The 57,671-nt window shown below is 59.0% G+C and carries 49 protein-coding genes and 2 pseudogenes (1 of these 51 only partly in view); 32 read left to right on the top strand and 19 right to left on the bottom strand.

Features of this window, described 5'->3' with window-relative positions:
• From aceE to msrA, 5 genes are all read left to right on the top strand, one after another.
• Nucleotides 1-743: the 3' end of a pyruvate dehydrogenase (acetyl-transferring), homodimeric type gene (gene aceE, locus B0D71_RS26420; RefSeq protein ID WP_103397332.1), read on the top strand. It extends 1,903 nt beyond the left edge of the window; 743 of the gene's 2,646 nt are visible here — the last part of the coding sequence; its start codon lies off the left edge, out of view; its stop codon occupies nt 741-743.
• Nucleotides 744-754: 11 nt separating this feature from the next.
• Nucleotides 755-2,704 carry a dihydrolipoyllysine-residue acetyltransferase gene (aceF, locus tag B0D71_RS26415; protein ID WP_103397331.1) on the top strand — a complete coding sequence of 650 codons (1,950 nt, stop codon included), beginning with the start codon at nt 755-757 and terminating at the stop codon, nt 2,702-2,704.
• Nucleotides 2,705-2,975: 271 nt separating this feature from the next.
• Nucleotides 2,976-4,370: an alkaline phosphatase D family protein gene (locus B0D71_RS26410; protein ID WP_103397330.1), complete on the top strand. Its 1,395-nt coding sequence runs from the start codon at nt 2,976-2,978 to the stop codon at nt 4,368-4,370.
• 231 nt (nt 4,371-4,601) lie between these two features.
• A complete protein-coding gene (locus tag B0D71_RS26405; protein ID WP_103397329.1) occupies nt 4,602-7,295 on the top strand; it encodes a putative bifunctional diguanylate cyclase/phosphodiesterase in 2,694 nt (897 codons plus the stop codon).
• A gap of 63 nt (nt 7,296-7,358) precedes the next feature.
• On the top strand, nt 7,359-8,006 hold the full coding sequence (gene msrA, locus B0D71_RS26400; RefSeq protein WP_103397328.1) for a peptide-methionine (S)-S-oxide reductase MsrA: 648 nt from the start codon (nt 7,359-7,361) through the stop codon (nt 8,004-8,006).
• 110 nt (nt 8,007-8,116) lie between these two features.
• On the opposite strand, the gene B0D71_RS26395 is transcribed toward msrA, so the two are convergent.
• The 10 genes and pseudogenes from B0D71_RS26395 to putP form a co-directional block, all read right to left on the bottom strand.
• Nucleotides 8,117-8,953, bottom strand: a complete 837-nt coding sequence (locus tag B0D71_RS26395; RefSeq protein WP_103397327.1) for a 23S rRNA (adenine(2030)-N(6))-methyltransferase RlmJ — start codon at nt 8,951-8,953, stop codon at nt 8,117-8,119.
• Nucleotides 8,954-9,164: 211 nt separating this feature from the next.
• Nucleotides 9,165-9,488, bottom strand: coding sequence for a hypothetical protein (locus B0D71_RS26390; protein ID WP_103397326.1), 324 nt, complete (start codon nt 9,486-9,488; stop codon nt 9,165-9,167).
• A 493-nt stretch (nt 9,489-9,981) separates the two neighbouring features.
• Nucleotides 9,982-10,365: a hypothetical protein gene (locus B0D71_RS26385; protein WP_103397325.1), complete on the bottom strand. Its 384-nt coding sequence runs from the start codon at nt 10,363-10,365 to the stop codon at nt 9,982-9,984.
• A complete protein-coding gene (locus B0D71_RS26380) occupies nt 10,362-11,783 on the bottom strand; it encodes a PAAR domain-containing protein (protein WP_103397324.1) in 1,422 nt (473 codons plus the stop codon). The genes B0D71_RS26385 and B0D71_RS26380 overlap by 4 nt, the downstream gene beginning before the upstream one ends.
• Nucleotides 11,784-12,056: 273 nt before the next feature.
• A pseudogene (locus tag B0D71_RS26375) lies at nt 12,057-12,329 on the bottom strand (sodium:solute symporter family transporter); the annotation flags it as partial.
• A gap of 10 nt (nt 12,330-12,339) precedes the next feature.
• A complete protein-coding gene (locus B0D71_RS26370) occupies nt 12,340-12,663 on the bottom strand; it encodes a hypothetical protein (protein WP_103397323.1) in 324 nt (107 codons plus the stop codon).
• A 1,037-nt stretch (nt 12,664-13,700) separates the two neighbouring features.
• Nucleotides 13,701-14,021 (bottom strand): hypothetical protein, encoded by a 321-nt coding sequence (locus tag B0D71_RS26360; protein WP_103397322.1) that lies wholly within the window; start codon nt 14,019-14,021, stop codon nt 13,701-13,703.
• A gap of 174 nt (nt 14,022-14,195) precedes the next feature.
• Nucleotides 14,196-14,579, bottom strand: a complete 384-nt coding sequence (locus B0D71_RS26355; RefSeq protein ID WP_240635737.1) for a hypothetical protein — start codon at nt 14,577-14,579, stop codon at nt 14,196-14,198.
• Nucleotides 14,576-15,997: a PAAR domain-containing protein gene (locus B0D71_RS26350; RefSeq protein WP_103397321.1), complete on the bottom strand. Its 1,422-nt coding sequence runs from the start codon at nt 15,995-15,997 to the stop codon at nt 14,576-14,578. The genes B0D71_RS26355 and B0D71_RS26350 overlap by 4 nt, the downstream gene beginning before the upstream one ends.
• A gap of 273 nt (nt 15,998-16,270) precedes the next feature.
• Nucleotides 16,271-17,755: a sodium/proline symporter PutP gene (gene putP / locus B0D71_RS26345; RefSeq protein WP_103397320.1), complete on the bottom strand. Its 1,485-nt coding sequence runs from the start codon at nt 17,753-17,755 to the stop codon at nt 16,271-16,273.
• Between the two features lie 460 nt (nt 17,756-18,215).
• On the opposite strand from putP, the gene putA reads away from it, so the two are divergent.
• Together putA and B0D71_RS26335 are read left to right on the top strand one after the other, a co-directional pair.
• Nucleotides 18,216-22,166: a trifunctional transcriptional regulator/proline dehydrogenase/L-glutamate gamma-semialdehyde dehydrogenase gene (gene putA / locus B0D71_RS26340; RefSeq protein ID WP_103397319.1), complete on the top strand. Its 3,951-nt coding sequence runs from the start codon at nt 18,216-18,218 to the stop codon at nt 22,164-22,166.
• A 176-nt stretch (nt 22,167-22,342) separates the two neighbouring features.
• Nucleotides 22,343-24,145, top strand: coding sequence for an acyl-CoA dehydrogenase (locus B0D71_RS26335; RefSeq protein WP_103397318.1), 1,803 nt, complete (start codon nt 22,343-22,345; stop codon nt 24,143-24,145).
• 144 nt (nt 24,146-24,289) lie between these two features.
• On the opposite strand, the gene B0D71_RS32480 is transcribed toward B0D71_RS26335, so the two are convergent.
• The 4 genes and pseudogenes from B0D71_RS32480 to B0D71_RS26320 form a co-directional block, all read right to left on the bottom strand.
• Nucleotides 24,290-25,021 (bottom strand): methyl-accepting chemotaxis protein, encoded by a 732-nt coding sequence (locus B0D71_RS32480; RefSeq protein ID WP_420825151.1) that lies wholly within the window; start codon nt 25,019-25,021, stop codon nt 24,290-24,292.
• A 132-nt stretch (nt 25,022-25,153) separates the two neighbouring features.
• Nucleotides 25,154-26,182, bottom strand: a pseudogene (locus B0D71_RS32475) (HAMP domain-containing protein); the annotation flags it as partial.
• Between the two features lie 145 nt (nt 26,183-26,327).
• Complete coding sequence (locus B0D71_RS26325; protein ID WP_090465546.1) at nt 26,328-26,630, bottom strand: cell division protein ZapA; 303 nt, start codon at nt 26,628-26,630, stop codon at nt 26,328-26,330.
• Nucleotides 26,627-26,857, bottom strand: coding sequence for a hypothetical protein (locus B0D71_RS26320; RefSeq protein ID WP_007971835.1), 231 nt, complete (start codon nt 26,855-26,857; stop codon nt 26,627-26,629). The genes B0D71_RS26325 and B0D71_RS26320 overlap by 4 nt, the downstream gene beginning before the upstream one ends.
• A gap of 443 nt (nt 26,858-27,300) precedes the next feature.
• Here B0D71_RS26320 and B0D71_RS26315 point away from each other — a divergent pair, with 443 nt between their 5' ends.
• From B0D71_RS26315 to selO, 3 genes are read left to right on the top strand one after another with little or no spacing between them, the layout of a single operon-like run.
• Nucleotides 27,301-29,043, top strand: a complete 1,743-nt coding sequence (locus tag B0D71_RS26315; protein ID WP_103397316.1) for a potassium/proton antiporter — start codon at nt 27,301-27,303, stop codon at nt 29,041-29,043.
• Between the two features lie 34 nt (nt 29,044-29,077).
• On the top strand, nt 29,078-32,437 hold the full coding sequence (gene mscK, locus B0D71_RS26310) for a mechanosensitive channel MscK (protein WP_103397315.1): 3,360 nt from the start codon (nt 29,078-29,080) through the stop codon (nt 32,435-32,437).
• A gap of 48 nt (nt 32,438-32,485) precedes the next feature.
• Complete coding sequence (gene selO / locus B0D71_RS26305; protein WP_103397314.1) at nt 32,486-33,949, top strand: protein adenylyltransferase SelO; 1,464 nt, start codon at nt 32,486-32,488, stop codon at nt 33,947-33,949.
• A 6-nt stretch (nt 33,950-33,955) separates the two neighbouring features.
• Here selO and B0D71_RS26300 read toward each other — a convergent pair whose 3' ends face one another.
• Both B0D71_RS26300 and B0D71_RS26295 read right to left on the bottom strand, forming a co-directional pair.
• Entirely contained in the window at nt 33,956-34,357 is a 402-nt protein-coding gene (locus B0D71_RS26300; protein ID WP_103397313.1) for a helix-turn-helix domain-containing protein, read from the bottom strand.
• Nucleotides 34,354-34,650, bottom strand: coding sequence for a type II toxin-antitoxin system HigB family toxin (locus tag B0D71_RS26295; RefSeq protein ID WP_103397312.1), 297 nt, complete (start codon nt 34,648-34,650; stop codon nt 34,354-34,356). The genes B0D71_RS26300 and B0D71_RS26295 overlap by 4 nt, the downstream gene beginning before the upstream one ends.
• 194 nt (nt 34,651-34,844) lie before the next feature.
• On the opposite strand from B0D71_RS26295, the gene trxC reads away from it, so the two are divergent.
• Nucleotides 34,845-35,279 (top strand): thioredoxin TrxC, encoded by a 435-nt coding sequence (gene trxC, locus B0D71_RS26290; RefSeq protein ID WP_103397311.1) that lies wholly within the window; start codon nt 34,845-34,847, stop codon nt 35,277-35,279.
• Nucleotides 35,280-35,407: 128 nt separating this feature from the next.
• Here the strand turns inward: trxC and B0D71_RS26280 are convergent, their stop codons facing one another.
• Nucleotides 35,408-36,178 (bottom strand): ParA family protein, encoded by a 771-nt coding sequence (locus B0D71_RS26280; protein ID WP_053153482.1) that lies wholly within the window; start codon nt 36,176-36,178, stop codon nt 35,408-35,410.
• Nucleotides 36,179-36,533: 355 nt separating this feature from the next.
• Between B0D71_RS26280 and B0D71_RS26275 the strand changes: the two genes are divergently transcribed.
• The 21 genes from B0D71_RS26275 (at nt 36,534) to queC (ending at nt 55,829) form a co-directional block, all read left to right on the top strand.
• Nucleotides 36,534-37,259 (top strand): beta-ketoacyl synthase chain length factor, encoded by a 726-nt coding sequence (locus tag B0D71_RS26275; protein ID WP_103397309.1) that lies wholly within the window; start codon nt 36,534-36,536, stop codon nt 37,257-37,259.
• Complete coding sequence (locus tag B0D71_RS26270; protein ID WP_103397308.1) at nt 37,235-38,044, top strand: lysophospholipid acyltransferase family protein; 810 nt, start codon at nt 37,235-37,237, stop codon at nt 38,042-38,044. Before B0D71_RS26275 ends, B0D71_RS26270 begins: the two co-directional genes overlap by 25 nt.
• Nucleotides 38,025-38,285 (top strand): phosphopantetheine-binding protein, encoded by a 261-nt coding sequence (locus B0D71_RS26265; RefSeq protein ID WP_095943238.1) that lies wholly within the window; start codon nt 38,025-38,027, stop codon nt 38,283-38,285. The genes B0D71_RS26270 and B0D71_RS26265 overlap by 20 nt, the downstream gene beginning before the upstream one ends.
• Nucleotides 38,286-38,294: 9 nt before the next feature.
• A complete protein-coding gene (locus B0D71_RS26260; RefSeq protein ID WP_007992314.1) occupies nt 38,295-38,549 on the top strand; it encodes an acyl carrier protein in 255 nt (84 codons plus the stop codon).
• Nucleotides 38,546-39,091 carry a COG4648 family protein gene (locus B0D71_RS26255; protein ID WP_103397307.1) on the top strand — a complete coding sequence of 182 codons (546 nt, stop codon included), beginning with the start codon at nt 38,546-38,548 and terminating at the stop codon, nt 39,089-39,091. Before B0D71_RS26260 ends, B0D71_RS26255 begins: the two co-directional genes overlap by 4 nt.
• Nucleotides 39,088-40,767, top strand: a complete 1,680-nt coding sequence (locus B0D71_RS26250) for an acyl-CoA synthetase family protein (protein ID WP_103397306.1) — start codon at nt 39,088-39,090, stop codon at nt 40,765-40,767. The genes B0D71_RS26255 and B0D71_RS26250 overlap by 4 nt, the downstream gene beginning before the upstream one ends.
• A gap of 131 nt (nt 40,768-40,898) precedes the next feature.
• A complete protein-coding gene (locus tag B0D71_RS26245) occupies nt 40,899-41,633 on the top strand; it encodes a glycosyltransferase family 2 protein (protein WP_103397305.1) in 735 nt (244 codons plus the stop codon).
• A complete protein-coding gene (locus B0D71_RS26240) occupies nt 41,630-42,571 on the top strand; it encodes an LpxL/LpxP family acyltransferase (RefSeq protein ID WP_103397304.1) in 942 nt (313 codons plus the stop codon). The genes B0D71_RS26245 and B0D71_RS26240 overlap by 4 nt, the downstream gene beginning before the upstream one ends.
• A complete protein-coding gene (locus B0D71_RS26235) occupies nt 42,552-44,096 on the top strand; it encodes an HAL/PAL/TAL family ammonia-lyase (protein WP_103397303.1) in 1,545 nt (514 codons plus the stop codon). The genes B0D71_RS26240 and B0D71_RS26235 overlap by 20 nt, the downstream gene beginning before the upstream one ends.
• On the top strand, nt 44,089-44,514 hold the full coding sequence (locus B0D71_RS26230) for an acyl-CoA thioesterase (protein ID WP_103397302.1): 426 nt from the start codon (nt 44,089-44,091) through the stop codon (nt 44,512-44,514). Before B0D71_RS26235 ends, B0D71_RS26230 begins: the two co-directional genes overlap by 8 nt.
• Nucleotides 44,511-45,215, top strand: coding sequence for an outer membrane lipoprotein carrier protein LolA (locus B0D71_RS26225; protein WP_103397301.1), 705 nt, complete (start codon nt 44,511-44,513; stop codon nt 45,213-45,215). Before B0D71_RS26230 ends, B0D71_RS26225 begins: the two co-directional genes overlap by 4 nt.
• A complete protein-coding gene (locus B0D71_RS26220) occupies nt 45,199-47,538 on the top strand; it encodes an MMPL family transporter (protein ID WP_103397300.1) in 2,340 nt (779 codons plus the stop codon). Before B0D71_RS26225 ends, B0D71_RS26220 begins: the two co-directional genes overlap by 17 nt.
• Nucleotides 47,535-48,695 carry a sodium:proton antiporter gene (locus B0D71_RS26215; RefSeq protein WP_165798751.1) on the top strand — a complete coding sequence of 387 codons (1,161 nt, stop codon included), beginning with the start codon at nt 47,535-47,537 and terminating at the stop codon, nt 48,693-48,695. Before B0D71_RS26220 ends, B0D71_RS26215 begins: the two co-directional genes overlap by 4 nt.
• Nucleotides 48,682-49,929 (top strand): NAD(P)/FAD-dependent oxidoreductase, encoded by a 1,248-nt coding sequence (locus tag B0D71_RS26210; protein WP_103397299.1) that lies wholly within the window; start codon nt 48,682-48,684, stop codon nt 49,927-49,929. Before B0D71_RS26215 ends, B0D71_RS26210 begins: the two co-directional genes overlap by 14 nt.
• Nucleotides 49,926-50,651 (top strand): class I SAM-dependent methyltransferase, encoded by a 726-nt coding sequence (locus B0D71_RS26205; protein ID WP_103397298.1) that lies wholly within the window; start codon nt 49,926-49,928, stop codon nt 50,649-50,651. Before B0D71_RS26210 ends, B0D71_RS26205 begins: the two co-directional genes overlap by 4 nt.
• Nucleotides 50,651-51,268 carry a DUF3261 domain-containing protein gene (locus B0D71_RS26200; RefSeq protein WP_103397297.1) on the top strand — a complete coding sequence of 206 codons (618 nt, stop codon included), beginning with the start codon at nt 50,651-50,653 and terminating at the stop codon, nt 51,266-51,268. The genes B0D71_RS26205 and B0D71_RS26200 overlap by 1 nt, the downstream gene beginning before the upstream one ends.
• Nucleotides 51,265-52,461: a beta-ketoacyl-[acyl-carrier-protein] synthase family protein gene (locus B0D71_RS26195; RefSeq protein ID WP_103397296.1), complete on the top strand. Its 1,197-nt coding sequence runs from the start codon at nt 51,265-51,267 to the stop codon at nt 52,459-52,461. The genes B0D71_RS26200 and B0D71_RS26195 overlap by 4 nt, the downstream gene beginning before the upstream one ends.
• Nucleotides 52,458-52,919, top strand: a complete 462-nt coding sequence (locus B0D71_RS26190; protein ID WP_103397295.1) for a hotdog family protein — start codon at nt 52,458-52,460, stop codon at nt 52,917-52,919. Before B0D71_RS26195 ends, B0D71_RS26190 begins: the two co-directional genes overlap by 4 nt.
• Entirely contained in the window at nt 52,916-53,644 is a 729-nt protein-coding gene (gene fabG / locus B0D71_RS26185; RefSeq protein WP_103397294.1) for a 3-oxoacyl-ACP reductase FabG, read from the top strand. Before B0D71_RS26190 ends, fabG begins: the two co-directional genes overlap by 4 nt.
• The gene (locus tag B0D71_RS26180) at nt 53,644-54,870 is read left to right on the top strand and encodes a beta-ketoacyl-ACP synthase (protein ID WP_103397293.1); all 1,227 of its coding nucleotides are present in this window, start codon (nt 53,644-53,646) and stop codon (nt 54,868-54,870) included. Before fabG ends, B0D71_RS26180 begins: the two co-directional genes overlap by 1 nt.
• A 260-nt stretch (nt 54,871-55,130) precedes the next feature.
• Nucleotides 55,131-55,829: a 7-cyano-7-deazaguanine synthase QueC gene (gene queC / locus B0D71_RS26170; protein ID WP_103397292.1), complete on the top strand. Its 699-nt coding sequence runs from the start codon at nt 55,131-55,133 to the stop codon at nt 55,827-55,829.
• Nucleotides 55,830-55,871: 42 nt separating this feature from the next.
• On the opposite strand, the gene B0D71_RS26165 is transcribed toward queC, so the two are convergent.
• Nucleotides 55,872-56,744: a queuosine precursor transporter gene (locus B0D71_RS26165; RefSeq protein WP_103397291.1), complete on the bottom strand. Its 873-nt coding sequence runs from the start codon at nt 56,742-56,744 to the stop codon at nt 55,872-55,874.
• Nucleotides 56,737-57,333, bottom strand: coding sequence for a helix-turn-helix transcriptional regulator (locus B0D71_RS26160; RefSeq protein WP_103397290.1), 597 nt, complete (start codon nt 57,331-57,333; stop codon nt 56,737-56,739). Before B0D71_RS26160 ends, B0D71_RS26165 begins: the two co-directional genes overlap by 8 nt.
• Nucleotides 57,334-57,671 lie beyond the last annotated feature (338 nt).

Below are 57,671 nucleotides of genomic sequence, written 5' to 3'. Positions count from 1 at the left end.
ACGGTCACAGCCACCTGCTGGCTGCCACCATCCCGAACTGCCGCACCTACGATCCGACCTACGGCTACGAGCTGGCGGTGATCATTCAGGACGGCATGAAGAAGATGACCGAAGAGCAACAGGACGTCTTCTACTACATCACCGTGATGAACGAGTCGTACCAGCAGCCAGCCATGCCGGCCGGTGCCGAAGAAGGCATCAAGAAAGGCATGTACCTGCTCGAAGAAGACAACCGCGAAGCGGCGCACCACGTTCAGCTGATGGGCTCCGGCACCATCCTGCGTGAAGTCCGTGAAGCAGCGAAGATCCTGCGTGAAGAGTTCAACGTCGGCGCCGACGTGTGGAGCGTTACCAGCTTCAACGAACTGCGTCGCGACGGCCTGGCCGTTGAACGCACCAACCGCCTGCACCCGGGCCAGAAGCCTAAGCTGAGCTATGTGGAAGAGTGCCTGAACGGCCGTAAAGGTCCGGTCATCGCGTCTACCGACTACATGAAGCTGTTCGCCGAACAGATCCGTCAGTGGGTACCGTCCAAGGAATTCAAAGTCCTGGGCACCGACGGCTTCGGTCGCAGCGACAGCCGCAAGAAACTGCGTCATTTCTTCGAAGTTGACCGTCATTTCGTGGTGTTGGCAGCCCTGGAAGCACTGGCTGACCGTGGTGACATCGAACCTAAAGTGGTGGCCGAGGCCATCGTCAAGTTCGGTATCAACCCGGAAAAACGCAACCCACTGGACTGCTGAGGAGAGATTCTGTGAGCGAACTCATTCGCGTACCTGACATCGGCAGCGGTGAAGGTGAAGTAATTGAACTGTTTGTGAAGGTCGGCGACCGTATCGAAGCCGACCAGAGCATCCTGACGCTGGAATCGGACAAGGCGAGCATGGAAGTGCCCGCGCCGAAGGCCGGTATCATCAAGAGCCTGAAAGTTAAGCTGGGCGATCGCCTGAAAGAAGGCGACGAACTGCTGGAGCTGGAAGTCGAAGGTGCCGCGCAAGCGGCCCCTGCGGCAGCCGCACCGGCGGCCAAGGCTGAAGCCAAACCGGCTGCTGCCCCTGCCGCCGCCGCTCCTGCTGCGCCGGCTGCCGCCAGCGTTCAGCAAGTGCACGTGCCGGACATCGGTTCGTCGGGCAAGGCCCAGATCATCGAGATCCAGGTCAAGGTCGGCGACACCGTCGCAGCTGATCAGTCGCTGATCACCCTGGAATCCGACAAGGCGAGCATGGAAATCCCGTCGCCTGCCGCTGGCGTGGTCAAGGCCATCAGCGTCAAGCTCAACGACGAAGTCGGCACGGGTGACCTGATCCTGGACCTGGAAGTGGCGGGCGCTGCTGCACCGGCTGCTGCCGCTCCAGCTCAGGCGGCCGCACCTGCCGCCGCGGCTCCAGCGCCTGCCGCTGCCGCACCGGCTGCTCCAGTGGCCGACAGCGTTCAGGACATCCACGTTCCGGACATCGGTTCGGCGGGCAAGGCCAAGATCATCGAAGTCCTGGTCAAGGCCGGCGACACCGTTGCCGCCGACCAGTCGCTGATCACCCTGGAATCCGACAAGGCGAGCATGGAAATCCCGTCGCCAGCCGCTGGCGTGGTGGAAAGCGTTTCCATCAAGCTCGATGACGAAGTCGGCACCGGCGACCTGATCCTCAAGCTGAAAGTCAAAGGCGCTGCCCCGGCTGCTGCTCCGGCGCCTGCTGCTGCTCCGAGCGCATCTGCTCCAGCCGCTGCTGCTCCTGCTGCCGCTGCACCTGTTGCCGCTCCAGCCGCCGCACCTGCCAAGCCAGGCGCGAAAGTTCACGCCGGTCCTGCCGTGCGTCAACTGGCCCGCGAATTCGGTGTCGAGCTGAGCGCCGTTGGCGCCAGTGGTCCGCACGGTCGCATCTTGAAAGAAGACGTGCAGGTTTACGTCAAAGCCATGATGCAGAAGGCCAAGGAAGCACCGGCCGCTGCTGCTGGCGCCACCGGTGGCGCGGGCATTCCGCCGATTCCGGTCGTGGACTTCAGCCGCTTCGGTGAAATCGAAGAAGTGCCGATGACCCGTCTGATGCAGGTCGGCGCTGCCAACCTGCACCGCAGCTGGCTGAACGTGCCGCACGTGACGCAATTCGACTCGGCGGATATCACCGAGCTCGAAGCGTTCCGTGTTGCCCAGAAAGCCGTTGCAGAGAAGGCCGGCGTCAAGCTGACCATCCTGCCGTTGCTGCTCAAGACCTGCGCGCACCTGCTCAAGGAACTGCCGGACTTCAACAGCTCGCTGGCACCAAGCGGCAAAGCGATCATCCGCAAGAAATACGTGAACATTGGCTTCGCCGTCGACACCCCGGATGGCCTGCTGGTACCGGTCATCAAGAACGTCGACCAGAAGAGCCTGCTGCAATTGGCCGCCGAGGCCGCTTCCCTGGCTGAAAAAGCCCGGACCAAGAAGCTCTCGTCGGACGAGATGCAAGGCGCCTGCTTCACCATTTCCAGCCTCGGCCACATTGGCGGCACCGGCTTCACGCCGATCGTCAACGCGCCGGAAGTGGCGATCCTCGGTGTTTCCAAGGCAACCATCCAGCCAGTCTGGGACGGCAAAGCCTTCCAGCCGAAACTGATGCTGCCACTGTCGCTGTCCTACGATCACCGTGTGATCAACGGCGCCGCTGCCGCACGCTTCACCAAGCGTCTGAGCGACCTGTTGGGCGACATCCGCACCATGCTCCTGTAACACCGACCGGCCCTCCTTCACCGGAGGGCCTGTTGCGTTCCACGTTTCCGAGCGCCACGCTCGTACCTCAACCCCGTCAATTTGGCGGGGCTTTTTTTGCCTGAAATTCATGTTTAAAACGCCTTCCTACATTTGTGGCTGATATCGCCCACAATCCGAATCCATTTCTGCCAGGTATTTATTCAGGCCAAATAATTAGTCTTGGTTGTATGCCCCTATTACATCCAAAACAACCAACTACCTGACTAACTTGCAACGAATGGACTCAAACATGCTCAAACCAACTGTCGGCCCGATTATTGGCCACACAACAACTAATCACGCGCGTATTTTTATGCGCGGTGAAGTTCAAAAGAATGCGCCTGTATTTGCCGGTATTCGTTATCGAAATTCCGGGAACGAACAATGGACCAAAACTATCTTTGCAAGTCTGACAAGTCTTCAAGACATGTCCGATGTCATAGTTCTTGATAACCTAGCGGCCGATACCGAGTACGAATACCAGGCCGGCTGGTTCAGCACCAAGAGTGCCGAACACTCCGCAGGTTCGCTGCAAGCACTGCCGCTGCAATGGCCGCAAGAACTCTATCGCTTGCGCACCCGCTCCGGTGCGGCCGGTACGCCACGAGCTTATTTCGTCGGCTCATGTCGTTACCTGCGGATGACCGCCGGCATCCCGTCGGCGCCACAACTGGGCGACCGGATATTTGCCTCGATGGCTCAATTGGCACAGCAAGCCGACCCACCGGTCAGTGCGATGTTGATGACGGGTGATCAGATCTATGTCGACGATTTGAATTTTTTCGCGCCTGACCGCGAGTATCAGGAGATTCTCGCAAAATACCGCGCGGCCTTTTCCCAGCCGCATATTTCCAGGTTAATGGCTAACGTATCGACTTACATGATCCTCGACGATCATGAAATTGAAGATAACTGGCCAGACAAGAAAAAATCAGGCGATGATGCTCTGTATAAAAACGCCATCAGTGCTTATGAGCTATATCAAGCCAGCCACAGCCCGGTCTTTGAATTACTTGACGATGGCCGGATCAGCCGGCACCCGAAGCACTATTGGTATCAGTTCACCGATGGCGATATCGAATGGTTCGTCACCGATAGCCGCACCCGGCGCAATCTGTCCGCCGATGATCGACGCATCCTTGATGCTGAACAGGAACATGCCTTGTGCCAATGGCTGATCCACAGCCCCGCCCGGGTCAAGTTGGTGGTCACCAGCGTGATGTTCTTTCCTGACGCCAAACACAACGGGGATGATGCCTGGGCCGGTTTTCCAGGCCAGCGGCTGCGACTGCTGGAGACTATTCGTTCGCACCGGCTGAAAAATGTCATTTTCGTTTCCGGCGACGTCCACTGCTCCCTGACCAGCCGACTGACCCACAGCGAAGACCCCGACTTCGAGGTGCACACCATCGTGTCGTCGCCATTGTGCAACACCAAACTGATGCCCTATGCCAGTCAATCGAGCTTTATCCTCGACCGGCCGTTGGCACGGAACACCGCGGGCGAATATCGGCAAGCATTGACCGGTAAAGTCATCAGTCAGGATAACTTCGCGCACCTGGTCATCGATGCAGATCGCATTCAGGTCAATTACCACGATCGGGATGGCAAGTTGCTGCAATCGACAGGCATTAAATTGCATTGATGGGTAAAAAAATCACAGCCTTCGAAACGGCACCGAAGGCTGTGATCTGATCAATAGCAATACTTTTTGCCAGAAACTGCAGAAATCTTCGCGCCTGCCGACATATTCTTATAGCACTTGGCCTTCATCTCTCTTGTCAGTCGGTGTCGCAATGATGCAACCTTGCCGCAGGCAACAGTAAAGAGGGCGTGAGCCCAGCGCGTTCAGCATATTCGAAGCGAGTTTCCCTCCATGAAAAGCCAGCCCGATGCCGCCAGCCGTATGGTGGCCGAGGTAGTGACGCAGTTGCCTGTGCCCTCGCGGCTCGGCATGCTGCGTTTCGAACGGCTTAATGAACCCAGCTGGGCGCTGCTGTTTCTTGACCCCAATTGTGAACGCCAGTTCGGCCTGCCAGCCGTGGAGCTGTGTGCGCTGGTGGGCTCGCCCTACGCCAGTCTGATGGAACCGGAAGCGCGCTATAGACTGCACGATGCGATCCAGCAGCAACTGACTGAAGGCACGCATTACCTGATCCGCTACACCCTGCACACCGCCTCGGGGCCCCTGAGCCTGCTGGAGCTGGGCGAAGCCTACAAACAACACAATCGTCACCTGTTGCGCGGCTACCTGCTGGTCATTGACGGCCTGTTCGAGGGTGACCCGCTGCAACCGGCCCTGGATCTGGAAACCCAGAACTCGCGCCTGCAAATCGCCCTGGAACTCAATCAGCGTGCACAACAGGAACAACTGCTGCATCTGGACCGGGCGCGCGCCCAACAGGACCTGATCCTGCTGCTCACCCGTCAACGCTACAGCAGCAACAACTCCTTGCAGGAAGCCGCCGAGCTGATCACCCGTAGCGCCTGCGACATTTACGAAATCGACTGCGCCAGCCTATGGCACCTCGAAGGTTCGAGGCTGGTGCCGATCTCGGCCTATCACCGCACGATTCAGGAATACCTGCTGCCGCAGCCAATCGACGTCAGTGTTTTCCCTGATTACCTCGACGCCTTGCACACCGGCCGCGCCATCGACGCCCATAACGCCATGCGCGACCCGCGCACCCGGGAGATGGCCGAAAGCTTGCGCCCGCGTGACGTCAACGCAATGCTCGACGCCAGTATCCGCGTCGATGGCCAGGTGGTCGGCGTTTTGTGCCTGGAGCAGACCGGTGCGACCCGCGCCTGGCAGTCGGATGAAATCGCCTTCGCCGGAGAACTGGCGGACCAGTTTGCCCAGGTCATCAGCAACCACAACCGGCGAACCGCCACCAGCGCCCTGCACCTGTTTCAGCGAGCCGTCGAACAAAGTGCCAACGCCTTTCTGCTGGTCAATTGCGACGGCGTGGTGGAATACGTCAACCCGAGCTTCACCGCAATCACCCAGTACTCCACCGAAGAAGTGCACGGCCAGCGCCTGTCGGAACTGCCGGCCCTGGAGAACCTCAGCGAGCTGCTGTTCGACGCGCCTTCGGCGCTGGCCAAGAGCAACAGTTGGCAGGGCGAATTCAAGAGCCGCCGGAAAAACCTCGAACCCTACTGGGGCCAGTTGTCGATCTCCAAGGTTTACGGCGACAACCGCGAGCTGACCCACTACATCGGCATCTACGAAGACATCACCCAGACCAAGCTCGCTCAGCAGCGTATCGAGCGACTGGCCTACACCGACAACCTGACCAATCTCGGCAATCGCCCGGCGTTCATCCGCAACCTCGATGAGCGCTTCGCCCGGGACAGCGACGCGCCGATCAGCCTGTTGCTGGTGGACATCGACAACTTCAAGCGCATCAACGACAGCCTTGGCCATCAGACCGGCGACAAGCTGCTGATCAGCCTGGCCCGGCGCCTGCGCAACAGTTTGATCCCGAGCGGCAGCCTGGCACGATTCGCCAGTAACGAATTCGCCGTGTTGCTGGACAACAGCGACCTCACGGTGGGCCAGCAAGTGGCCAACCAGTTGCTGGCGACCCTCGACAAACCGATGTTCGTCGACAACCAGCTGATCAGCGTCACCGGCTCCGTGGGCCTGGCCTGTGCGCCGCTGCACGGGCGCGACCCGCAAACCCTGATGCGCAACGCCGGGCTGGCGCTGCACAAGGCCAAGGCCAACGGCAAACACCAGGTGCAAGTGTTCACCGAAGCGCTGAACGCCGAGGCCAGCTACAAGCTGTTCGTCGAAAACAACCTGCGCCGCGCCCTGACCCAGAACGAACTCGACGTGTTCTACCAGCCCAAGCTGTGCCTGCGCAGCGGCCGACTGCTGGGCATGGAAGCATTGCTGCGCTGGGATCATCCGGAAAAGGGCATGATCCGCCCGGATCAGTTCATCAGCGTCGCCGAAGAAACCGGCTTGATCATTCCCATCGGCAAATGGATCGCCCGCCAGGCCTGCCGCATGAGCAAAGCGTTGACCGCGGTCGGCCTGGGCAACCTGCAAGTGGCGATCAACCTGTCGCCCAAGCAGTTCTCCGATCCAGACCTGGTGGCCTCCATCGCCACCATCCTCAAGGAAGAAGCCCTGCCAGCTCATTTGCTGGAGCTGGAGCTGACCGAAGGCCTGCTGCTGGAAGCCACCGAAGACACCCACTTGCAGCTCGACCAACTCAAGCGCCTGGGCCTGACCCTGGCCATGGACGACTTCGGCACCGGTTACTCGTCGCTCAGTTACTTGAAAAAATTCCCCATCGATATCATTAAGATCGATCGAAGCTTCATCCACGAAATCCCGGACAACCAGGACGACATGGAGATCACCTCCGCGGTGATCGCCATGGCCCACAACCTCAAGCTCAAGGTCGTGGCTGAAGGTGTCGAAACCGCCGAGCAGTTGTCGTTCCTGCGCCGTCACCGCTGCGACGTCGGCCAGGGCTACCTGTTCGACCGTCCGATCCCGGGCAACGAGCTGATCGAAAAGCTCAAACGCTACCCGCGCGGCCCAATCGCCTGACAGCGACCCAACTCTCGGGCAAACTGTTTGTCTGTCTAATTATCCTGACTGAGAGGACTGATCATGGTTCTGCGCTCGGAAATCCTGGTGAACAAAAACGTGCTCCCTACTAAAGAACAAGCTCTGCCTGGCCGCGAAACCCCGATGAACCTGCCGGAAAGACACTTCGTCCACGACGCCCCACTGCTGGGTCCGTTCGCCAACGATGTCGACTTTGCGATCTTCGGCCTCGGCTGTTTCTGGGGCGCGGAACGTCGCTTCTGGCAGCGCGAAGGCGTAGTCAGCACCGTGGTGGGTTACGCCGGCGGCTTCACGCCAAACCCTACGTACGAAGAAGTCTGCTCAGGCCTGACCGGCCACAGCGAAGTGGTGCTCGTGGTCTACGAGCCGGCAAAAGTCAGTTACGAAGAATTGCTGAAGATGTTCTGGGAACTGCACAACCCGACCCAGGGCATGCGTCAGGGCAACGACATCGGCACTCAATACCGCTCGGTGATCTATGCAACCAACCCGACGCAATTGGCCGCCGCCGAACGCAGCAAAGAAGTGTTCCAGGTCGAACTGACCAAGGCTGGCAAAGGCGACATCACCACCGAAATCGAAGAAGCCCCAACGGTCTACTTCGCCGAGGCGTATCACCAGCAGTACCTGGCCAAGAACCCGGAAGGCTACTGCGGGATCGGCGGTACCGGCGTGACCTGCCCGATCTGATCTGACGCAAAATCACTTGTAGGAGCCGGCTTGCCAGCGATGGCGGCAGTGGGTCCAGTGGTGACCTTTAGGCCGCCATCGCCGGCAAGCCGGCTCCTACAGGCCGAGCATTACTCGGCAATCAACCAATCCATCCGCCACCCACCCTGTGTCTGCCCCAGCTTCTCGGACAGCCACGGCAGCAACTCACGCAACTCTTCCTCCAGCCCCCACGGCGGATTAGCAATCGCCAACCCGGAACCGTTCAGGCTGTTCGGCGTATCCAGCGGATGCACCAGCAACTCCACGCGCAACAACTTCGGCGCACCCGTACCGGCCAGGTCCTGGTAGAAACGACGCAAGGCGCGCTGATCCTTCACCGGGTACCAGATAGCCGCCACGGTCTGGCGCATCCGGCCAATCGCCTCCTTCAACGACGCGGCACAACGCTGCATCTCGTCGAGCTTCTCGAACGGCGGATCGATCAACATCACCGCCCGCTTCTCCGGCACCGGCAACAAGGCCCGCGGAACAAACCAACCCTCGCCCAGATGCACCTTGACCCGGCGATCACCGGCCATGTTGTCCTTGAGCAGCACGCCGTCTTCCGGATGCTTCTCGTTGAGCAATACACGGTCCTGTGGACGGGTCAGACGCCGCGCCAGCTCCGGCGAACCCGGGTAATAGCGCAACTGGCCATCCGGGTTCATTTCGTGCAGGACTTGCATGTAATCGGCGGTCAGGATCGGCAGATCCGGCTGATCCCACAAACGCGCAATGCCTTCCAGGTACTCACCGGTACGGTTGGCCTGGTCACCCTGAAGGTCATACAAACCGATGCCGGCGTGGGTGTCGAGATAGGCAAACGGCTGCTCCTTGCGCGACATCAGGGCGATGAGGCGGGTCAAGGTCAGGTGTTTGAACACATCGGCGTGATTGCCGGCATGGAAGGCGTGACGATAATTCATGATTGCTCCTGCGCAGGGCGGGGAGTTTACCTTTTACCAGCCGGCAAGTCAGGGGCTCACGGCTGAGTGGCCCTGACAAATGACTTGCAAGGGCGCAAACCTGTAGGAGCCGGCTTGCTGGCGATGGCGGTGTATCAATTAACATGGAAAACGTCTGACACACCGCTATCGCCAGCAAGCCGGCTCCTACAGAAATCAGGCGTACTTGGCGCTACTGCGAAGGCCGCGCCCGCAACCGCCGCCCGACCACATCCAGCACATCACAGCCATCGCGCAACGAAATGGCGCAGAGCAAGGCAAAGTCACTGAGGATGAAGGACTCGCACTCGATCGAACTGCGCATGGACAGGTTCTCAAGCACTTGGGTAACGGCGCGGATTCTGTAGTTGGCAGTATCGGTGAGGATGTCGAGTGGCGCCTGGGTGTCGACGAACAGGGTGGGCATATCGGTGCAGTTGCTGGTCAATGCCATGAAGCGGTTGTCGGGGAAGGAAGTTGATTTTTCGTTGGGTGGATCGGGATGAATTGTTTTCATTTTTTAACTTCTGGTAGAAGTGGGACTAACATCGGCCTTCCTACAGGCTTGGGTGGCAGCCATACGCGGGGTAGGAATATCGAGACCAGAGAACTCGACCACGCCGAAGCATGCCCGCGCACAGCCGCCGCAACAGATCTTACGGGCGCACGTTAGTGGCCGCAAATCAGGTGTCGACGCCAAAGCGTTTTTCATGGTCTTAACGGGTTCCTACACCCCACCACTGAACTGTCAGTGACCGCCAAAGACTATCGATGGAACTCAGGTCGCACCAGCTCATGAAAACCGCCACGTTTTGAAGGAAACGTCCTAGGACCTTACCCAGAAATTCGCAGCAACCTCAACCCACCACAGGCTTCCACTACACCGCAGCGCCCTCTGCAACCTGCCTTACAGCACCAGCGTCTCTCAAGCAGTGAACCAGGCAAGACTTGAACAACTGGGAATGACTCAGGAGCGTATTGGCTGACTAGGCGTCAGCCACTAATGGTCGCTATATCCAGTCCGCAATTTCGCCAATGCCACCGAACAACAAAAACAGTCCACCAAGAATTAATATTCCCCAGCGCCAAATGACAAGCTTGCGTTTGATTGGAGCAGGAAGGCTGTTTATATCCTCAACACTGAGACTGCCATCTTTAATATGCCGTTTGGGAAACGCAACGAGTGCAGATATTCCTGCAATCAAGTGAAAGTGTCCCCACGCCCCAAGCTGCCGGTAATGGGATAAAGCCGTGACTGCAGTACTGTTTTTCAGATGGCTAAGCATTACGTCAATTTTTGTGTAGGCCAAGTAAAGTGCGAATCCTATCCAAATGAATATCATCAGGAGAACAGCACCTCCTAAAAGGCCGAAAGCCAATTTTGCCTGGCTCATCTACGCATCTCGTAAATAATATCTCCAAATGACTCACCAAGCCCGCTACCCACTGCACCACCTACTAACGATCCTGCCGTCACCACTACCACGCCGCATACCAAGATTCCGATGCCGGCTGTAGGCACGCTAACCGCGAGACAAATCCCACCAACGGTCTTAGCGGTTAAGATTCCACCTATTACAGCACCTCCTGCAATACCGCCGGCGAAGCTCCCCACCTCAGTAAACTTAACTCGTTTACAGGCCTCGGCATTGCCGGCCGTGCACACTTCCTGAACTTTCATGGCCGACGCCCCGCCACCAATGGCAGTGCCAACCCATCCACCGTACTTCAGGTATTTGGATGCCCTAGCCACACCTTCAAGATGAGTCGCATACCCCGGCATCTGCCCCACTCCGCCGGCTTCCGTCCAGCGGTGAACCAGACTGGGAGGAGAGAGGAACATTGCACGATTCAAATTGGGGTGGTCGGGGAAACCGATACCTTTGCGCGTCAGGCTTGTCATGTGGCTATCGAGTTGAGCGAGCAGCTTTTGGCGCTCAGCCAGAAACGTCGGTGAGCTCAGGTGGCCATCGCGCAGAAATGAATGCTGATGCAACGCTTCGATTTTTTTCAGGGTTTCGCTGACGTTATCCAGATTGTTTTTGAGAATACTCGCGCCAACGCCGATTGCGGTCGAGCCATGGCCCAGGAAGGTCTGGATGGCATCACGATGCTGCACCATGAAATCCGCCTCTTCCGGGCTGAGCGTTTCAAGTACCCGATTGGTCTTGGCCGCCACGTCCATGAGCAGGGCTTCTTCACGAGTGCACTGGAAATTATTGGGATCGCTCAGCACGATCATCGAGCCGGCTTTTACGTCGCGCAGATTGGGATTGAGCAGTTTGAATTTGCCCATCACCGCTGGATCGCGCAGGGTGAACAACGAGGCCTCGAGTTGTTCGCGGCTTGTGCTTTTGGGCACGATGTAGAAACCCGGCTCCGGAGCGTCGAGGCTGGTGAACCGTGATGGAGACGAGGTGTCTGGCGCTGACGTAAAGCTGGATGGACGCGGCGTAGTCGAATGGCTGGTGGTTATCGGTGATGGCGCGGGCGAGGCCGATTGAGCGGTTGCCCTGGCTGCTTTCGGTGCAGGGGGTTCATTGACATAACTCCCCTCGAAATTCGAAGGGAGTAGTTTGGCTCGACAAGGGCAACCACTGAAACTATCCAGCGTGCCAGCCACTCGTCGCCCCTCGCTCAGGACGTGCGAGACGCCGCCGATGATCCGGTAGCTCTTCTTGTCTTTTCCGCAACTGACCAGATCACCCTCACGAGCATGGATGAGACCGAAATTGAAGGTGTGGTCCCCCTCCAGAACGGTGCCGCCGCAGTCAGTTTTGTCACCTAGCCCAATGTAATGCCCGATAGCCATGTCTTGATATCCCTTTCAACTGGCGCCCCATCCCTTGGGGAAATGCGCCGTTGTTAACGATAAGTTATCCCGGTTCGGAAATGAGTCGGGCTAGCGCAAAGTACGTGAGCAGAGAGGTAATTCAAGGCATCTGGGCAAATCAGGAAACCTCCTACAAGCCCTGTAGAAAAGGGTTACGAAGAGGAAATACGAACCAAAGTGAACGCAAAAAAAACGGCTCGCACCCAAAGGCTGCGAGCCGTTCTTTCATCCGCGATGGATGACCTCAAACAATTACTTGTTCAGGCGGTAATCACTCTCTGCAGCCGCAAAACGCTGGACATACCAGCAGTCGGCGTGCCCATTTTGCTGACGAAGTAGATCGCCAGGCTGGCAAAGATGAAGCCCGGGATGATTTCGTACAGGCCCAGCAGTTCGAAGTGTTTCCAGACAAACACGGTGATGGCTCCGGCCAGCGCTGTTGCGGGTCATGTCTTTCCAGATCATGGAGATCAGCACGACCGGACCGAATGCGGCACCGAAACCGGCCCAGGCGCAGTTCACCAGACGCGTGCCGCTACACCGAAGTCTGCGCTCGCAACTGCCGCCCGACCACATCCAGCACATCACAGCCATCGCGCAACGAAATGGCGCAGAGCAAGGCAAAGTCACTGAGGATGAACGACTCGCACTCGATCGAACCGCGCATGGACAGGTTCTCAAGCACTTGGGTCACTGCGCGGATTCTGTAGTTGGCAGCGCCGGTGAGGATGTCGAGTGGCGCGTGGGTGTCGACGAACAGGGTGGGCATGTCGGTGCAGTTGCTGGTCAATGCCATGAAGCGGTTGTCGGGATGGGAAGTTGGTTTTTCGTAGGGTGGGTCGAGATGTATGGATTTCATTTTTAACGCTCTAAGGAGGAAATGGACCTGCCATTAGCCTTCCTACGGGCTAGGGTGGCAGCTATGCACGGGGTAGGAATATCGAGACCTAGAGCAAAACTCGACCACGCCGAAGCGTGCCCGCGCATAGCCGCCGCAACTGATCTTACGGCCGCATGAAAACGGCCGCAAACCAGGCAGTGACGCCAATGTAGCTCTAACGGTCTTGAGAGGTTCCTACACCCCGCCACTGATTTGTCAATGACCGCCAAAGACTATCCATGAACCCCAGGCTCCACCAGTTCATGGAAACCGATACGTTTTGAAGGAAACGTCCTAGGACCTTGTCCAGAAAATTTCCAACCCGCCTGACGAGTAGGGAGTGGCATGAAGAATGGGCACACCAATTAGATTGAGTGCCCATTTTTTATTGGTCAGTTACCTGATTATCCCAGACATCGCTATCAGGCCAAGTAGCACCATGCCAGATACAACCCCTAGAAGAGTCCATTGCAGCACTACGAGTTTTCGCCTGAGGTCATGGGGAAAATTGTCGAGATCTTCAGCAGTGACCATACCGCGCTTCAAAAAAATCGGGGAAACGTAACGACGCTAGATATTGAATAAACCAGCCGAGTCTTACCTCTAAGCCCTGCGTCAATACGCGCAGAGACAGTTATAAGTGGAGAACTGTTTTGGAAATGCTCTGACAGGACATCTCCCTTGGTGTAGCCCAAATGCAGCGCAACCCCAAATACAACAAGTACCCCACCGAAAACTATTAGCCCTGATGCCAGGAATAGCGTATCTACAATGCTAACGCTCATTGAGTGACCTCTAAAATCCGCTCGCCCACTTTCTCACCCATAGCGCCCCAATAGCGCAGCAAGAAAAGACTAAAAAAACAAAAAGGGGACTGATTTATTTTTATTCCAGTAACAAACCCACTCCCATTATATTTATCTTTATTTTCGAATGAACGCCCCTCCAAATCAGACAACATTCAGTTCAGCTAGCAACGCGAGACCTAGCATAACAACTAACAAAGTTATCCCAACCTACTGCAAGGCGATTAGTTTTTGTTTGAGCTGAACAGGTAGCTCTTTTAAATCGTCAGGACTGAGAAGTCCGCGCTTAATGTAAAAGGTAGAGAAGGTCACATAACCTGATATACGACCAATTATCATTATTCTTCCCCACACCCCGCTATACTCAAAGGCATTTCCCTCCGTAACGCCCCAGCTGTTTTTAAAACACCGCTGAAGAATATCCATTTTTGTGTTTGCTAGAAAAAGCATGTAGCCAATTCCCGCGAACAACCCTGAAATGTCAATAACTCCTATGACAAGGAATAATGTGTCAGCTGTGCTCAGGGTCAATTAAGAGACTCATATTTTTTTCGGTTGCACCTTCACCAACCTTCCCTCCGGTACCTTGCTGAAAGTGAAAAAATGAGGACTGATTTATTTTCACCAAAAATTATTTTCACCCATACTTTCTTAAACGAGTGGCATACACTGCAATTAACCGCAGCGTCATCGCGTCTTTGCCAGCTATTTGAGCGCTCCTGACTTCCATAACGCGACCAGTAAGACCATAGCAGTGAATGACACGATAACACTCCATTGCAGCACAACTAACTTGTATCTTAGTGGACGAGGAAAACCTGCAAAGTCCTGAACACTTAAAATGCCGTGTTTAATGAAAAAACCTGGAAAAGCAAGAACCATACAAGCGCTTCCCACGAGCTGAAGCCTACCCCAATAACCATCATGTATGCGTACGGCATTAGATATGCTTGGGGAGCTATTCTTGAAATGCACCAATAAGAATTCTCTTTTCGTATAGCCCAAGTGCAATGCGAAACAGTTGCCGACAAGTACGAATACGAACGCCAAGCCACACAAACCGCCAGCAATCATTTCTGCAGTAGTCATTTCGTCGACTCGTAAATCGCTTCGCCTATGAACTCGCCGCTCATTTCTCCCAACGTACCCCCCGCATACGAGCCAGCGCCCACCGCAACGATACTGCAAGCAAGCGTTAAAAAGCCGCCTGTTGGAACTCCCAGAGCAAGGCACAGGCCTCCGACTACCGGCGCAGTTAATATCCTGCCTGTGGCCATGCCAGCAGCCACTCCTACCGTGAAACTCCCTGACTCAGTAAGCCGGATTCGTCTACACGCTTCGCTATTTCCAGCAGCACACACATCCTGAACCTTCGCAGCAGAAGCTCCTCCGCCGACGGCAGTCCCTAACCAACCGCCGTACTGGACGTATTTTGAAGCCCTCGCTACTCCTTCAAGATGAGTGGCATGACCAGGTATTTGCCCTCCGGGACTGGCATGGGTCCAGTGGTGAACCAAGCTTTGACTGGATATGCCCAGCATTTTTTTCAAGTTGATGTGGTGAGGAAAACCAATACCCTTACGGGTCAGCGTCGTCATTTGACGGTTAAGTATTGCAAGCAAACGCTGTCGCTCTACAAAAAAGGCCGACGAGCGCAGATGCCCATCCCTTTGAAGGGTCGTCTGTTGCAAGACTTCAATTTCCCTCAAGGCATGGCCGACGTTATCCAGATTATTCTTGAAAATGCTCGCGCCGACACCTATGGCGCCCGAACCGGAGCCCAAGATCGTCTGAATGGCATCGCGGTGCTGCACCATGAAATCCGCTTCTTCCGGGCTAAGCGTTTCAAGCACCTGATTGGTCTTGGCCGCCACATCCATGAGCAGCGCTTCTTCACGAGTGCACTGGAAATTATTGGGATCGCTCAGCACGATCATCGAGCCGGCTTTGACGTCGCGCAGATTGGGATTGAGAAGTTTGAATTTACCCATCACCGCCGGGTCGCGCAGGGTGAACAGCGAGGCTTCGAGTTGTTCGCGGGTTGTGCTTTTGGGCACGATATAAAAGCCGGGTTCCGGAACGTCGAGACCGGTGGGCTGTGATCGAGATGACGCACTTGGCACTGACGTAAAGCCGGATGGACGCTGCACGGTCGAATTGCTGGTGGCTGTCATCGAAGGCGCAGGCGAGGCCGATTGAGCGGTTGCCCTGGCTGCTTTCGGTGCAGGGGGTTCATTGACATAACTCCCCTCGAAATTCGAAGGGAGTAGTTTGGCTCGACAAGGGCAACCACTGAAACTATCCAGCGTGCCAGCCACTCGTCGCCCCTCGCTCAGGACGTGCGAGACGCCGCCGATGATCCGGTAGCTCTTCTTGTCTTTTCCGCAACTGACCAGATCACCCTCACGAGCATGGATGAGACCGAAATTGAAGGTGTGGTCCCCCTCCAGAACGGTGCCGCCGCAGTCAGTTTTGTCACCTAGCCCAATGTAATGCCCGATAGCCATGTCTTGATATCCCTTTCAACTGGCGCCCCATCCCTTGGGGAAATGCGCCGTTGTTAACGATAAGTTATCCCGGTTCGGAAATGAGTCGGGCTAGCGCAAAGTACGTGAGCAGAGAGGTAATTCAAGGCATCTGGGCAAATCAGGAAACCTCCTACAAGCCCTGTAGAAAAGGGTTACGAAGAGGAAATACGAACCAAAGTGAACGCAAAAAAAACGGCTCGCACCCAAAGGCTGCGAGCCGTTCTTTCATCCGCGATGGATGACCTCAAACGATTACTTGTTCAAACGGTAATCAGCCTCAGCAGCCGCAAAGCGCTGGAACATACCAGCAGTCGGCGTGCCCATTTTGCTGACGATGTAGATCGCCAGGCTGGCGAAGATGAAGCCTGGGATGATTTCGTACAGGCCCAGCAGTTCGAAGTGTTTCCAGACGATCACGGTGATCGCGCCGACCAGGATACCGGCCAGTGCGCCGTTGCGGGTCATGTCTTTCCAGATCACGGAGATCAGCACGACCGGACCGAATGCGGCACCGAAACCGGCCCAGGCGTAGCTCACCAGACCCAGTACGCGGTTTTCCGGGTTGGCCGCCAGAGCGATGGCAACCAGGGCAACCAGCAGCACCATGGCACGACCGACCCAGACCAGTTCCAGCTGCGAAGCGGATTTACGCAGGAAGGTTTTGTAGAAGTCTTCGGTCAGCGCGCTCGAGCACACCAGCAACTGGCAGCTCAGGGTGCTCATCACCGCAGCCAGAATGGCCGACAGCAGGATACCCGCGATCCATGGGTTGAACAGGATCTTTGCCAGCTCGATGAACACACGTTCGTGGTTCTCGGAGACTGCGCCAGCCACGTCCGGGTGCGCCGAGAAGTAGGCGATACCGAAGAAGCCGACGGCTACGGTGCCGCCCAGGCACAGGACCATCCAGGCCATGGAGATGCGACGGGCCTTGGCGATCGATTTAACCGAATCGGCAGCCATGAAACGCGCCAGGATGTGCGGCTGGCCGAAGTAGCCCAGACCCCAGCCCATCAGCGAGATGATGCCGATGAAAGTGGTGCCCTTGAGCATGTCGAAGTTGCTTGGATCTTGCGCTTCGATGGCCAGGAACGTGGTGTCTACACCGCCGGTAGCCAGCAGCACGATGATCGGCGTCAGGATCAACGCGAAAATCATCAAGGTGGCTTGTACGGTATCGGTCCAGCTCACGGCCAGGAATCCACCGATGAAGGTGTAAGCAATCGTCGCCGCAGCGCCAGCCCACAGCGCGGTCTCGTAGGACATGCCGAAGGTGCTTTCGAACAAACGGGCACCGGCCACGATGCCGGAAGCGCAGTAAATGGTGAAGAACACCAGGATCACGACCGCAGAGATGATCCGCAGCAGACCGCTTTTGTCTTCGAAACGGCTGGCGAAGTAGTCCGGCAGGGTCAGTGCATCACCGTTGTGCTCGGTCTGCACACGCAGACGGCCGGCGACGAACAGCCAGTTCAGGTAGGCACCGACGATCAGGCCGATGGCGATCCAGCTTTCGGAAAGACCGGACATGTAGATCGCGCCAGGCAAGCCCATCAGCAACCAGCCACTCATGTCGGAAGCACCGGCGGACAGTGCAGTCACTACGCTGCCCAGGCTACGGCCACCCAGAATGTAGTCGGAAAGGTTGTTGGTGGAGCGATAGGCCATCAAGCCGATCAGCACCATTGCTGCGATGTAGATCACGAACGTGATCAGGGTTGGATTGCTTACGCTCATTAAGTTACGCCCTGGCTTTGTTTTTATGTAGCGGCGGCTGGTGAACCGCTCGCAAACGCATACGTTTGACAGACGATTCGGATTCCCGCGCATTTATGACTGATGTTTCCCCAGGAAAGCCATCAGCCGGAGCAGCCGGATTTTGTCCTGGTTGCACCTTGGGCGCGAATGCTATTCAACAAAGCAAATAAGGTGCAACCAGTTTCTTGACAATAAGTTGCACCTTCGTCGTTTTGCGATAAATCCTACGGTTTTTGCTCCCTTTTACGGTAGTCCTGGTGCATTGCTAGAAGTAAAAGCACCATACAGGAACGCCAGATCCTACAAGCTGTTCTATTCCCGACAAGCTGCTGCACATTCCGACAAAAAAGGGTTGCACCCGGTTGCACCTGTGTCAGCGCACGGCTAATCTTGCCGCCAGCTGATGCCACGCAGTCGTGGCAAACATGAGGATAAAAACATGGCTACCACCACCCTTGGGGTCAAACTTGACGACCCGACCCGCGAACGCCTCAAGGCCGCCGCGACCTCGATTGATCGCACGCCGCACTGGCTGATCAAGCAGGCAATCTTCAATTACCTGGAAAAACTCGAGGGTGGTGCAACCCTGACCGAGCTGAGCGGTTTGACCAAGGATTCCGACGACAGCGTCGACGCGCCTCTGGATCACGCCCACCAGTGCTTCCTCGAATTCGCCGAAAGCATCCTGCCGCAATCGGTACTGCGCGCTTCGATCACCGCCGCTTACCGCCGCCCTGAGCCGGAAGTCGTGCCGATGCTGATCGAGCAGGCACGCCTGCCGGCGCCGATGGCCGAAGCCACCAACAAACTCGCCGCGTCCATCGCGGAAAAACTGCGCAACCAGAAGAGCGCTGGCGGCCGTGCCGGCATCGTTCAGGGCCTGCTGCAGGAGTTCTCCCTGTCGTCCCAGGAAGGTGTGGCGCTGATGTGCCTGGCCGAAGCGCTGCTGCGCATCCCGGACAAAGGCACCCGCGACGCCCTGATCCGCGACAAGATCAGCACCGGCAACTGGCACCCGCACCTGGGCAACAGCCCGTCGTTGTTCGTCAACGCCGCCACCTGGGGCTTGCTGCTGACTGGCAAGCTTGTGTCCACGCACAACGAAGCCGGCCTGACCTCGTCCCTGAGCCGCATCATCGGCAAGAGCGGCGAGCCGATGATCCGCAAGGGCGTCGACATGGCCATGCGCCTGATGGGCGAGCAGTTCGTGACCGGCGAAACCATCGCCGAAGCCTTGGCCAACGCCAGCAAGTTCGAAGCCAAGGGCTTCCGCTATTCCTACGACATGCTGGGTGAAGCCGCACTCACCGAGCACGACGCACAGAAGTACCTGGCCTCGTACGAACAAGCCATCCACTCGATCGGCAAAGCCTCCCACGGTCGTGGGATTTATGAAGGCCCGGGCATTTCGATCAAGCTGTCCGCCCTGCACCCGCGCTACAGCCGTGCGCAATACGAGCGCGTGATGGACGAGCTGTACCCGCGCCTGCTGTCGCTGACCCTGCTGGCCAAGCAATACGACATCGGCCTGAACATCGACGCCGAAGAAGCCGACCGCCTCGAACTGTCGCTGGATCTGCTCGAGCGCCTGTGCTTCGAGCCGCAACTGACTGGCTGGAACGGCATCGGTTTCGTCATCCAGGCTTACCAGAAGCGTTGCCCGTACGTGATCGACTACGTGATCGACCTGGCTCGCCGCAGCCGTCATCGCCTGATGATCCGCCTGGTGAAGGGCGCGTACTGGGACAGCGAAATCAAGCGCGCCCAAGTCGAAGGCCTGGAAGGCTACCCGGTCTATACCCGCAAGGTGTACACCGACGTGTCCTACATCGCTTGCGCCCGCAAGCTGCTGTCGGTGCCGGAAGTCATCTACCCGCAGTTCGCCACACACAACGCCCACACCCTGTCGGCCATTTATCACATCGCCGGTCAGAACTATTACCCGGGCCAGTACGAGTTCCAGTGCCTGCACGGCATGGGTGAACCACTGTACGAACAGGTTGTAGGCAAGGTTTCCGAAGGCAAGCTGAACCGTCCGTGCCGCGTGTACGCGCCGGTCGGCACCCACGAAACCCTGCTGGCTTACCTGGTACGTCGCCTGCTGGAAAACGGCGCGAACACCTCGTTCGTCAACCGCATCGCCGACCAGTCGATTTCGATTCAGGAATTGGTGGCCGATCCAGTTGCTCAGATCGAGCAGATGGCGACCGTGGAAGGTGGTTTCGGCCTGCCGCACCCGCGCATTCCACTGCCGCGTGACCTGTATGGTTCCGAGCGCGCCAACTCCAGCGGCATCGACATGGCCAACGAACATCGTTTGGCGTCCCTGTCCTGCGCGCTTCTCGCTACCGCGCACAACCACTGGAAAGCGGCGCCGATGCTCGGCTGCGCCTCCAGCAGCGAAGCGCCGGCACCGGTCCTGAACCCGTCCGATCTGCGTGACGTGGTCGGCCATGTGCAGGAAGCGACCGTCGAAGACGTCGACAATGCAATCCAGTGCGCCCTGAACGCCGCACCGATCTGGCAGGCCACCCCGCCCGCCGAGCGCGCCGCGATCCTGGAACGTGCCGCCGACCTGATGGAAGCCGAGATCCAGCCGCTGATGGGCCTGCTGGCTCGCGAAGCCGGCAAGACCTTCGCCAACGCCATCGCCGAAGTGCGTGAGGCCGTGGACTTCCTCCGCTACTACGCCCTGCAGGCTCGCAACGATTTTACCAACGACGCCCACCGCCCGCTGGGTCCAGTGGTGTGCATCAGCCCATGGAACTTCCCGCTGGCGATCTTCAGTGGCCAAGTGGCTGCGGCCCTGGCTGCCGGTAACCCGGTATTGGCCAAGCCTGCAGAGCAAACTCCGCTGGTCGCTGCCCAAGCCGTACGCCTGCTGCTCGAAGCCGGTATCCCTGAAGGCGTGCTGCAATTGCTGCCGGGCCGTGGCGAAACCGTCGGTGCCGGCCTGGTCGGCGACGATCGCGTCAAAGGCGTTATGTTCACCGGCTCCACCGAAGTTGCTCGCTTGCTGCAACGCAACATTGCCGGTCGCCTGGACAGCCAGGGCCGTCCAATCCCGCTGATCGCCGAAACGGGTGGCCAGAACGCGATGATCGTTGACTCTTCGGCACTGACCGAACAAGTGGTGATCGACGTGGTTTCCTCAGCCTTCGACAGCGCCGGTCAGCGTTGCTCGGCCCTGCGCGTCCTGTGCTTGCAGGAAGATTCCGCCGACCGCGTCATCGAAATGCTCAAGGGCGCCATGGCTGAAAGCCGTCTCGGCAACCCTGAACGCCTGTCCGTGGACATCGGCCCGGTGATCGACGCCGAAGCCAAGGCTGGCATCGAGAAACACATCCAGGCCATGCGCGACAAAGGTCGCAGCGTGTACCAGGTGGCCATCGCCGACGCCGAAGAAGTCAAACGCGGCACCTTCGTGATGCCAACGCTGATCGAACTGGAAAGCTTCGACGAGTTGCAACGGGAGATCTTCGGCCCGGTGCTGCACGTGGTTCGCTACAAGCGTAAAGACATCGATCAACTGATCGGCCAGATCAACGCTTCCGGCTACGGCCTGACCCTGGGCGTACACACCCGCATCGACGAGACGATCGCCAAGGTGATCGACAACGTCAATGCCGGTAACGTCTACGTCAACCGCAACATCGTCGGTGCCGTGGTCGGCGTGCAGCCATTCGGCGGCGAAGGCCTGTCGGGCACCGGCCCGAAAGCCGGTGGCCCGCTGTACCTGTACCGCCTGCTGTCGACCCGCCCTGCGGATGCGATCGAACAATCCTTCGCTCGCGGCGATGCCGCCGTAGCACCGGACGTTCGTCTGCGCGAAGCCATGAGCAAGCCGCTGACTGCCCTGAAAGCCTGGGCCGACAGCCACAAGTTCGCCGACCTGAGCACCCTGTGCGCGCAGTTCGCCGCACAATCGCAAAGCGGCATCACCCGCGTTCTGGCTGGCCCGACCGGCGAGCGCAACAGCTATGCGATCCTGCCGCGTGAGCACGTGCTGTGCCTGGCGGAAGTCGAAGGCGACCTGTTGACTCAACTGGCAGCGGTATTGGCTGTCGGCGGTTCGGCGGTCTGGCCAGAAGGTGAACTGACCAAGGCGCTGTTCGCACGCCTGCCGAAGGACATTCAGGCGCGCATCAAGCTGGTTTCCGACTGGAACAAGGACGAAGTGGTGTTTGATGCGGTTCTGCATCACGGCCATTCCGACCAGTTGCGTGCGGTGTGCCAGCAGGTTGCCAAGCGTGCCGGCGCCATCGTCGGCGTGCAGGGTCTGTCGCAAGGTGAAACCAACATTGCGTTGGAGCGTCTGGTGATCGAGCGGGCGTTGAGCGTAAACACCGCTGCAGCGGGTGGTAATGCCAGTTTGATGACCATCGGTTAAATAGCGATGCTGTCGCTGTAAAAATGGGCGCCCTCATCGGCGCCCATTTTTTTTGCCTTGTAGGAGCCGGCTCCTACAGGTCGGTGTTTTGCCTCTTTATCACCGACATCAATCATCCTGTTCAGTCTTTATTTCCCCGCCTAGACTCGGCCCACTCCAATAAAAGGTAGGCCGCCATGTCCGAGACGTTGCTCAGTTCCCGCAATCTGGCTTTCGAGCTGTATGAAGTCCTTGATGCCGAGGGCCTGACCCAGCGTGAGCGCTTCGCCGAGCACAACCGCGAAACCTTCGATGCAGCCATTGGTACCGCCCGTAGCATCGCGGAAAAATTCTTCGCCCCGCACAACCGCAAGGGCGACGAGAACGAGCCGCGCTATGAGAACGGTCAGGCGATTCTGATTCCTGAAGTGAAACCGGCGGTGGATGCCTTCCTTGAAGCCGGATTCCTCAATGCCGCGCGCAGTTTCGACGCCGGTGGCATGCAGCTTCCTACACTGCTTTCGCAAGCCTGCTTTTCGCACTTCCAGTCGGCCAACGCAGCGTCGACGTCTTATCCGTTCCTGACCATGGGCGCGGCGAACCTGATCGAGAGCTTCGGCACCGACGAGCAGAAGCGCCGCTTCCTGCAACCGATGATCGACGGCCGCTTCTTCGGCACCATGGCCCTGACCGAACCCCACGCAGGCTCGTCGCTGTCGGATATTCGTACACGCGCCGAACCTGCGGCCGACGGGACTTATCGCCTCAGGGGCAACAAGATCTTCATCTCCGGTGGCGATCACCCGCTGTCGGAAAACATCGTGCACATGGTGCTGGCCAAGCTGCCGGATGCACCGGCCGGGGTGAAGGGGATTTCGCTGTTCATCGTGCCCAAGTTTCTGGTCAACGACGACGGCAGCCTCGGCAAGCGCAACGATGTGCTGCTGGCCGGACTTTTCCACAAGATGGGCTGGCGTGGTACCACGTCCACCGCGCTGAATTTCGGCGATAACGGTGAGTGCGTCGGCTACCTGGTGGGCAAACCACACCAGGGCCTGAGCTACATGTTCCAGATGATGAACGAGGCGCGGATCGGCGTCGGCATGGGCGCGGTGATGCTCGGCTATGCTGGCTACCTGTACTCGCTGGAGTACGCTCGCGAGCGTCCGCAAGGCCGCGTGCCGGACAGCAAGGACCCGAATACCGCGCCGGTGGCGATCATCCAGCACGCCGACGTCAAACGCATGTTGCTGACACAAAAGGCCTACGTAGAAGGCTCATTCGACCTCGGCCTGTACGCAGCGCGGCTGTTCGATGACACCACGACGCTTGTGACCGAAGCCGAGCGCAAGCAGGCCCATGAATTGCTGGACCTGCTGACGCCAATCGTCAAATCCTGGCCATCGGAGTTCTGCCTGAAGGCCAACGAACTGGCGATCCAGATCCTCGGCGGCCACGGTTACACCCGCGAATACCCGGTGGAACAGTACTACCGCGACAACCGCCTGAACCCGATCCACGAAGGCACCCACGGCATTCAATCGCTCGACCTTCTGGGCCGCAAACTGGCGCAGAACGGCGGCTCGGGGCTCAAGCAACTGATCCGCCTGATCGCCGACACCGCCGAACGCGCCCAGGCATTTGAGTCGCTGACGTCGCTACGCGAGCCGCTGGAGAAACTGGTGGCGCGCCTGCAGACCGTGACCATCGGCCTGCTGACTGATCTGGCGCAAGGCAAGGTGAACAGCAGCCTGGCGAACTCGGCGCTGTACTTGAAGGTGTTCGGTCACACCGTCATTGGCTGGCGCTGGCTGGAGCAGGCGATTCGCGCCGAGGAAGGTTTGGCCAAGGGCAATGCGGCGGACGTGAGCTTCTATAAAGGCAAGTTGCAGGCAGCGCGGTACTTCCTGACCTGGGAAGTGCCGGGCTGCCACCATGAACTGGCGATTCTTGAAGCGCGGGATGATGTTTGCCTGACGATGCAGGATGAATGGTTCTGATCCGCGATTTGTGCAGCCTTTGAGAGCCAATCGCTGGCAAGCCAGCTCCTACAGGTTTTGCGTTGAACACAACATGGGTGAACAACAAAAACCCCTGTAGGAGCGGGCTTACCCGCGATGGCGTCAGCCGAGTCACTGCAACTTTCAGCTCAGTTTGAACCCACCCATCTGCCGCGCCAGGTCATCCGCCAGGCGCTGCAATGTCTGACAATCCTCTCGGCAAGCCCTGACCTCTCCTGCCGTTGCCCGGGCCAGATCTGAAATCCCCTGCACGTTACGGTTGATCTCTTCTGTCACCGCCGATTGCTCTTCCGTTGCCGTCGCCACCTGATGGTTCATGTCGCTGATGCGTTCCACTTGCCCGGTAATGGCAGTCAACGAGGCTCCAGTGCGCTGGCTCGACTCAACCCCCGTACCCGTCGCGGCTTGACCGCTATGCATCGATGAAACGGCGTTCTCCGCGCCCTGCTTGAGACTGCCAATCATCTGCTGGATCTCATCAGTGGACGACTGTGTACGCCGTGCCAAGGTGCGCACTTCATCGGCGACTACCGCAAACCCGCGCCCCATATCCCCGGCCCGCGCCGCTTCGATAGCAGCGTTGAGCGCCAGCAGGTTGGTCTGCTCGGAAATCCCACGAATCACCGCCAGCACCTGATCGATGGACGCCACTTGATGGGCCAGTTCACCCACCGCGCTGGCGGCGACACCGATTTCGTCGGACATACTTTCAATGTGGCGGATCGAGCCGCCTACCACTTCCCGCGCCTGCATTGCCTCATCTCGAGCCGTTTGCGATGCGACCGCCGCATTGCCGGCGTTCTGGGCGATCTCCTGAACGGTCAGGCCCATTTCGTGAACCGCGGTGGCGACCATGTCAGTCATTTCCTGTTGGCGGCCGGAGCGCTCAGCGGTGTTATCCACAACCCTGGCCACTTGCCCCACAGCGGTGCGCAAACGTTCGCTGGTGGTCAGCACTTCACCGATCATGTCGCGCTGGCTATCCAGGAACCGATTGAAACCACGAGCCAGATCGCCCAGCTCATCGGCGCGACCGGAATCTAACCGATGGGTCAAATCTCCACCACCGCTACCGATGGCTACCAGCGCCGCTGTTACCTGACGAATCGGTCGTACCAACCCACGGGCCAGCAACACCACCAACAAGAGGCAGACAATCGCCACCGCCAGGCCGATGCCGCTGCTCATCCACATGGCGCGGCGGGCCTCGGCGTAGATCTGCGATTGCGGCACTTCGGCCACCAGGGTCCAGCCGAGATCACGTAACGGCAGACTTAATGCGAGGTAGTCCTCACCGTCGCGCTGGAAGCCGTGGCTGGTGGCAGCTTTTTGACTCATCACTGCTTGTGCCGCCGTAGTACCAATCTGCTCGGTCAGGGTGCGCTTGCCACTGAATTGCGCTTCGGGATGGACCTGGATCAAACCGTCGGAACGCACGAGATAGACCTTGCCGCGCTCACCGAAGCTGAAGTTGTGGATCAGCTCCGACAGCTCTTTCATGCTCAGGCCAAGCCCGGCAACGCCCACGACTTTACCGGCCTGCTCGACCTTGAGGTCAATGAAAAGCGCCAATTCTCCGGTGGCCGTGTCGTTGTCGATATTGAGGGTACGTGGCTGGTTGCTGTCGAGAAACGCATAGAACCAGGCGTCTTTTGGATTGGAACGGCTGAGGGTCCGGTCCAGGCCTTTTTCGTTGAAATAGTGGTTGGAAGCAGTGCCGGCAATCAGCGCGGTAAAGGCTTTGTGCTCCGCGCGGATGCCTTCGAGATAGGTCGTAAACGTGCCGACCCGGGCACTGTCTTCACCCTCGGCCAGCCAGTCGCGCACCATGCTGTTGCTGGCGATGTCCTTGGCGGCGGTGAGAGGCTGGACGAGGATGCGCTCGATGTCATTGCGCATCGCTTCGATGCTCGAAGGCAAGGCTTGCTCGACCAGATAGCTCTGGGCGAGACGGTTGACCACCAGGGTATAAATGCCAACCACGATCAGGATACTGACGAGCAGGGCCGTGCCCATACTCAGGATCAACTGCCATTGAATACTGCGTCGCCAGAACTGCATGGAGCACCCCCAAAGAATAAGAGGCTGAAACACTGCAACAGCCGTGCCGATTGTATACAAACCAATCGACAATTTATTCTTTGGTTGTGCGCAAAGCCGATCAGGCCTGATTGATCGTCTTGGAGATCACTTCAACCGTGGCGCTGACTTGCTCTTGGTAACGGTCGAGTTCGAGCTTGTGCTGCTTCTGCATTTCAATCTGCTGGGAGCACAGATTCATCGCCGCCAGCACCAGCAGTCGGTCACCGATCAGCGTCGGGTACTTTCTTTTGGTTTCGGCCAGGGCTGCCTTCAACATCATCGCGGCGTCCAGCAGGGTCTGTTCTTCCCCGGCCGGCGCCTTGATCGAATAGTCCTCCCCCAGGATCGAGACGACTCTTACCCCCGCGGCGTTGTAACTCATGCGCTCACAGGGCCTGCGCTGACGCGCTCAACCAGGGCCTGGATGCGAGCCGCCGTGGCGCCTTGCTTCTCTTCCTGCTCCATCAGGCTCAATTGCAGGCTTTCGTTTTCATCCTTGGCCTGGGCCAGTTCTGCAGTCAGGGTCTGGTTGGTGCCGAGCAACGTCTGGTTCTGTTGCACCAGGTCACTGACCAGTTGTTCCAATTGGCTTAGGGATGCTTCCAACATTTTGATTTTCCGGGCTTTTTCAAAGGGCGCGTACGATAAAGAAAAGTCACCGTGGATGCCAGGGTTATACAGGCGCAAAGCCTTGATTTTGCTGACGGGCGACCTTCCTCGCGAGTTTTAAAGACTACGGTTGGCCAATCTGGTTCCTGCACTTCGTCGCCATTAGATGCAGCGAGCAACGAACTGTCGCGATTGGCGGTGGACCTGAACACCCTAGTCGTTTGGTTCAGCCTGCAGCCCTCCTGTAGGAGCGAGCCTGCTCGCAATGGACGCTAACGATGACGCGTGCTATCTGAATCAGCGCGCCGCCCTCAGGTTCTTCGCGAGCAGGCTCGCTCCTACAAACCTTTTTGACAGCATCACATTTCAACAGGTTAGAATCGCTGGCACGCAGACTGCATGGTCAGTTTGTGCCCGCCTTTCAGCTTTCTGGAGTACTGCCTTTGAATGCGACGACCATCAACAGCCTGTTCTTGATCGGCGCGTTGCTGGTAGGTGCGAGCATTCTGGTGAGCTCACTTTCGTCGCGCCTCGGTATCCCGATTCTGGTGATCATCCTGGCTGTCGGCATGGCGGCCGGCGTCGATGGCGGCGGCATTATTTTCGATAACTACCCCACGGCTTATCTGGTCGGCAACCTCGCGCTGGCGGTGATCCTGCTCGACGGCGGCTTGCGCACCCGGGTGTCGAGTTTCCGCGTGGCGTTATGGCCGGCGCTGTCCCTCGCCACGGTCGGCGTGCTGATTACCACCGGGTTGACCGGCATGGCGGCCGCATGGTTGTTCAACCTGAACCTGATCCAGGGCCTGCTGATCGGGGCCATTGTCGGCTCCACCGACGCCGCGGCGGTGTTCTCGCTATTGGGCGGCAAAGGCCTGAACGAACGGGTCACCGCCAGCCTTGAAATAGAATCCGGCAGTAACGACCCGATGGCGGTGTTCCTCACCGTCACCCTGATCGACATGCTCGCCAGCGGCCAGACCGGCCTGCACTGGAGCCTGCTGACCCACCTGATCCGTGAATTCGGCATTGGCGGCGTCATCGGCCTGGGCGGCGGCTGGCTGATGCTGCAACTGGTCAACCGGATCAACCTGGCCACCGGCCTGTATCCGATCCTGGTCATCGCCGGTGGCCTGCTGGTGTTTGCCCTGACCAACGCCTTGCATGGCAGTGGCTTCCTCGCCGTGTACCTCTGTGGCCTGGTGATCGGCAACCGTCCCGTGCGCAGCCGCCACGGCATTTTGCACATGCTCGACGGCATGGCCTGGCTGGCGCAAATCGGCATGTTCCTGGTGCTGGGGTTGCTGGTGACGCCTCACGACCTGCTGCCTATTGCCTTGCCGGCACTGGCACTGGCGCTGTGGATGATTCTGTTTGCCCGGCCATTGTCGGTGGTGGTTGGCCTGCTGCCGTTTAAGGCCTTCCATGGGCGCGAGAAAGCGTTCATTTCATGGGTCGGCTTGCGCGGCGCGGTTCCGATCATTCTGGCGGTGTTCCCATTGATGGCCGGCCTGCCCAACGCCCAGCTGTACTTCAACCTCGCGTTCTTTATCGTGCTGGTGTCGCTGTTGGTTCAGGGCACGAGCCTGCCGTGGGTTGCCAAGCTGTTGAAGGTCACGGTGCCCCCGGAGCCTGCGCCCATCTCGCGCTCGGCCCTGGAAGTGCACGTCACCAGCGAGTGGGAGTTGTTCGTTTATCGCCTTGGCGCGGAGAAATGGTGCATCGGTTCGCCCCTGCGCGAGCTGAAAATGCCCGAAGGCACTCGTATCGCGGCCCTGTTTCGAGGCCAACAATTGCTCCATCCGTCGGGTAGTACGGTGCTCGAAGTTGATGATTTGCTGTGTGTTATCGGCCATGAACACAACCTGCCAGCCCTCGGAAAACTCTTCAGCCAGGCGCCACAACGGGGCCTCGATCTGCGCTTCTTCGGCGACTTCGTACTCGAAGGAGACGCCCAGCTGGCCGCGGTTGCGGCCCTGTACGGCCTGAAGGTCGAAGGCATCGATCCGGAGATGTCCCTGGGCCGGTTTATTGCCCAGAAAGTGGGTGGCGCGCCGGTAGTAGGTGACCAGGTCGAATGGAACAACACCATCTGGACCGTGGCGGTCATGGACGGGAACAAGATCGGCAAAGTGGGCGTCAGATTCCCCGAAGGAAGTCGCCCGGGTCCCGGACTCTTCCTCTAAACTGCGTCCACTATCACTTGCTTGACCGGTCTTTATGCCTAACCTGCGCTCTTTTTTCGCCATCGCCCTGCTGGGCTTGAGTCTCTCTGTCGGTACTGTCGGTACATTGCAAGCGGCCGAACCGCCCTCCAGCGAAGCCGTACAGGCGAGCCTGGACAAGATCGCCGACCGTAAACTGCCGGAAGCCGATCAGAAGGCCCTGCAAACCGTCCTGCAAAACACGCTGAACCAACTCAATAACAAGCGTGATTACGAGCAGAAGCTGGCCGATCTCAAGCAAACGTTGAACTCTGCACCCAAGCAGACACTCGAGAACCAGCGTGAACTGACCCGCCTCAAGGCCAGCACCGTGGTACCGGTGGCGCAGCGTTTCACCAAGGAACCGATCCAGCAGCTTGAACAGATGCTCACCGAGCGTTCCACCCAGCAAAGCGACCTGCAAAAAGCCCTGGCCGATGCCAACAGCCTGATCATCACCGCCCAGACCCGCCCCGAGCGCGCCCAGGCGGAGATCTCCAGTAGCCAGACGCGCATTCAGCAGATCAACACCATCCTCAAGAACGGCAAGGACGCCGGCAAGACCTTGAGCGCCGAGCAGCGCGACCAGCTCAATGCCGAGCTGGCAGCACTGAACGCCCTGATCCCGCTGCGCCGTCAGGAACTGGCCGGCAATACCCAATTGCAAGACCTCGGCAACAGCCAGCATGACCTGCTGTCGGAGCGATCCGACCGCCTGGACCGGGAAATCCAGGAACTGCAAACCCTGATCAACCAGAAGCGTCTGGCGTTGTCCCAGGAAACGGTCACCCAGCAATCCATCGAAGCGCAGAAGTCTGGCGGCAGCAGCCTGCTGGCCACCGAAAGCGCGGCCAACCTGAAGCTCTCGGACTACCTGCTCAAAAGTACCGACCGTCTCAACGAAGTCACCCAGCAAAACCTGCAGACCAAGCAACAGCTGGACAGCCTGACCCAGAGCGACTCGGCCCTGGACGAGCAAATCAACGTGCTCAAAGGCAGCCTGCTGCTCTCGAAAATCCTCTACAAGCAAAAACAAGCGTTACCGCGCCTACGGCTCGACCGCAACCTGGCCGACCAGATCGCCGACATTCGCCTGTATCAGTTCGAAGTCAGCCAGCAGCGGGAGTTGCTGAGCAATCCGACCACCTACGTCGACAACCTGCTGTCGACCCAGCCGCCCGAGCAAGTCACCCCGCAGCTGCGCAAAAGCCTGATGGAGCTGGCCACCACCCGTGCCGACCTGCTGGAGCGCCTCAATCGCGAACTGAGCGCGGTGCTCAATGAGTCCATCACCCTGCAACTGAATCAGAAGCAACTGCTCAGCACGGCGCAAAGCCTGCGGGCGACGCTCGATGAGCAGATGTTCTGGATTCCGAGCAACAAGCCGCTGGACCTGGAGTGGATTCACAGTGTGCCGGATCGCCTCCAGCGGCAACTCGATTCGCTGCCGGTACTTTCAAGCCTGAGCGAACTGACCGACGGCCTGACCCAGCGCCCGCTGCTGTTCCTGCCGCTCGCACTGCTGATCGGCGCGCTGCTGTGGCGCCGCAAGAATCTGTACGCGCGACTGAACAAGGTTCACCAGGACATCGGTCACTTCAAACGCGATAGCCAGTGGCACACGCCGCAGGCAATCCTGATCAATATTCTGCTGGCGATGCCGGTTTCCCTGGGCCTCGCATTGTGCGGGCTGGCCCTGCGAATCGACGCCCGTGGGCAGAACGCCAGTATGGGCGCCGCGCTGCTGCAAATGGCCGGGGCCTGGCTGGTGTTCTACACCGCCTACCGGATCCTCGCGCCGGGTGGCGTGGCAGAACTGCATTTCCGCTGGGAAAAACCCCAGGTGGAGTTCCTGCGCAGATGGATCCGCCGCCTCGGCATCGTGGTGATGGCGCTGGTGACCGTAGTCGCCGTTGCCGAACTGCAACCGGCGGCGCTGGCAGATGATGTGTTGGGCATGCCGGTGGTGCTCACCTGCTACGCCTTGATGACCTTGTTGCTCAGCCGCTTGCTCATCAGCAGCCCGACCCACGAGAACGCCTCGCTGTTCCGCAAGCTCGTGGGGATACTGTTCACCGCCCTGCCCGTCGCGCTGTTCGTGGCGGTGTGCTTCGGTTACTACTACACCGCGCTGAAACTCAGCGATCGCCTGATCAACACCCTGTACCTGCTGATGTTCTGGCTGGTGATCGAAGCCACCTTCGTGCGCGGCCTCAGCGTGGCGGCCCGGCGCCTGGCCTACCAGCGCGCTCTGGCCAAACGACTGGCCGCCAAAGAGGCCGGCGATGGCGAAGCGGTGATCGAAGAACCAACGATGGACATCGAGAAGGTCAACGAACAGTCCCTGCGCCTGATCCGTCTGGCCCTGCTCGGCGGCTTCATGGCGGCACTGTATTGGGTCTGGGCCGACCTGATCACAGTGTTCTCGTACCTGGACAACATCACCCTCTACGAATACACCAGCGGTACCGGCGCCAACATGAGCATGGTGCCGATCAGCATCGGCGACATGCTCGGCGCGCTGATCATCATCGGCATCACCTTCGCCCTGGCGCGCAACCTGCCGGGCTTGCTCGAAGTGTTCGTGCTATCAAAGCTCAACCTGGCCCAGGGCAGCGCCTACGCCACCACCACGCTACTGTCGTACGTGATCGCCGGCGTCGGTTTCGTCTCGACGCTGTCGACCCTCGGCGTGAGCTGGGACAAGTTGCAATGGCTGGTGGCGGCACTGTCGGTCGGCCTCGGTTTCGGCATGCAGGAAATCTTCGCCAACTTCATTTCCGGCATCATGATCCTGTTCGAACGCCCGGTGCGGATCGGTGACACCATCACCATCGGCAACCTCTCGGGCACCGTGAGCAAGATTCGCATCCGTGCCACGACCATCACCGACTTCGACCGCAAGGACATCATCGTCCCGAACAAGACGTTCATTACCGGGCAATTGATCAACTGGTCCCTGACCGACACCATCACCCGGGTGACCCTCAAGCTCGGCGTCGACTACGGCTCGGACCTGGACCTGGTGAAGGAACTGCTACTCAAAGCCGCGCGCGACAACCCGCGCGTATTGAAAGATCCGGAACCCCACGTTTACTTCCTGAACTTCGGCGAAAGCACCCTCGACCACGAGCTGCGTATGCACGTGCGCGACCTCGGCGACCGCAACCCGGTGCTCGACGAGGTCAACCGCTTCATCAACCGCGAGTTCAAGAAGCAGCACATCAACATCTCGTTCCGGCAGATGGAGGTTTACCTAAAGAACCTGCACGGCCAGGAATACAAGATGGTGCCAATCGAACCGGAAGCGAAAACCATCGTGCCGATCGTCGACGGCAAGCCGGCGCAAGAACCACCGGCCGCCAAACTCGACTAACCGGCCATTCCCCAGCAGAATGCTCGGACATTCTGCTGGAGCCGGCCCTTGAAAGCCCTCGACGAACTCACTTTCGATAATCGCTTCGACCGCCTGGGCGATGCGTTTTCCGCCCATGTGCTGCCCGAGCCCATCGATAATCCGCGCCTGGTCGTGGTCAGCCCCGCCGCCATGGCGCTGCTGGACCTCGACCCGGCCGTGGCCGAAACCCAGGAGTTCGCCGAACTGTTCAGCGGCCATAAGCTCTGGGCCGACGCGATCCCCAGGGCGATGGTCTATTCGGGGCATCAGTTCGGTTCCTACAACCCGCAACTGGGCGACGGTCGCGGCCTGTTGCTCGGCGAGGTGTACAACCAAGCCGGCGAACACTGGGACCTGCACCTCAAGGGTGCCGGCCAGACACCGTTTTCACGCATGGGCGATGGCCGCGCGGTACTGCGTTCATCGATCCGCGAATTCCTCGCCTCCGAAGCCCTGCACGCCCTTAACATCCCAACCACCCGCGCCCTGTGCGTGATCGGCTCCGACACCCCGGTGTGGCGCGAAAAGCAGGAGCGCGCGGCCATGGTCCTGAGACTGGCGCCGAGCCATGTGCGCTTCGGCCACTTCGAATACTTTTACTACACCAAACGTCCAGAGCAGCAGAAAGAGCTGGGTGACCACGTGCTGGCCATGCACTTCCCGCAGTGCCTGGAACAACCCGAACCGTACCTGGCGATGTTCCGTGAAGTGGTCGAGCGCAATGCCGAACTGATCGCCAAATGGCAGGCCTATGGTTTCTGCCACGGGGTGATGAACACCGACAACATGTCGATCCTCGGCATTACCTTCGATTTTGGTCCATTCGCCTTCCTCGACGACTTCGACGCCAACTTCATCTGCAACCACTCAGACGACCAGGGCCGTTACTCCTTTAGCAACCAGGTGCCGATTGGCCAGTGGAACCTCAGCGCGCTGGCGCAGGCCCTCACGCCGTTCATCAGCGTCGAAGCCCTGCGCGAAACCCTTGGTCTGTACCTGCCGCTGTTCCAGGCCCATTACCTGGACCTGATGCGCCGCCGCCTCGGCCTGACCACTGCCGAAGACGACGACCAGAAATTGCTGGAGAACCTGCTGCAACTGATGCAAAACAGCGGCGTCGACTACAGCCTGTTTTTCCGTCGGTTGGGTGATGAAACACCAGAACAGACCATCACCCGCTTGCGTGACGACTTCGTCGACCTCAAGGGCTTTGATGCCTGGGGCGAGCTCTACGTCGCCAGGGTGGCCCGTGAAGGCACGCTTGATCAGGAACAGCGCCGCCAGCGGATGCACGCGGTCAACCCGCTGTACATCCTGCGCAACTACCTGGCGCAAAAGGCCATCGATGCAGCTGAAAGCGGCGACTACGCGGAAGTCCGCCGACTGCACGCAGTGCTGAGCAATCCGTTCGAGGCGCAACCGGGAATGGAAAGCTACGCAGAGCGGCCGCCGGAATGGGGCAAACATCTGGAGATCAGTTGTTCGTCGTGAGGTGGGTCAGATAAAGACTTCTACCGACACGCTAAAGCGCTCGGCCAACCAGCGGACTTGGCGCAGGTTGAGCTGGCGCTTGCCACTCAGGATTTCGGACACGACCGACTGAGGACCGACGCCAGGCAGGTCGCTCTGGCTCAGACCGTGTTCACGCATCAAGTAGCCAAGAATCTCGACCCCACTAGGCTTTGGCATCGGGTGATGCTTATGGTCCCACTCCTCAATCCAGTCACCAATGATATCCACCAGGCTCATCAGCGGGTGAGACTCATCATCGCCAGTCATCTCGAGCAACTCGTCCAGCGCATGCGCCAGAAGGTCATAGTCATCTTCACTTTTCGGCTTTCGAAGCAGCGGTGAGACAAACTCCCAATGCTCGGCAGCTTTTTTTATCAATACACTCATGCTTTTTCCTCCTTCCACTTGCCGCGGTCATATTCGCGATGATCCAGCACATGCTTGATATAGAGCTTTTGCGATCGATATCTGACAAAAGCTATCAACCGCAGCTTGTTGCCACCGATATCGAAAACATTAAGCTCACCTACCTTATCGACAGCAGGAAATGTGGCTCTCATCGCCGCAAAATCCGACGGTTTGCTTCCTTTGGCTAATTGATACCAATGGTCCAGCGCATTGGCTGCCATTGGCCATTTGGCCTTGGCTTCACGTACTCTTTTTTCGGTGAGAACATGCATGCAACATCCTTATCGCATTTTGCTATGGAGAGTTAATCACAGATCAAAAATATCGCAAGTTGCGATAGTCCGAAGTAGACCAGCGGTCTGGCTCGGCACGACTCAGCCTAGTTTTAACGCTGGGCACTGCGCGATTGAAAACATGAGCAAACGTCTCCACCTAGGTGTTATCAGCTTCCCATTGGATATCACTCATGACCGACCCATTCCACATCCCCTGCCCCCACTGCAATGGCCTCAACCGCATTCCCGCCGAGCGTCTCAACGACCATCCAAAATGCGGGCGCTGCAAGGCCGAAGTCTTGCTGAGTAAACCGTTTGAATTGAAGCAAGGCGACTACGCCAGCCAGATCAAGGGCGATCTGCCGCTTCTGGTGGACGTATGGGCGGACTGGTGCGGGCCGTGCAAGTCGTTTGCACCGGTGTTCGAGCAGGCCGCCGGGCAACTGGAGGGCAAGTGTCGGTTGGCGAAGCTGGACAGCGAGGCGAACCAGCAGTTGTCGGCACAATTGGGGATTCGCTCGATTCCGAGCCTGATCCTGTTCAAGAACGGCCGGGAGGTCGTCCGACAGAGCGGGGCTTTCCCGTTGCCGCAACTGATGAGCTGGTTGCGTAGCCAAGGCATCTGAAGTAACACGGACCCTGTGGGAGCGAGCCTGCTCGCGAAGGCGGACTGACATTCAATAAAGATGTCGCCTGATACACCGCTTTCGCGAGCAGGCTCGCTCCCACAGTGGTTCTGTGTTGACAGCTAGAGTCAGGCGTTTTCCAGCAAGTTGTGCAACTCGACAAACTGCTGCGTCAGCTTGTGCCGCGGATCGAGATGGATCAGCGGCGTATTGGCCTGGTGGGATTCGCGCATGCGTACCGAACTGGCCAGGTACACCGGCAACACCGGCAGGCCTTCGGCAATCAGTTCGTCGAGAATTTGCTGGGGCAGGCTGGCGCGGGCCTGGAATTGGTTGACGACGATGCCTTCGACTTCCAGACCTTCGTTATGGTCCTCCTTCAACTCTTCGATTTCCGCCATCAGGCCGTACAGCGCCTGGCGTGAGAAACTGTCGCAATCGAAGGGGATCAACACACGATCAGCGGCAATCAATGCAGAAACCGCATAGAAATTCAGCGCTGGCGGGGTGTCGAGGTAAATCCGGTCGTAGTCTTCGCTCAGCTCTTCGAGCAACTTACGCAGCTTGTTGATCTTGTGCTTGGCTTCAAGCTTTGGCTGCAAATCCGCCAGTTCGGCGGTGGCGGTAATGACATGGAGGTTATCGAACGGGGTTTCGTAGATGTCGACCTGATTCTTTTTCGAGAACGGCCCGGAAGACAGCGTCTGCTTGAAGAAATCGGCGATACCCATCGGGATGTCGCTGCCAGTGAGCCCCGTCAGGTATTGAGTGGAGTTGGCCTGGGCATCGAGATCCACCAACAGGGTGCGAAAACCCTCGCTGGCACTGACCGCCGCCAGATTGCAGGCAATGCTTGATTTTCCAACGCCACCTTTCTGATTGAACACCACGCGCCGCATGTCAAAACCTCCGTGTATCAAAGAATGACCGAGTGTAGTGGTCCACGGCGTTGCTTCGCTACCTTGTCGGCACAGGGACTACACAGTCAGTTACCTTCTCTGGCTTGAAAAGCCCTGAACAGCCCGATGGCTTGACCCAGGAACCGACAGACGGAGCAGTGATTGTGTGAATAATTACCAATCGTTCAGTTTTTCGAGCCAGCTGCTTCATCTTGCTGAGCAAAATGTAACCAGCATTTGCTACACGTTCCCGGCACCGGGATAATGCGCGCCACTCGGCGCCAGACGCCACGCAGGGTGAGTCTCGGCTCTCGGCCACTCCCCCGCGTCAAGTAAGCCCGTGAGGGTGGGATGAATGTCTGTGATCAACTTCAACATCGCCCAATGGCGCGCCTGGGCCCCCGGGCTTGATAGCGTGAACGATTGGCAGGCCTGGAGCCGACAACCGGTCGTGCTGCCGGACAGCGATGCCGCTCCCGACGTTTCGTTCCTGCCGGCCATGCAGCGTCGACGACTCAGCCGCCTGGCACGGATGGCATTCAGTGTCGGCTGGCCATTGGCCGAAGGTCGGCAGGATCTGCCATTGGTCTTTGTATCCCGTCACGGCGAAACGCCCCGCACCGTCGACATTCTCAGTGATCTGGCCGCCGATCAGCCGCTGTCGCCAACCCAGTTCAGCTTGTCCGTGCATAACGCCATTATTGGTTTGTGGTCGATCATGCGCGGTGAAACCAGCGAAATGACGGCCCTGGCTGCCGCTGGCGATGGCCTGGAACACGGCATGCTGGAAGCAGCCGCGCTGCTGGCTGAAGGCGCTCGCGCGGTATTGCTGGTGGTCACCGAAGAGCAGCCGCCCGAGGCTTACTCAACCTGGATCGACGACGTGCCGTTTCCTTATGCCGTCGGCCTGCTGATCACTCCCGGTACCGACTGGCAGTTGTCCCTGAACACGCCCCCGGATGCGTTGTCCAAACCCCGCTGGCCACACGCGCTGAATCTGTTGCCCACATTGCTCGGCCAGCAAACCACTTGCCAACATGCCTGGAAAAATCGTGTATGGACCTGGCAACGCAACCCGTGACCGAGAAAAACCGCGACGCCTATTACTGGCGCTTGCTGGCCACCGCCGCGAGCTTTGCCCTGTTCGGGTTGGGCGGGCTATGCCTGCGCCTGGTGATTTTCCCTGTGCTGAACGGCCTGCCGGGCGACGCCCGGACCCATCGACTGCGAGCCCGGCAAACGGTCAGCCGTTGCTTCTGGATTTTTGTGCGCTTCATGGCCCGCACCGGGGTGCTGACCTACACCATTGATGGCGCGGAAAAACTCGGTCGTCCCGGGCAAATGATCATCGCCAATCACCCGTCGCTGATCGACGTGGTGTTTCTGATCGGCCTGGTGCGTCATGCCAACTGCGTGGTCAAGCAAAGCCTCTGGGAAAACCCCTTCACCCGCGGACCGCTGCGCTGCACCGAATACATCAGCAACGACGGCAGCATGGACATGCTCGACGCCGCTGCCGACGCACTGAAAGACGGCCAGACCTTGATCATTTTCCCCGAAGGTACGCGTACCCAGCCCGGCCAGGCGCCGGCCTTTCATCGGGGCGGTGCGGCAATCGCCCTGCGTGGTGCGAAAATCCTCACCCCGGTCATTATCAAGGTCAGCCCGACCACATTGACCAAGGCCGAGCCCTGGTACCGCATCCCCAAGCGGCGCGTGCACTTCAGTTTCCGGGTCGGGGCCGATATAGACCCGCAGACCTTCGCCACGCAGGGGCCGGCTCCGCAAGCCTCGCGCAAGCTCAACGATTATCTACATTCTTACTTTATTAAGGAGCTCGCCGAAGATGAGCGATCTGCACCGTGATATCAAAATGCTTATCATCGACGCCCTGGGCCTCGAAGACATCAGCGCCGAAGACATCGGCAACGAACAGACGCTGTTCGGCGAAGGCCTGGGCCTGGACTCGGTCGACGCCCTGGAACTGGGCCTGGCCATCCAGAAAAAGTACGGCATCAAAATCGATGCCGATGCCAAAGACACCCGTAATCACTTCAGTAACGTGGCGAGCCTTGCGGCGTTCGTCACCGCAAAACAGGCAGCTTGAGACCGGACCATGCAAACTCGTGATGACATTTTCAACACCCTGCGCGATGCCCTGGTCGAGCTCTTCGAGCTGGACCCCGAGCGTGTGAGCCTGGAATCCAACCTGTATCAGGACCTGGAAATCGACAGCATCGACGCGGTCGACCTGATTGATCACATCAAACGCCAGACCGGCAAGAAAATCGCCGCCGAAGAATTCAAATCAGTGCGTACCGTCAGTGACGTGGTCGAGGCGGTCTACCGTCTGGTTCAACCGGCCGCATGAGTCGAATGATCGGCCTTGGCCTGCTGCTGGCAGGCCTTTTGTATCCCTTTGCGGTGTATTTCGGCATGGAGCATTTCGCCCCCTGGCAGTTCGGCCTGCTGCTCGGCGGACTGTGGCTGGCCCGGGCGCTGACCGGCAAACGACGGCCTGGCAGCCTGTGGATGGCGATGGTGGCCATCGTGTTCTGTCTATTGCTGGCACTGTTCGACAGCCCGGCGCTGTTGCGCTGGTATCCGGTGTTGATCAGCAGCTTCATGCTGGTGCTGTTCGGATCGAGCCTGGCATTCGGCCCACCGATAGTCGAACGCCTGGCCCGGGTGCGCGAACCGCAATTACCGGCCGAGGGCATTCGTTATACCCGTCAGGTGACCATCGCCTGGAGTGTGTTTTTTCTCTGCAACGGTTTGTGTGCCGCTGCCCTGACAGTCTGGGCGCCGCTGAGCTGGTGGACGCTGTACACCGGCCTGATTTCCTACGGATTGATAGGCCTGATGTTTGCCATCGAATGGCTCATACGACAAAGGGTACGAGGCCGCCCATGAATTGGATAAAACTTGAGCAACTGTTGCTCAAGGCTCAACCGGAGCGCGCCGTAACGACCCGTCCGGCACTGGATCACGCCCGACTGTGCGAACAGGCGCTGCGCCTGGCTGCCGGCCTGCAGGCCCGGGGCGTACGGCAGATGGCCGTGCACCTTGAGGATGCCGCTGAACTGGCGGGCGCGCTGCTTGGCGCGTGGCGTGCCGGGGTCAGCGTGCTGCTGCCGTCCGACCTGCAACCGCAGACCCGCCAACGCTGGTCGAATGACGTCGACCTGTGGCTGACTGATCAGCCCGACGACACGCACCTTGGCGACCTCCAACAGCCGCCACTCAGTGCCGCTACGCTGGACCTGGATAACTGCCAACTCAGCCTGTGCACGTCCGGCTCCAGCGGCGAACCCAAGCGCATCGTAAAAAACCTGCGCCAACTGGCCAATGAAGTCGAAGCCCTGGAGCAGTTATGGGGCGCTGATCTGGGCCCGGCGTGCATCATTGGCAGCGTCGCCACCCAGCATATCTACGGCCTGTTGTTTCGGGTGCTGTGGCCGCTGTGCGCCGGGCGCCCGTTCGTACGTCGGCAAGTGGCCTTTGCGGAAGACCTGCAACGCGCCAGCCGCGAGTACCCGGCCTTCGCCTGGGTGGCCAGCCCGGCGCTGCTCAAGCGCATGGGCGACAACCTTGACTGGCCTGCGTTGGGCGCCGTACGCCGGGTGTTTTCCTCTGGCGGCGCATTGCCAGTCGAGGCCGCACAAAGCCTGCATGAGCGTCTGGGGCAATGGCCAACGGAAATCTTCGGCAGTTCGGAAACCGGCGGCATCGCCTGGCGTCAGGGCGCTGAACTCTGGCGGCCCTTTGCCGATGTCAGGCTGACCCAGGACAGTGAGGGTGCGCTGCAGATCGCCTCGCCGTATTTGCCCAAGGGCCATGTCGAACACACTGCCGATTCAGCGCGCATCGCCGACGATGGTCGCTTCCAATTGCTCGGGCGACTGGACCGGATCGTCAAGCTGGAAGAAAAACGCATCTCGCTGCCGATGCTGGAACAGGCGCTGATGACCCATGAATGGGTTGTCGAAGCGCGGCTCGGTGTGGTTCAGGAAAACCGCGCCTCCCTGGGAGCGTTGCTGGTGCTGAGCGAGGCCGGTTTGCATGTGCTGCGCAATCAGGGTCGACGCAGCCTCACCGAGCCATTGCGCCAACACCTGAGCCAACACTGCGAAGCCCTGGCCCTGCCAAGACGCTGGCGCCTGCTGCGACAACTGCCGCTGAACACTCAGGGCAAACTGCCCCAGGCCGACGTCGACGCCCTGCTGCTGGCGCCGCGCCCCAAAGCGCCTGAGGTGCTGGAGCAAATTGAAAGCAATGGCGAGTGGAGCCTGCAACTGGCCGTGCCGCCGGACCTGGCCTATTTCAGCGGTCACTTCCCCACGGCGCCGGTGTTGCCGGGTGTGGTGCAGGTGGACTGGGCGCTGAGCCTGGGCCGGCAACTGATGAGCCTGCCGGAAAAATTCGCCGGCATGGAAGTCTTGAAATTCCAGCAACTGGTGCGCCCGGGCGATGAAATCCAGCTGCACCTGCGCTTCGACCCGGCGCGCGGCAAATTGTATTTCGCCTATCGCAACGAAACCGCCACCTGCTCAAGCGGACGGATATTGCTGGAGGCGGCGCATGCATAAGCTGGGTGAGTGCTGCGCACTCAATCGCGAGCAGGCTCGCTCCCACATGGGGTCCGCGGCGTTCACAAATCCAGTGTGGGAGCGAGCCTGCTCGCGAAGCAGACACCTCGGTCCTTCAGGTGTACGCCAACATGCATAACCCCTGCGCCATCGTCCCGGTGTACAACCACGAAGACGCAATCACCACGGTGGTCGACGCGCTGATCGCCAGCAACCTGCCATGCATTCTGGTGGACGATGCCAGCAGCCTGCGCTGCGCCCGGGTGCTCGATCGCCTGGCACAGCGCGAAATGGTTTACCTGATCCGCCTCGCCGAAAACCAGGGCAAGGGTGGCGCGGTCATGACCGGCTTGCGCGAAGCTTCGCGCCTGGGTTTCAGCCATGCCTTGCAGGTGGATGCCGATGGCCAGCATGATTTGCAGGACATCAAGCGCTTCATCGAACAGTCTCGCCGCCACCCACGGGCGGTGATCTGCGGCTATCCGCAATATGATGCCAGCGTGCCGAAAGGCCGTTTGTATGCACGCTACCTGACTCATGTCATGGTCTGGATCAACACCCTGTCGTTGCAGATTCGCGACTCCATGTGCGGCTTTCGCATGTATCCATTGCCGCCGGTCCTGGCGTTGATCGAGTCAGCGAAAATCGGCAAGCGCATGGACTTCGACTCGGACATCCTGGTGCGCCTGGCCTGGCGCAATCAGCCGATGTTATGGCTGCAAACCAAAGTCCATTACCCGCTGGACGGTGTTTCGCATTTTCGTATGTTCCACGACAACGTGCTGATTTCCAGCATGCACACGCGGCTGTTCTTCGGCATGTTGCTGCGCGCGCCAATGATCCTCTGGCGACGGTGGCGGGCATGAGCGCAGACAACCAGCACTGGGCCGACCGCGAAGAGCGCGGCAGTTTCTGGCTGATGAAACTCACCGCGTTCGGCGCCAAAGTGTTGGGCCGTCGAGTACTGAGCCCCGTGCTGTACGGCATCGTCTTGTACTTTTTCCTGTTCGGTCGCAGCGCCCGCCACAGTGCCTGGCAATACCAGCAACGCCTGGCCGACTGGAGCGGTCGCAGCGAATTGCGCCCAAGCCATTGGCGGGTATTCGGCCAGTTCATGGCTTTCGCCGATTCCATGCTCGACAAACTCGACGTGTGGAACGGCAAGCTGAGCATCGAACAAATCGAAATCATCGACCCGGCGCTGTTGCGCGACCAATTGCGCGGGACACGCGGGCAGATGCTGGTGGGCGCGCACCTGGGCAATCTGGAAGTCTGTCGTGCGCTTGCCGAGATCGGCGAGAAGGTGACGATGAACGTGCTGGTGCACACCAAGCACGCCGAACAGTTCAACCGCTTGCTGGGCGAAGCCGGCGCGACCAACCTTCGGCTGATTCAGGTCAGCGAACTCGACCCCGGGGTCATGCTGCAACTGAGCGAACGCCTGGAGCGCGGCGAGTGGCTGGCGATTGCCGGTGATCGCGTGCCGCTGCATGGCGGGCGCAGCGTAACCGTGGACTTCCTCGGTCATCCGGCCAGATTCCCCCAGGGTCCGTGGCTGCTGGCCGGCCTGCTCAAATGTCCGATCAACCTGCTGCTGTGCCTGAAAAAGCCCGACGGCGACTATCGACTGACCATTGAACCCTTCGCTGACGCAATCACCTGGAAGCGCAGCGATCGCGAACAGGTCATTCATCAGTGGGCGTCCCGCTACGCTGAGCGCCTGAGTCACTATTGCCTCGAAGCGCCCCAACAATGGTTCAACTTTTACCCTTTCTGGAAGACCGATGACGACGCCAACGCTTGAGCCGGTAACCTTCGGCGAACGCCCTTTGCGCATTGAAGACGTGCTGGCCCTGGCCAACCGCAAGGTGCCGACGCAGTTGCAAAGCGATCCCGCCTACCGCGAGCGCATCGCCAAGGGCGCGCGTTTTCTGGACTCTCTGCTGGACAAGGAAGGCGTGATCTACGGTGTGACCACCGGTTATGGCGATTCCTGCGTGGTTGCGGTGCCGCTGCATCACGTCGAGGCGCTGCCCCGTCACCTGTACACTTTTCACGGTTGTGGCTTGGGCAAACTGCTCGACGCCCAGGCCACCCGCGCGGTACTGGCGGCGCGTTTGCAGTCGTTGTGCCACGGTGTTTCCGGGGTGCGCGTGGAGCTGCTGGAGCGCCTGCAGGCGTTCCTTGAACACGACATCCTGCCGCTGATTCCGGAGGAAGGTTCAGTGGGCGCCAGTGGTGACCTGACGCCGCTGTCGTACGTTGCCGCCACGTTGTCCGGCGAACGCGAGGTGATGTTCCGCGGTGAACGCCGGCAAGCCGCCGATGTGCACCGCGAACTCGGCTGGCAGCCACTGGTGTTGCGTCCCAAAGAAGCCCTGGCCTTGATGAACGGCACCGCCGTGATGACCGGTCTGGCTTGCCTGGCATTCGCCCGCGCCGATTATCTACTGCAACTGGCCACCCGCATCACAGCGCTGAACGTGGTCGCCCTGCAAGGCAACCCGGAGCATTTCGACGAGCGCCTGTTCGCCGCCAAGCCACATCCGGGGCAGATGCAGGTCGCCGCGTGGCTGCGCAAGGACCTGGCCATCGACGCCCCGACCGCGCCGCTGCATCGCCTGCAGGACCGCTATTCCCTGCGCTGCGCACCCCATGTGCTGGGCGTGCTGGCCGACAGTCTGAACTGGCTGCGCTCGTTCATCGAGATTGAACTCAACAGCGCCAACGACAACCCGATTATCGACGCCGAAGCCGAACGCGTGCTGCACGGCGGGCACTTCTACGGCGGGCACATCGCGTTCGCCATGGACAGCCTGAAAAACCTCGTGGCCAATGTCGCCGACCTGCTGGATCGGCAACTCGCGCTGCTGGTGGATGAGCGCTATAACCATGGCTTGCCGAGCAATCTGTCCGGCGCCACGGCTGACCGCGCCATGCTCAATCATGGCTTCAAGGCGGTGCAGATCGGCACCAGTGCCTGGACCGCCGAAGCGCTGAAGAACACCATGCCGGCCAGCGTCTTCTCGCGCTCCACCGAATGCCACAACCAGGACAAAGTCAGCATGGGCACCATCGCCGCCCGGGATGCGATCCGCGTGCTGGAACTCACCGAGCAGGTGGCGGCCGCCACGTTGCTGGCAGCCAATCAGGGCGTCTGGCTGCGTGGCCAGGCTGAAGATGCACGACCACTGCCACCCGCTTTGGCCGCCATGCACGAAGAACTGGCCAAGGACTTCGCACCGGTCATCGAAGACCGAGCACTGGAAAGCGAGTTGCGCCTGTGCCTGCAACGCATCGCCGAACAACACTGGAGGCTGCATGCGTAGCAAGGGATTCCTGCACACCGACACGGAAATCGTCGTACCGTTCTTTGATGTCGACAGCATGCACGTGGTCTGGCACGGCCATTACGTCAAATACCTGGAAGTGGCCCGCTGCGCGCTACTGGACAAAATCGGCCACAACTACACCGCGATGAACGAGTCAGGCTATGCCTGGCCGGTGATCGACCTGCAATTGCGCTACGTGCGCGGCGCGGTGTTCGGTCAGAAACTCAACGTGCGCGCCAACCTGGTGGAGTGGGAGAACCGCTTGAAGATCAACTACCTGATCAGCGATCTGCAAACCGGTGAACGCCTGACCCGGGCCATGTCGGTGCAAGTCGCCGTCGACCTCGCCAGCCGCGAGATGCAACTGGCCTCGCCTGACGTGTTCACCGATGCCGTAGAGAGAGCTCTGCGATGATTTTCTGCCCCTCCCGCTCCCCTGTAGGAGCGAGCTTGCTCGCGATGGTCGTTAACGATGACACCGGGCACCTGACACCCCGCGGCTTTCTCAGGTTTTTCGCGAGCAAGCTCGCTCCTACTGTGTTCTGCGTACTACTGGGTATTCCTGGACTGGCCCATGCCTTCGACCTGCAACAACTCAGCGATCAACTGGCCCGGCCCGAGGTGATCCACGGCAACTTCATCCAGGAAAAACACCTGCGTGCCCTGCCCCAGCCGCTGACCAGCAAGGGCACGTTCGTCCTGGCGAAGAACCACGGCCTGTTGTGGCTGCTCAAATCGCCACTGCAACAGGACTATCGCATCACCGCCAAAGGCATTGCCCGGCGTGACGGCAGTGTCTGGCAGATGCTGCCGGGCAAAAGCGCCGGTGCCGAGCAGAACCGTTTGTTCCTCGCCGTGCTGCAAGGCGACAGCAGTGGTCTGCAACGGGATTTCGAGCTGTCTCTGAGCGGCGACGCGCAGAACTGGAAGCTCACGTTGGTGCCGCGCTCGATGCTGCTCAAGCAGGTGTTCAACCAGATCAACATTACCGGCGCAGAACTGGTGCACAGCATCGAACTGCTCGAAACCCAGGGCGACAGTACGTTATTGCGCATGCAGGACAGCACCAGCGCCCAACCGTTGAGCGACGCGGAGCAGCATGACTTTGCCGAGTGAACGGTGGTTGCCACGGCTGTTTCTGATCCTGCTGCTGGCAGTACTGGCGCTCGCCGGCTGGCAATGGCGTGACGGCGCGCCACTGTCGGCGAACCTGATGGAACTGGTGCCTGGCACGGCGCCCGATGCCCTGGAACTGCGCGCCGAACAACGCATGCAAGAGCCGCTGAATCGCGAAATGCTGGTGCTGGTCGGCCACACCGATCGCCAGCAGGCCGTCGCCATGGCGCAAACCCTGGGCGAACAATGGCAGGCCAGTGGATTGTTCGAAAAGGTCCAGTGGACCCTGCAAGCCGACCTGCCGGCGCTGCGCACGCAATTGCTGCAAGGTCGCCTGGCGATGCTCCAGGCGGCGGACCGACAACTGCTGATCGAGCACCCCGACACCTTTATCCAGCAACGCGTGCAGGCCTTGTTCGACCCGTTCAACGGTTACAGCCTGGTGCCGAGCCAGGACGACTGGCTGGGCCTGACCGGGCGTATCCAGAACAGCCAGCCGCAACACGGTGCGGTGCAACTGGACATCGGCAGCGGCGCCCTGGTCGCCGATGCCGATGGCAAGAGCTGGGTGCTGCTGCGCGCGCGCACCACCGGCAACGCCTTCGACATGAACCTGCCACTGCAAGTGGCCGACTTGCTCAAGCACAGCCGCGAAGAAGCCGCCCGGCACGACGTGCAACTGCTCGCCGCCAGCGGCTTGCTGTACGCCGCTAACGGGCAACAGCAGGCCACCCGGGAAATGACCTGGGTCGGTGGTGGTGCCACCGTCGGGATTTTGTTGCTGCTGCTGTTGGCCTTCCGGCGCTGGCGTGTCTTGCTGGCCTTTGTGCCGGTGCTGGTCGGGATGCTCTTCGGAGCGGTGGCCTGCGTGGCGTTGTTCGGCCATATGCACGTGATGACGTTGGTGCTCGGTTCGAGCCTGATCGGTGTCGCGGTCGACTACCCGCTGCACTACCTGTCCAAGAGCTGGAGCCTCAAGCCCTGGCACAGCTGGCCCGCCCTGCGCCTGACCTTGCCCGGGTTGACCCTGAGCCTGATCACCAGTGGCATCGGTTACCTGGCCCTGGCCTGGACACCCTTCCCGGCACTGACCCAGATTGCCGCGTTCTCTGCCGCCGGTTTGCTCGGCGCCTATTTATCCGCCGTGTGCCTGCTGCCGGCCTTGCTCAAGGGTGTTGAACTGCGCCCGGCGCAATGGCCATTACAGGTGTCCGAGTTTTTGCTGGGCTGTCGTGAAGCGCTGCTCAAACAGGTGAAAACACCGGTCTTGCTGGCACTGCTGATCGCCTTTTGCGTGGGTGGTCTGTTGCAGCTGGACAGCAAAAACGACATCCGCCAGTGGATCAGCGCGCCACAACAATTGACCGACGAAGCTCGCACCATTGCCCGGATCACCGGCTATCAACCCACCAGCCAGTTCTTCCTGATACGCGCCGCCAATCAGCAGCAACTGCTCGAACGCCAGACCGCGCTGAGAGAGCGACTTGATCAATTGATTGGCCTGGAAAAGCTCCAGGGCTATCTGTCGCTCAATCAACTGGTCAGCCCTCCGAGCGAACAGCAGCAGGTCCGCGCAGCGCTGAGCAAACTGCCTTCGTTCTGGCAGCCGTTGCTCGACATCGGCGTACCGGCCGAGGCGCTACAAGCCGAGCTGACGAAGCTACAGGCATTGCCGACCGTAGACATCGATGCAGCGCTCAGCGGCCCGCTGGCAGAACCCTACCGGCCCCTGTGGCTGGGGCCGACCGATGACGGCGTGGCGGCGATGGTCAGCCTGCAGGGCATCAACAACCCGGCACTTTTGCGGCTTCAGGGTGAGGATTTACCCGGCGTGACACTGGTGGATCGACTGGGCGAATTGAACAACGTCTTCGCGGCCACCCAAATCAGTGCCGCGGAACTGAAACTCGCCTCCTGCGTGCTGATTGTGCTGGTGCTGATCCTGCCGTTCGGCCTCGGCGGCGCGTTGCGCATCGTGTCCCTGCCGCTGCTGGCGGCCTTGTGCAGCCTGGCCAGCCTCGGCTGGCTCGGGCAGCCGTTGACCCTGTTCAGTCTGTTTGGCCTGCTGCTGGTGACGGCGATCAGCGTCGATTACGCGATCCTGATGCGCGAACAGGTCGGCGGTGCGGCCGTGAGCCTGCTGGGCACCCTGCTGGCGGCCTTGACCACCTGGCTGTCGTTCGGCCTGCTGGCGGTGTCGAGTACCCCGGCGGTGAGCAACTTCGGACTGTCGGTGAGCCTGGGCCTGGCCTTCAGCTTCCTGCTCGCACCTTGGGCCGGTCGACAGCCGCATGGGGCTACGGCCGTGGAGCGTGCAACATGATGGTCGTGCTGTTCTGGGCGATGGCGCTGGTCTTGTTCGCCGTGGCGACCCGCGTCGGCCGGCATTTCGGCCTGATTCCCATCGTCAGCCAGTTGCTGCTGGCGACCCTCGGCTTGCCGCTGTTGATGTATTTCTGGATCGAGCCCCAATGGCAATTGAGCGGTGCGCTGCTGGTGTCGCCAGGCTGGCTGAAAAACCTCTACAGCCTGAGCTTTGCCCTGTTGCTGGGTTACATCCTCAGTGATGTGATCGACCTGCAACTGGATCGCCAGAGCCTGAAAATCGCCCTGCCCAGCTTTTGCATTCCGTTCGCCTGTGGCCTGGCCACGGCCGTCTGGTTGTTGCCGTCGCAACCGTGGATCAGCTCGCTGGCCGTCGGCTTGTTGTTCGCCATCACCGCGATTCCAGTGCTGTACCTGTACCTGCGACACATCGATTACCCACCCGCCGCCACCCGGCGTCTGGTGCAAACCGCGATCCTCATCGACCTCGCCTGCTGGACCCTGTTCGGCATCGCCCAGGGCAGCCTGCACCTGAGCAGCCTGTTGCTGCCCCTGGCTGGTGCCTGCCTGCCGGTACTGCTGCGGTTGCTCGGCTTGCGCCAGACGTGGCTTTACAGCCTGAGCTTTTTCGCCCTGCTGGTCGTCGCCGAACACTTCAAGCTCAATGCGCTGATTTTTGGCATCGGTTATGTGCTGATCATGGCCGCGCTGAAAGCCCCACTGGTCCTGCCGCTGCCAGCCGTTTGGATGAGCCGCTTGCAGACGTATATCGCCATCCCGCTGATCCTCACGTTCGGCATCGTGCAGATCAATGTACACAGCGCGATCGACAGCCTCGGCTGGGTGCAACTGCTGGCCCTGCTGCTGTTGCCGATGCTGAGCAAACTGCTGGGCAACTGGCTCGGCCTCGGCTGGGCCGGGGCCTCGTTCACTGGCGCCAGCCGCTGGCGGGAAAGCGTGCTGCTGAACATCCGTGGTTTGAGCGAGATCGTTTTTCTCAACCTGCTGCTGCAACAGCAACTCATCAGCCCGCCGCTGTACTTTGCCCTGATGCTGATGGGCCTGATCGCTACACTGCTGCCAGCCCTGACCGGCATGCACCGAATCCCCCTGAAAACCACTGTCCCGGCAAGGAGCCCTCATGCCAACCGTTGAAATGGAACGCCGCCAGGTCGTGGTCATCGGTGCTGGTCCCTCCGGTGCCATCGCCGCTGCGTTGCTCAAGCGCCAGGGACACGATGTGCTGGTGATCGAGCGTCAGCATTTCCCACGTTTTTCCATCGGTGAAAGCCTGTTGGCGCACTGCCTGGACTTCGTCGAAGAAGCGGGCATGCTCGACGCCGTCAACGCGGCCGGCTTCCAGCTGAAAACCGGTGCCGCGTTTGCCTGGGGCGATCGCTACAGCGCCTTTGATTTCAGCGAAACGTTCAGTCATGGCAAATCAACGACCTTTCAGGTCCAGCGCGCCGATTTCGATAAGCTGCTGGCCGATCAGGCCGCGTTGCAGGGCGTGGAGATCCGCTACGGCGAAAGCATCGTCAGCGTTGACATTGAGCCCGGAAAACCGCAACTCGGCGTGCGCCGCGAAGACGGCAGCGAGTACCGCATCGAGGCCGGTTTTCTACTCGATGCCAGTGGTTACGGCCGCGTGCTGCCGCGCTTGCTCGACCTTGAGGCGCCGTCGAACTTCCCGGTGCGCCAGGCCGTGTTCACTCACGTCGAGGACCGCATCGACCACCCTGCCTTCGACCGCAGCAAGATCCTCGTGACCACTCATCCGACCCTGCGCGACGTGTGGTTCTGGACCATCCCGTTCAGTAACGGGCGCTGCTCGGTCGGCGTGGTCGCCGCCGAGGACCGTTTCGCCGGCCGCAGCGACAATCTGGACCAATGCCTGCGCGGCTTTATCGCCGAGACGCCAAGCCTGGCCAGCGTGTTGCAAAATGCGCAGTGGGACACCGAAGCCCGAACCATCGGCGGTTACTCGGCCAACGTCAAAACCCTGCACGGTCCAGGCTTCGCGCTGCTGGGCAATGCCGCAGAATTCCTCGACCCGGTGTTCTCCTCCGGCGTGACCATCGCCATGCGTTCGGCGAGCATGGCCGCCGGGGTGTTGCACCGCCAACTGCAAGGCGAAGCCGTCGACTGGCAAACCGAGTTCGCTGAACCGCTCAAGCGCGGCGTCGACACGTTCCGTTGCTACGTCGAAGGCTGGTACGCCGGGACCTTTCAGGATGTGATCTTCCATGAGAGCAGTTCGCCGGAGATTCGCGGGATGATCAGCTCCATCCTTGCCGGCTACGCCTGGGACCCACGCAACCCGTTCGTCAGCGAAGCCAGGCGCCGGTTGAAGGTGATATCCGAATTCTGTGCAAGGGATGCGTCATGAACTACTTGAGCGACAACTACGTCGAAGAAACCCGTTTCGGGTTGTGGTTCCTGCGCAGCCGGATCTGGCAACACTATGTTCTGCGGTTGGCGATCGACGATTTGTGCAACCTGTTCAGCGAAGCGATGCCTGTCAGCCCGGTTCTGCTGGATGCCGGTTGTGGCCAGGGCAAATCATTCGCGCTGCTGCGCCAGGCCTTTGCGCCCGGTCGCCTGATTGGCGTCGATGCTGATCCCCACAGCCTGGAGCAGAGCCGCGCAGAAGCGGCCCGCCAAGGCATGGACGTGGAGTTGATCGGCGGCGATTGCGCCAGCCTCAACCTGCCGGACGCCAGTATCGACCTGCTGTTCTGTCACCAGACCTTCCATCATCTGGTGGAACAGGAACAGGCCCTGACCGAGTTCTACCGCGTACTCAAACCCGGCGGTTATCTGCTGTTCGCCGAATCCACCGAGGCCTACATTGATACCTGGGTGATCCGCTGGTTGTTCCGCCACCCCATGCACGTGCAGAAAAGCGCGGCGCAGTATCTGCAAATGATTCGCCAGCAGGGTTTCGAATTTACCGCGAAAAACGTGTCTTATCCGTACCTGTGGTGGAGTCGCGCCAAGGATTTCGGCCTGCTCGAACACTTGGGTGTGTGCAAGCCAAAACCTTTTGGCCAACGGGAAGAAACCCTGGTCAATGTGGTGGCGCGCAAACCTTTTGAAGGAACTGTGTGATGTTCATTGCCAACCGCTCGAAGCACCATCCCTGTGGGAGCGGGCTTGCTCGCGAAAGCGGAGGGTCAGTCAACATTGATGCCGAATGTATCGCCGCCATCGCGAGCAAGCTCGCTCCTACAGGGGTAGCGGGCATGCTGAAATATCTGTTACTCGCCGCAACCCTGCTGCTGAGCGCCTGCGCCGGTCGGGCGCCGTTGCCCGAGAAAAATCCGGATCTGCCGTTGCCGCTGCAACTGCACATCCAGCTCTTACAGCCCGACGACCGCCAGGACTGGGTGCTGGTGATCCAGCGTGAAGAATCGGGTATTCGCTGGTCGATGATGGACCTGCTGGGCATCCCCCAGGCCCGCCAGAAGTTGATCGACAAAACCTGGGAGTCCGATGGTTTCTTGCCACCCAATCCGCGAGCCCGCGAGCTGTTCGCGGCGCTGCTGTTTGCGCTGACGCCGGAAGATGAACTGGCGGCCAACTATCCCGACGCCTGGCAGCACGGTACACAACGGTCCCTGCCCGAGCGCTGGGACATTCGCTACGCACAACCGCAGAATTTCGAATTGAAGTTTCCGAAAGGCCCGACTTATCAAGTCACCCCCCTGAGCGGTGAAACGCCATGACGGCTTACCTCAATGCCCTCGGATTGGTCTGCGCATTGGGCCGCGACAAGCAGGAAGTGGCCCGCAAGCTGTTTGCCGGCGACTGCGGCGGCATGCGTGAACAGACCGGGTGGGTGCCACAACGCACGCTGCCGGTCGGCGCGGTCCAGGGCAAACTGGCAACCCTTCCAGCCGACATGTCGCGCCATCACAGTCGCAACAATCAGTTGTTGCTGGAAGCCACGCTGCAAATCCGCGCGGACATCGACAGCGCGATCCAGACCTTCGGCCGCGACCGCATCGGTGTCGTGCTGGGCACCAGCACCTCGGGTATCGACGAGGCCAGCCAGGGCCTGGCGCATTACCTGCGCGAAAAGCAGTTCCCTGCCGAGTACGACTACCAGCAACAGGAACTCGGTGCGCCGGCAAATTTCCTCGCCGACTGGCTGCAATTGAGCGGGCCGGCCTATGTCATCTCCACGGCTTGCACCTCCAGTGCCCGAGCCCTGATGAGCGCCCAGCGCCTGTTGGACCTGGGCATTTGCGACGCGGTGCTGTGTGGCGGTGTCGATACCCTGTGCAAGCTGACCCTCAATGGTTTTACGGCGCTGGAAGCGGTTTCGGAGCAGCGTTGCAATCCGTTTTCGGTGAACCGTAACGGCATCAATATTGGCGAAGCGGCGGTACTGTTCCTGATGACCAAAAGTGCAGGTGATAGCCAACCGATTGCCTTGCTCGGCAGCGGCGCCAGCTCCGATGCGCATCACATTTCCGCCCCGGAGCCGGCGGGTCGTGGCGCCCTGCAAGCCATGCGCAAAGCCTTGGGCCGCGCCAACCTGCAACCGGAGCAGATCGCTTATCTGAACCTCCACGGCACCGCTACCCAACACAACGACGCCATGGAAAGCCAGGCCGTGGCGACGCTGTTCCCGGCCGGTGTGCACTGTTCCTCGAGCAAACCGATGACCGGCCACACCCTTGGCGCAGCCGGTGCACTGGAAGCGGCGTTCTGCTGGTTGAGCCTGAGCACTGACAATCGCGAGCATGCCTTGCCACCGCATGTCTGGGACGGGCAGCCCGACCCCGAACTGCCGCCGCTGCAATGGGTGACCCCGGCGACTCGCCTGACGTCCATTGCACCCCGCTACCTGATGAGCAACTCCTTCGCCTTCGGGGGCAATAACGTCAGCCTGATTATCGGAGACGCCCCATGATTGACTGGCCGCTCGCCGAATTGCTGCCCCACGCTGGCGACATGATCCTCATCGATCAGATCCTGGCGTTCGATGAAGAGCAGATTCACACCCGCCTGACCGTCAAGCCCGATGGCCTGTTCAATCTCCCCGACGGCAGCCTGCCAGCCTGGGTCGGCATCGAACTGATGGCCCAGAGTGTGGCCGCCTTCGCCGGTTGCCATGCGCGTCAGCGCGGTGATGACGTGGCGTTGGGCTTCCTGCTCGGCAGCCGTAAATTCGAATGCAACGTTGAAAGCTTCCCGGCCGGCTGCGAGTTGACCATCCACGGCATTCGCTCTCTGGAAGACGACAACGGCATGGGTGTGTTTGAGTGCCACATCAACGCCCACGGCATTCACGCCACCGCCCGTCTGAACGTGTATCGCCCACCCCAGGCCGCTCAATATCTCCATGAACCCGAAGGAGTCCAGTCATGACTGAATCCGTACTGGTCACCGGTTCCAGCCGTGGCATCGGCCGCGCCATCGCCCTGCGTCTGGCCCAGGCCGGGCACGACATCGTGCTGCATTGCCGCAGCGGCCTGGCCGACGCCGAAGCCGTCAAGACCGAAGTCGAGGCCTTGGGCCGTCGTGCGCGCATCCTGCAGTTCGACGTGGCCGACCGCGCCCGCTGCAAAGAAATTCTCGAAGCCGACGTGGAAACCCACGGCGCCTATTACGGCGTGGTGCTCAATGCCGGCCTGACCCGCGACGGTGCTTTTCCGGCCTTGAGCGAAGAAGACTGGGATGTGGTGATGCGCACCAACCTCGACGGTTTCTATAACGTGCTGCACCCGGTGATGATGCCGATGATTCGTCGTCGCGCCGCCGGGCGGATTGTTTGCATCACCTCGGTATCCGGCCTGATCGGCAACCGTGGCCAGGTCAACTACAGCGCCTCCAAGGCTGGATTGATCGGCGCAGCCAAGGCATTGGCGATCGAGCTGGGCAAGCGCAAAATCACCGTTAACTGTGTCGCACCCGGCCTGATCGACACAGCCATGCTCGACGAAAACGTGCCGGTGGAAGAACTGATGAAAATGATCCCCGCACAACGCATGGGCACCCCTGAAGAGGTGGCCGGTGCGGTGAATTTCCTGATGTCGGCGGAAGCCTCGTACATCACCCGGCAGGTTCTGGCCGTCAACGGAGGCCTGTGCTGATGAAGCGCGTCGTCGTCACCGGCATGGCCGGCATCACCTCGCTCGGCAGCGATTGGGAAACCATCGCCGGCAACTTCGCGGCCAACCGCAGCGGCATCCGCCGGATGGACGAGTGGGATCGCTTTACCGAACTCAACACGCGCCTGGCTGGCCCCATTGATGACTTCAAGGTGCCCAGCCACTGGACCCGCAAGCAACTGCGCAGCATGGGCCGGGTTTCGCGGCTTGCAGTGGGTGCCGCGGAAATGGCACTGGCCGACGCCGGCCTGTTGGGCGACGAGTCGATCAAGGACGGGCGCATGGGCGTCGCCTGCGGTTCCTCCACCGGCAGCACCGATGAGATCAAGGCATTCGGCAACATGCTGCTCAACTCAGTGGCCGAAGGCCTGAACGCCAACTCCTACGTGCGCATGATGCCGCACACCACGGCAGCCAATATCAGCATCTTCTTCGGCCTCACCGGTCGCCTGATCCCGACCTCCAGCGCCTGCACCAGCGGCAGCCAGGGCATTGGCTATGCCTACGAGGCGATCAAGTTCGGCCGCCTGCCGCTGATGCTCGCCGGCGGCGCCGAAGAACTGTGCCCGACCGAAGCCATGGTCTTCGACGCGCTCTACGCCACCAGCCTGAAGAACGACACCCCGCAACGCAGCCCGCGCCCTTACGACACCGCACGCGACGGCCTGGTGATCGGCGAAGGCGGCGGCATGCTGGTGCTCGAAGAACTGGAACACGCCCTGGCCCGCGGCGCGCACATCCATGCCGAGATCGTCGGATTCGGCAGCAACGCCGACGGCCAGCACACCACCCGCCCCGAACAAATCACCATGCGCCGGGCCATGGAACTGGCCCTGGAAGACGCCGGGCTGGAACCGTCTGACATCGGCTACGTCAACGGCCACGGCACCGCCACCGAACAGGGCGACATCGCCGAAACCCTGGCCACCAGCAGCCTGTTCGGCGAACACATGCCAATCAGCTCGCAGAAAAGCTTCCTCGGCCACACCCTCGGCGCCTGCGGTGCGCTGGAATCGTGGTTCAGCATCGAAATGATGAACCGCGACCTCTACGCCCACACCTTCAACCTCGACGAAGTCGACCCGCATTGCGGCAAGCTGGATTACCTGCGCGGCGAGTTTCGACAGATGAGCAATCGGTACGTGATGAACAACAACTTTGCGTTTGGCGGGGTGAATACTTCGCTGATTTTCAAGCGCTGGCCGTAACAAGGCGATTTGAAGAGCAATGAATAACCTGTGGCGAGGGAGCTTGCTCCCGTTGGACTGCGCAGCAGTCCCCTTTTGGGGCCGCTGCGCGACCCAGCGGGAGCAAACTCCCTCGCCACTAACAATGCTCCGCAATGAAATGACATAAACGGAAACTGGAGTACGTAAATTCAGAAACGTCCCACAACCAGCGTTTGAGCTTCCAAGTAGGGTCAGTGCCCCCAGACATCCAGTCAGGGCATCCCAGGGAGGAACGAACCATGACAAAAAAGGCCGTTATCGTTTTTAGTGGCGGGCAAGACTCAACGACCTGCTTGATCCATGCGTTACCGATATACGACGAAATCCACTGCATTACGTTTGACTATGGCCAGCGTCATCGAGCGGAAATTGAAGTGGCACAGCAACTCTCCAAAAAGCTTGGCGTGACAGCCCATAAGGTACTGGACGCTTCGTTGCTGAATGACTTGGCTATCAGCAGCCTGACTCGCGACAACATTCCAGTGCCTAGCGCAAACAGCGCCGATGGCGGTGTACCAAACACCTTCGTGCCAGGCAGGAATATTCTGTTTTTAACCTTAGCCTCAATTTATGCCTATCAGGTGGGCGCTGAGGCCGTCATTACGGGGGTTTGTGAAACGGACTTCTCCGGTTATCCGGATTGCCGGAATGACTTTGTCACGTCCCTGAACAACGCAGTTGAATTGGGCATGGATTACAAATTGCGCATAGAAACTCCACTCATGTACCTGAGCAAAGCAGAAACCTGGGCGCTGGCTGACCACCACAAACAACTCGATCTGATTCGCGATAACACGCTGACTTGCTACAACGGCGTTAAGGGAAACGGGTGCGGGGACTGCGACGCCTGCAGCCTTCGTGCAAAAGGGCTCTGTACTTACTTTGAAAGTAAAACAGAAGTCCTGAGCAGCCTAAAACATAAATTGAATTTTAACTAGATTCCCCACCGCCCAGAGAAGGGTCATTATAAATGACCCTTCTCATGATACCTGCCCTTCAGTCACAAACCGCTTGAACAATGATCTTGCGCCATAAGCAGGCAAAACATTAAAGAAAGCAAAAAACATTTTTATAGCGACCTGAACAGAAATAATTGAAAGCACCTCAGCATTCGTCATCACTCCATAAAATGCGATATAGCAAAAGATAAAGCTATCTATTATCACCGCGAAAAAAGTGCTGAAAAACACCCGCAAAAACAAAAACCGAGAGTTTGTCAGCTCTTTAATTTTAGACAAAAGATATGAGTTTACGTATTCAGAAAATAGAAATGAAACAGAGGATGCTACCAATACCGACGAAACCTGAGCCACAACCGCACCATAAGGAACATCTAACTTCCACCCAGGCAATCCAGGGAGGTACGCCACAGCACTCAACAAAATTATAATTAAGGCATTACTTACAAATGCAAACAATATAGCTTTTCTTGCAAGTCGAAGCCCATAAAACTCATTTAACATATCGACTATCAAAAACGTCAACGGAAATAAAAACACCCCTGGAGTGACAACCAGATCAAACACTTCCAAATAAACAAGCTTTGTGGCACCAATATTTGAAAATATGTATAAAGCAAGCAGAAGAAGGTTCAAAACAACATAAACCATCCACGAACGTTCGTGGCGATCATGTAGCTCATAGGTCGTCAGCGCAACTCCACCAGAATAAAACTTTCTATATATATCCCTTACTTCTGACTTACTTAAATTATCTATAATTTCACTTCTCAACACTTCGTCCAGCTTGACCTTTATGAGCTTCCCCGTCGCTACAACCATAATCATTGCGAGATTTTTATTCCTCTCAAAACCTAACAACTTATATTTACTATTATCACAACCACTATCCATTAAATCTTTCCTCAACTATTTCCCCAACCACTCGAATAACATCCGACTCAACACAGCATCCACTTGTTACAAGCAACCTATTAGCCACCTTGTCATACACCAACTGCTCTCCACCGCAAATCGAAAGACCTTTCTTTACGATCAATAAATCTCCCGAGTCATTTACACCGGCAATTTCGTTTTCCAGAAGAACACCTATTAAGTTGCAGGCGGTTCCAAAATAGTATGTCAACGGAAAAATCGTGCAGAGCTCGCCAATTCTTTTATCTAAGCTCCTAATCAAATCGCTTTCCTTGATCACAGGAACGGCGGCCGGATTCATATTCCCTTCCGGAGAAACATCGCTTTCGATTACTTCTCTTTCTTCAAAATCAACAGTTTCTATCTCTTTATATGACACACCAAAAAAATCAGAAATTTTGCGAATCGTCGACTGTTGAACGTTTACAACCCTCCCTTCGAGAATGTTGTATATCGTAGTTCTGGTCAAACCACTGGAATTACACAGCGACAACTGTGTCTCCCCACGGCTTTTTATCAAGTATTTGATATTGTTTTTCAGATTTTCCGTCTTTTCTTTTTTATACATAAAACTTACCACTCACATTTCCGATTACATCAGGTAGCCACTACGACTTGACCGCTACCGAGGTTTCTTATGGGACCAGCATCCTACATAGCGAAGCACGGTACAAAAACAAATATAAAAAATATGCATGACAACCGTTAAAAAGTATTTCCGGCGGAGTATTTCCCACACCCTGATCGGAAGTCACCCACATTAGATCCACAACAATTTCCTGCAGACTTAACCTACAGAAAAATCTTACAAAAAGAAAAAACAACCACACTAAAAAAACAATGTAAGACGACTCCTACATATTACAAATTTTGAATCATTTAATTACACCAATGTTCATTTTTTTG

Origin of the sequence: Pseudomonas laurylsulfativorans (genome assembly GCF_002906155.1) — a bacterium.
Lineage (GTDB): Bacteria > Pseudomonadota > Gammaproteobacteria > Pseudomonadales > Pseudomonadaceae > Aquipseudomonas > Aquipseudomonas laurylsulfativorans.
Note: the sequence above shows the minus strand (reverse complement) of the source record. Positions and strands in the feature narration are given on the sequence as shown.

Coding starts and splice junctions, on each gene's coding strand:
- B0D71_RS26410 (WP_103397330.1), top strand. CDS start 2,976: ATGCTCAAACCAACTGTCGGCCCGATTATTGGCCACACAACAACTAAT.
- B0D71_RS26405 (WP_103397329.1), top strand. CDS start 4,602: ATGAAAAGCCAGCCCGATGCCGCCAGCCGTATGGTGGCCGAGGTAGTG.
- msrA (WP_103397328.1), top strand. CDS start 7,359: ATGGTTCTGCGCTCGGAAATCCTGGTGAACAAAAACGTGCTCCCTACT.
- B0D71_RS26395 (WP_103397327.1), bottom strand. CDS start 8,953: ATGAATTATCGTCACGCCTTCCATGCCGGCAATCACGCCGATGTGTTC.
- B0D71_RS26390 (WP_103397326.1), bottom strand. CDS start 9,488: ATGAAAACAATTCATCCCGATCCACCCAACGAAAAATCAACTTCCTTC.
- B0D71_RS26385 (WP_103397325.1), bottom strand. CDS start 10,365: ATGAGCCAGGCAAAATTGGCTTTCGGCCTTTTAGGAGGTGCTGTTCTC.
- B0D71_RS26380 (WP_103397324.1), bottom strand. CDS start 11,783: ATGGCTATCGGGCATTACATTGGGCTAGGTGACAAAACTGACTGCGGC.
- B0D71_RS26370 (WP_103397323.1), bottom strand. CDS start 12,663: ATGAAATCCATACATCTCGACCCACCCTACGAAAAACCAACTTCCCAT.
- B0D71_RS26355 (WP_240635737.1), bottom strand. CDS start 14,579: ATGACTACTGCAGAAATGATTGCTGGCGGTTTGTGTGGCTTGGCGTTC.
- B0D71_RS26350 (WP_103397321.1), bottom strand. CDS start 15,997: ATGGCTATCGGGCATTACATTGGGCTAGGTGACAAAACTGACTGCGGC.
- putP (WP_103397320.1), bottom strand. CDS start 17,755: ATGAGCGTAAGCAATCCAACCCTGATCACGTTCGTGATCTACATCGCA.
- putA (WP_103397319.1), top strand. CDS start 18,216: ATGGCTACCACCACCCTTGGGGTCAAACTTGACGACCCGACCCGCGAA.
- B0D71_RS26335 (WP_103397318.1), top strand. CDS start 22,343: ATGTCCGAGACGTTGCTCAGTTCCCGCAATCTGGCTTTCGAGCTGTAT.
- B0D71_RS32480 (WP_420825151.1), bottom strand. CDS start 25,021: ATGGTCGCCACCGCGGTTCACGAAATGGGCCTGACCGTTCAGGAGATC.
- B0D71_RS26325 (WP_090465546.1), bottom strand. CDS start 26,630: ATGAGTTACAACGCCGCGGGGGTAAGAGTCGTCTCGATCCTGGGGGAG.
- B0D71_RS26320 (WP_007971835.1), bottom strand. CDS start 26,857: ATGTTGGAAGCATCCCTAAGCCAATTGGAACAACTGGTCAGTGACCTG.
- mscK (WP_103397315.1), top strand. CDS start 29,078: ATGCCTAACCTGCGCTCTTTTTTCGCCATCGCCCTGCTGGGCTTGAGT.
- B0D71_RS26300 (WP_103397313.1), bottom strand. CDS start 34,357: ATGAGTGTATTGATAAAAAAAGCTGCCGAGCATTGGGAGTTTGTCTCA.
- B0D71_RS26295 (WP_103397312.1), bottom strand. CDS start 34,650: ATGCATGTTCTCACCGAAAAAAGAGTACGTGAAGCCAAGGCCAAATGG.
- trxC (WP_103397311.1), top strand. CDS start 34,845: ATGACCGACCCATTCCACATCCCCTGCCCCCACTGCAATGGCCTCAAC.
- B0D71_RS26280 (WP_053153482.1), bottom strand. CDS start 36,178: ATGCGGCGCGTGGTGTTCAATCAGAAAGGTGGCGTTGGAAAATCAAGC.
- B0D71_RS26275 (WP_103397309.1), top strand. CDS start 36,534: ATGTCTGTGATCAACTTCAACATCGCCCAATGGCGCGCCTGGGCCCCC.
- B0D71_RS26270 (WP_103397308.1), top strand. CDS start 37,235: ATGGACCTGGCAACGCAACCCGTGACCGAGAAAAACCGCGACGCCTAT.
- B0D71_RS26265 (WP_095943238.1), top strand. CDS start 38,025: ATGAGCGATCTGCACCGTGATATCAAAATGCTTATCATCGACGCCCTG.
- B0D71_RS26260 (WP_007992314.1), top strand. CDS start 38,295: ATGCAAACTCGTGATGACATTTTCAACACCCTGCGCGATGCCCTGGTC.
- B0D71_RS26255 (WP_103397307.1), top strand. CDS start 38,546: ATGAGTCGAATGATCGGCCTTGGCCTGCTGCTGGCAGGCCTTTTGTAT.
- B0D71_RS26250 (WP_103397306.1), top strand. CDS start 39,088: ATGAATTGGATAAAACTTGAGCAACTGTTGCTCAAGGCTCAACCGGAG.
- B0D71_RS26245 (WP_103397305.1), top strand. CDS start 40,899: ATGCATAACCCCTGCGCCATCGTCCCGGTGTACAACCACGAAGACGCA.
- B0D71_RS26240 (WP_103397304.1), top strand. CDS start 41,630: ATGAGCGCAGACAACCAGCACTGGGCCGACCGCGAAGAGCGCGGCAGT.
- B0D71_RS26235 (WP_103397303.1), top strand. CDS start 42,552: ATGACGACGCCAACGCTTGAGCCGGTAACCTTCGGCGAACGCCCTTTG.
- B0D71_RS26230 (WP_103397302.1), top strand. CDS start 44,089: ATGCGTAGCAAGGGATTCCTGCACACCGACACGGAAATCGTCGTACCG.
- B0D71_RS26225 (WP_103397301.1), top strand. CDS start 44,511: ATGATTTTCTGCCCCTCCCGCTCCCCTGTAGGAGCGAGCTTGCTCGCG.
- B0D71_RS26220 (WP_103397300.1), top strand. CDS start 45,199: ATGACTTTGCCGAGTGAACGGTGGTTGCCACGGCTGTTTCTGATCCTG.
- B0D71_RS26215 (WP_165798751.1), top strand. CDS start 47,535: ATGATGGTCGTGCTGTTCTGGGCGATGGCGCTGGTCTTGTTCGCCGTG.
- B0D71_RS26210 (WP_103397299.1), top strand. CDS start 48,682: ATGCCAACCGTTGAAATGGAACGCCGCCAGGTCGTGGTCATCGGTGCT.
- B0D71_RS26205 (WP_103397298.1), top strand. CDS start 49,926: ATGAACTACTTGAGCGACAACTACGTCGAAGAAACCCGTTTCGGGTTG.
- B0D71_RS26200 (WP_103397297.1), top strand. CDS start 50,651: ATGTTCATTGCCAACCGCTCGAAGCACCATCCCTGTGGGAGCGGGCTT.
- B0D71_RS26195 (WP_103397296.1), top strand. CDS start 51,265: ATGACGGCTTACCTCAATGCCCTCGGATTGGTCTGCGCATTGGGCCGC.
- B0D71_RS26190 (WP_103397295.1), top strand. CDS start 52,458: ATGATTGACTGGCCGCTCGCCGAATTGCTGCCCCACGCTGGCGACATG.
- fabG (WP_103397294.1), top strand. CDS start 52,916: ATGACTGAATCCGTACTGGTCACCGGTTCCAGCCGTGGCATCGGCCGC.
- B0D71_RS26180 (WP_103397293.1), top strand. CDS start 53,644: ATGAAGCGCGTCGTCGTCACCGGCATGGCCGGCATCACCTCGCTCGGC.
- queC (WP_103397292.1), top strand. CDS start 55,131: ATGACAAAAAAGGCCGTTATCGTTTTTAGTGGCGGGCAAGACTCAACG.
- B0D71_RS26165 (WP_103397291.1), bottom strand. CDS start 56,744: ATGGATAGTGGTTGTGATAATAGTAAATATAAGTTGTTAGGTTTTGAG.
- B0D71_RS26160 (WP_103397290.1), bottom strand. CDS start 57,333: ATGTATAAAAAAGAAAAGACGGAAAATCTGAAAAACAATATCAAATAC.